Origin of the sequence: Streptomyces sp. NBC_00663 (genome assembly GCF_036226885.1) — a bacterium.
Lineage (GTDB): Bacteria > Actinomycetota > Actinomycetes > Streptomycetales > Streptomycetaceae > Streptomyces.
In genome coordinates, this window is record NZ_CP109027.1 from 9,237,270 (window position 1) to 9,293,834 (window position 56,565).

53 protein-coding genes and 1 pseudogene (2 of these 54 running past the window's edge) are annotated in these 56,565 nt (G+C 70.5%); 31 read left to right on the forward strand and 23 right to left on the reverse strand.

The window, feature by feature from the left end:
- Positions 1-1,741, forward strand: partial view of a DUF2264 domain-containing protein gene (locus OG866_RS42015; protein WP_329343027.1) — the 3' portion only. It extends 251 nt beyond the left edge of the window; the window shows 1,741 of its 1,992 coding nt (coding positions 252-1,992); its start codon lies beyond the left edge, outside the window; it ends in the stop codon at positions 1,739-1,741.
- A gap of 280 nt (positions 1,742-2,021) precedes the next feature.
- On the opposite strand, the gene OG866_RS42020 is transcribed toward OG866_RS42015, so the two are convergent.
- Positions 2,022-2,456: a MarR family winged helix-turn-helix transcriptional regulator gene (locus OG866_RS42020; protein WP_329343029.1), complete on the reverse strand. Its 435-nt coding sequence runs from the start codon at positions 2,454-2,456 to the stop codon at positions 2,022-2,024.
- A 198-nt stretch (positions 2,457-2,654) separates the two neighbouring features.
- On the opposite strand from OG866_RS42020, the gene OG866_RS42025 reads away from it, so the two are divergent.
- The 7 genes from OG866_RS42025 to OG866_RS42055 all read left to right on the forward strand — a co-directional run bounded on the left by OG866_RS42025 (position 2,655) and on the right by OG866_RS42055 (position 9,786).
- Positions 2,655-3,848, forward strand: coding sequence for a PP2C family protein-serine/threonine phosphatase (locus OG866_RS42025; RefSeq protein WP_329343030.1), 1,194 nt, complete (start codon positions 2,655-2,657; stop codon positions 3,846-3,848).
- A gap of 110 nt (positions 3,849-3,958) precedes the next feature.
- Positions 3,959-4,855: an STAS domain-containing protein gene (locus OG866_RS42030; RefSeq protein ID WP_329343032.1), complete on the forward strand. Its 897-nt coding sequence runs from the start codon at positions 3,959-3,961 to the stop codon at positions 4,853-4,855.
- Positions 4,852-5,262, forward strand: coding sequence for an STAS domain-containing protein (locus tag OG866_RS42035; protein WP_329343033.1), 411 nt, complete (start codon positions 4,852-4,854; stop codon positions 5,260-5,262). Before OG866_RS42030 ends, OG866_RS42035 begins: the two co-directional genes overlap by 4 nt.
- Positions 5,262-5,705 carry an ATP-binding protein gene (locus OG866_RS42040; RefSeq protein ID WP_329344544.1) on the forward strand — a complete coding sequence of 148 codons (444 nt, stop codon included), beginning with the start codon at positions 5,262-5,264 and terminating at the stop codon, positions 5,703-5,705. Before OG866_RS42035 ends, OG866_RS42040 begins: the two co-directional genes overlap by 1 nt.
- Positions 5,702-6,772, forward strand: a complete 1,071-nt coding sequence (locus OG866_RS42045; RefSeq protein WP_329343034.1) for an ATP-binding SpoIIE family protein phosphatase — start codon at positions 5,702-5,704, stop codon at positions 6,770-6,772. The genes OG866_RS42040 and OG866_RS42045 overlap by 4 nt, the downstream gene beginning before the upstream one ends.
- Complete coding sequence (locus tag OG866_RS42050; RefSeq protein ID WP_329343036.1) at positions 6,769-8,508, forward strand: PP2C family protein-serine/threonine phosphatase; 1,740 nt, start codon at positions 6,769-6,771, stop codon at positions 8,506-8,508. The genes OG866_RS42045 and OG866_RS42050 overlap by 4 nt, the downstream gene beginning before the upstream one ends.
- A 99-nt stretch (positions 8,509-8,607) precedes the next feature.
- Complete coding sequence (locus OG866_RS42055) at positions 8,608-9,786, forward strand: PP2C family protein-serine/threonine phosphatase (RefSeq protein ID WP_329343038.1); 1,179 nt, start codon at positions 8,608-8,610, stop codon at positions 9,784-9,786.
- A 10-nt stretch (positions 9,787-9,796) separates the two neighbouring features.
- Here the strand turns inward: OG866_RS42055 and OG866_RS42060 are convergent, their stop codons facing one another.
- Together OG866_RS42060 and OG866_RS42065 are read right to left on the reverse strand one after the other, a co-directional pair.
- Positions 9,797-10,318, reverse strand: coding sequence for a MarR family winged helix-turn-helix transcriptional regulator (locus tag OG866_RS42060; RefSeq protein WP_329343039.1), 522 nt, complete (start codon positions 10,316-10,318; stop codon positions 9,797-9,799).
- A 262-nt stretch (positions 10,319-10,580) separates the two neighbouring features.
- Entirely contained in the window at positions 10,581-11,015 is a 435-nt protein-coding gene (locus OG866_RS42065) for an ATP-binding protein (protein WP_329343040.1), read from the reverse strand.
- Between the two features lie 378 nt (positions 11,016-11,393).
- Here OG866_RS42065 and OG866_RS42070 point away from each other — a divergent pair, with 378 nt between their 5' ends.
- The 3 genes from OG866_RS42070 to OG866_RS42080 all read left to right on the forward strand — a co-directional run bounded on the left by OG866_RS42070 (position 11,394) and on the right by OG866_RS42080 (position 18,772).
- Entirely contained in the window at positions 11,394-15,647 is a 4,254-nt protein-coding gene (locus OG866_RS42070) for a HAMP domain-containing protein (protein ID WP_329343041.1), read from the forward strand.
- 66 nt (positions 15,648-15,713) lie between these two features.
- Positions 15,714-18,224: a SpoIIE family protein phosphatase gene (locus OG866_RS42075; protein ID WP_329343043.1), complete on the forward strand. Its 2,511-nt coding sequence runs from the start codon at positions 15,714-15,716 to the stop codon at positions 18,222-18,224.
- Between the two features lie 116 nt (positions 18,225-18,340).
- On the forward strand, positions 18,341-18,772 hold the full coding sequence (locus OG866_RS42080; protein ID WP_329343045.1) for an ATP-binding protein: 432 nt from the start codon (positions 18,341-18,343) through the stop codon (positions 18,770-18,772).
- Positions 18,773-18,777: 5 nt separating this feature from the next.
- Here OG866_RS42080 and OG866_RS42085 read toward each other — a convergent pair whose 3' ends face one another.
- Both OG866_RS42085 and OG866_RS42090 read right to left on the reverse strand, forming a co-directional pair.
- Positions 18,778-19,191, reverse strand: coding sequence for an ATP-binding protein (locus tag OG866_RS42085; protein WP_329343047.1), 414 nt, complete (start codon positions 19,189-19,191; stop codon positions 18,778-18,780).
- Between the two features lie 438 nt (positions 19,192-19,629).
- Entirely contained in the window at positions 19,630-19,965 is a 336-nt protein-coding gene (locus OG866_RS42090) for an STAS domain-containing protein (protein WP_329343049.1), read from the reverse strand.
- A 213-nt stretch (positions 19,966-20,178) separates the two neighbouring features.
- On the opposite strand from OG866_RS42090, the gene OG866_RS42095 reads away from it, so the two are divergent.
- Complete coding sequence (locus OG866_RS42095) at positions 20,179-20,562, forward strand: STAS domain-containing protein (protein ID WP_329343051.1); 384 nt, start codon at positions 20,179-20,181, stop codon at positions 20,560-20,562.
- 129 nt (positions 20,563-20,691) lie between these two features.
- On the opposite strand, the gene OG866_RS42100 is transcribed toward OG866_RS42095, so the two are convergent.
- The 3 genes from OG866_RS42100 to OG866_RS42110 form a co-directional block, all read right to left on the reverse strand.
- Positions 20,692-21,561 (reverse strand): GNAT family N-acetyltransferase, encoded by an 870-nt coding sequence (locus OG866_RS42100; protein ID WP_329343053.1) that lies wholly within the window; start codon positions 21,559-21,561, stop codon positions 20,692-20,694.
- Between the two features lie 196 nt (positions 21,562-21,757).
- Positions 21,758-23,056, reverse strand: coding sequence for a ThuA domain-containing protein (locus OG866_RS42105; RefSeq protein WP_329343055.1), 1,299 nt, complete (start codon positions 23,054-23,056; stop codon positions 21,758-21,760).
- Between the two features lie 42 nt (positions 23,057-23,098).
- Positions 23,099-24,472, reverse strand: coding sequence for a ricin-type beta-trefoil lectin domain protein (locus OG866_RS42110; protein WP_329343056.1), 1,374 nt, complete (start codon positions 24,470-24,472; stop codon positions 23,099-23,101).
- Positions 24,473-24,812: 340 nt separating this feature from the next.
- On the opposite strand from OG866_RS42110, the gene OG866_RS42115 reads away from it, so the two are divergent.
- From OG866_RS42115 to OG866_RS42130, 4 genes are all read left to right on the forward strand, one after another.
- Entirely contained in the window at positions 24,813-26,075 is a 1,263-nt protein-coding gene (locus tag OG866_RS42115; RefSeq protein ID WP_329343058.1) for a hypothetical protein, read from the forward strand.
- A gap of 207 nt (positions 26,076-26,282) precedes the next feature.
- Entirely contained in the window at positions 26,283-26,453 is a 171-nt protein-coding gene (locus OG866_RS42120) for a hydrophobic protein (protein ID WP_329343060.1), read from the forward strand.
- Positions 26,454-26,633: 180 nt separating this feature from the next.
- Entirely contained in the window at positions 26,634-27,095 is a 462-nt protein-coding gene (locus OG866_RS42125) for a hypothetical protein (RefSeq protein WP_443063676.1), read from the forward strand.
- A 34-nt stretch (positions 27,096-27,129) separates the two neighbouring features.
- On the forward strand, positions 27,130-27,366 hold the full coding sequence (locus tag OG866_RS42130; protein ID WP_329343064.1) for a hypothetical protein: 237 nt from the start codon (positions 27,130-27,132) through the stop codon (positions 27,364-27,366).
- Positions 27,367-27,430: 64 nt separating this feature from the next.
- Here OG866_RS42130 and OG866_RS42135 read toward each other — a convergent pair whose 3' ends face one another.
- Both OG866_RS42135 and OG866_RS42140 read right to left on the reverse strand, forming a co-directional pair.
- Positions 27,431-28,087 (reverse strand): hypothetical protein, encoded by a 657-nt coding sequence (locus tag OG866_RS42135; protein WP_329343065.1) that lies wholly within the window; start codon positions 28,085-28,087, stop codon positions 27,431-27,433.
- A gap of 184 nt (positions 28,088-28,271) precedes the next feature.
- Entirely contained in the window at positions 28,272-28,493 is a 222-nt protein-coding gene (locus tag OG866_RS42140; RefSeq protein WP_329343067.1) for a hypothetical protein, read from the reverse strand.
- Positions 28,494-28,732: 239 nt separating this feature from the next.
- Between OG866_RS42140 and OG866_RS42145 the strand changes: the two genes are divergently transcribed.
- Positions 28,733-29,182, forward strand: a complete 450-nt coding sequence (locus OG866_RS42145; protein WP_329343069.1) for a hypothetical protein — start codon at positions 28,733-28,735, stop codon at positions 29,180-29,182.
- A 186-nt stretch (positions 29,183-29,368) separates the two neighbouring features.
- Here OG866_RS42145 and OG866_RS42150 read toward each other — a convergent pair whose 3' ends face one another.
- The 3 genes from OG866_RS42150 to OG866_RS42160 all read right to left on the reverse strand — a co-directional run bounded on the left by OG866_RS42150 (position 29,369) and on the right by OG866_RS42160 (position 31,519).
- Complete coding sequence (locus tag OG866_RS42150) at positions 29,369-29,491, reverse strand: hypothetical protein (protein ID WP_329343071.1); 123 nt, start codon at positions 29,489-29,491, stop codon at positions 29,369-29,371.
- 217 nt (positions 29,492-29,708) lie between these two features.
- Entirely contained in the window at positions 29,709-30,416 is a 708-nt protein-coding gene (locus tag OG866_RS42155; protein ID WP_329343072.1) for a DUF2637 domain-containing protein, read from the reverse strand.
- A gap of 401 nt (positions 30,417-30,817) precedes the next feature.
- The gene (locus OG866_RS42160) at positions 30,818-31,519 is read right to left on the reverse strand and encodes an RNA polymerase sigma factor (protein ID WP_329343073.1); all 702 of its coding nucleotides are present in this window, start codon (positions 31,517-31,519) and stop codon (positions 30,818-30,820) included.
- Positions 31,520-32,448: 929 nt separating this feature from the next.
- Here OG866_RS42160 and OG866_RS42165 point away from each other — a divergent pair.
- On the forward strand, positions 32,449-33,159 hold the full coding sequence (locus tag OG866_RS42165) for an aminoglycoside phosphotransferase (RefSeq protein ID WP_329343074.1): 711 nt from the start codon (positions 32,449-32,451) through the stop codon (positions 33,157-33,159).
- A gap of 266 nt (positions 33,160-33,425) precedes the next feature.
- Positions 33,426-34,013, forward strand: coding sequence for a hypothetical protein (locus OG866_RS42170; RefSeq protein ID WP_329343076.1), 588 nt, complete (start codon positions 33,426-33,428; stop codon positions 34,011-34,013).
- Between the two features lie 80 nt (positions 34,014-34,093).
- Here the strand turns inward: OG866_RS42170 and OG866_RS42175 are convergent, their stop codons facing one another.
- The gene (locus OG866_RS42175) at positions 34,094-34,492 is read right to left on the reverse strand and encodes a winged helix-turn-helix transcriptional regulator (RefSeq protein WP_329343078.1); all 399 of its coding nucleotides are present in this window, start codon (positions 34,490-34,492) and stop codon (positions 34,094-34,096) included.
- Positions 34,493-34,665: 173 nt separating this feature from the next.
- On the opposite strand from OG866_RS42175, the gene OG866_RS42180 reads away from it, so the two are divergent.
- Positions 34,666-35,391, forward strand: coding sequence for an alpha/beta fold hydrolase (locus tag OG866_RS42180; RefSeq protein ID WP_329343080.1), 726 nt, complete (start codon positions 34,666-34,668; stop codon positions 35,389-35,391).
- 170 nt (positions 35,392-35,561) lie between these two features.
- Here OG866_RS42180 and OG866_RS42185 read toward each other — a convergent pair whose 3' ends face one another.
- On the reverse strand, positions 35,562-35,858 hold the full coding sequence (locus OG866_RS42185; protein WP_329343082.1) for a hypothetical protein: 297 nt from the start codon (positions 35,856-35,858) through the stop codon (positions 35,562-35,564).
- Positions 35,859-36,118: 260 nt separating this feature from the next.
- Here OG866_RS42185 and OG866_RS42190 point away from each other — a divergent pair, with 260 nt between their 5' ends.
- Positions 36,119-36,577, forward strand: a complete 459-nt coding sequence (locus OG866_RS42190; protein ID WP_329343084.1) for a DUF5707 domain-containing protein — start codon at positions 36,119-36,121, stop codon at positions 36,575-36,577.
- Positions 36,578-36,650: 73 nt separating this feature from the next.
- Positions 36,651-37,376, forward strand: a complete 726-nt coding sequence (locus OG866_RS42195) for a DUF2238 domain-containing protein (RefSeq protein WP_329343086.1) — start codon at positions 36,651-36,653, stop codon at positions 37,374-37,376.
- An 18-nt stretch (positions 37,377-37,394) separates the two neighbouring features.
- On the opposite strand, the gene OG866_RS42200 is transcribed toward OG866_RS42195, so the two are convergent.
- On the reverse strand, positions 37,395-38,303 hold the full coding sequence (locus tag OG866_RS42200) for a LysR family transcriptional regulator (protein WP_329343088.1): 909 nt from the start codon (positions 38,301-38,303) through the stop codon (positions 37,395-37,397).
- A 125-nt stretch (positions 38,304-38,428) separates the two neighbouring features.
- Between OG866_RS42200 and OG866_RS42205 the strand changes: the two genes are divergently transcribed.
- The 4 genes from OG866_RS42205 (at position 38,429) to OG866_RS42220 (ending at position 41,188) form a co-directional block, all read left to right on the forward strand.
- Positions 38,429-39,238 (forward strand): inositol monophosphatase family protein, encoded by an 810-nt coding sequence (locus OG866_RS42205; protein ID WP_329343090.1) that lies wholly within the window; start codon positions 38,429-38,431, stop codon positions 39,236-39,238.
- Between the two features lie 70 nt (positions 39,239-39,308).
- Positions 39,309-39,950 (forward strand): NADPH-dependent F420 reductase, encoded by a 642-nt coding sequence (locus tag OG866_RS42210; RefSeq protein WP_443063621.1) that lies wholly within the window; start codon positions 39,309-39,311, stop codon positions 39,948-39,950.
- Between the two features lie 57 nt (positions 39,951-40,007).
- Positions 40,008-40,841, forward strand: coding sequence for a GNAT family N-acetyltransferase (locus tag OG866_RS42215; protein ID WP_329343092.1), 834 nt, complete (start codon positions 40,008-40,010; stop codon positions 40,839-40,841).
- 167 nt (positions 40,842-41,008) lie between these two features.
- A complete protein-coding gene (locus OG866_RS42220; protein WP_329343094.1) occupies positions 41,009-41,188 on the forward strand; it encodes a hypothetical protein in 180 nt (59 codons plus the stop codon).
- 149 nt (positions 41,189-41,337) lie between these two features.
- Here OG866_RS42220 and OG866_RS42225 read toward each other — a convergent pair whose 3' ends face one another.
- Positions 41,338-42,765 carry a cellulose binding domain-containing protein gene (locus tag OG866_RS42225; RefSeq protein WP_329343096.1) on the reverse strand — a complete coding sequence of 476 codons (1,428 nt, stop codon included), beginning with the start codon at positions 42,763-42,765 and terminating at the stop codon, positions 41,338-41,340.
- A 283-nt stretch (positions 42,766-43,048) separates the two neighbouring features.
- Here OG866_RS42225 and OG866_RS42230 point away from each other — a divergent pair, with 283 nt between their 5' ends.
- Positions 43,049-43,888, forward strand: coding sequence for a GntR family transcriptional regulator (locus OG866_RS42230; RefSeq protein WP_329343098.1), 840 nt, complete (start codon positions 43,049-43,051; stop codon positions 43,886-43,888).
- A gap of 43 nt (positions 43,889-43,931) precedes the next feature.
- Here the strand turns inward: OG866_RS42230 and OG866_RS42235 are convergent, their stop codons facing one another.
- The 3 genes from OG866_RS42235 to OG866_RS42245 all read right to left on the reverse strand — a co-directional run bounded on the left by OG866_RS42235 (position 43,932) and on the right by OG866_RS42245 (position 46,651).
- Entirely contained in the window at positions 43,932-44,930 is a 999-nt protein-coding gene (locus tag OG866_RS42235) for an MASE1 domain-containing protein (protein WP_443063622.1), read from the reverse strand.
- 59 nt (positions 44,931-44,989) lie between these two features.
- The gene (locus tag OG866_RS42240; RefSeq protein WP_329343102.1) at positions 44,990-45,820 is read right to left on the reverse strand and encodes a PP2C family protein-serine/threonine phosphatase; all 831 of its coding nucleotides are present in this window, start codon (positions 45,818-45,820) and stop codon (positions 44,990-44,992) included.
- Between the two features lie 120 nt (positions 45,821-45,940).
- A complete protein-coding gene (locus tag OG866_RS42245) occupies positions 45,941-46,651 on the reverse strand; it encodes a TetR/AcrR family transcriptional regulator (RefSeq protein WP_329344545.1) in 711 nt (236 codons plus the stop codon).
- A 219-nt stretch (positions 46,652-46,870) separates the two neighbouring features.
- Here OG866_RS42245 and OG866_RS42250 point away from each other — a divergent pair, with 219 nt between their 5' ends.
- The 4 genes from OG866_RS42250 to OG866_RS42265 all read left to right on the forward strand — a co-directional run bounded on the left by OG866_RS42250 (position 46,871) and on the right by OG866_RS42265 (position 50,955).
- On the forward strand, positions 46,871-48,331 hold the full coding sequence (locus tag OG866_RS42250; RefSeq protein WP_329343104.1) for an MFS transporter: 1,461 nt from the start codon (positions 46,871-46,873) through the stop codon (positions 48,329-48,331).
- 116 nt (positions 48,332-48,447) lie between these two features.
- Positions 48,448-49,092 (forward strand): TetR/AcrR family transcriptional regulator, encoded by a 645-nt coding sequence (locus OG866_RS42255; protein WP_329343106.1) that lies wholly within the window; start codon positions 48,448-48,450, stop codon positions 49,090-49,092.
- 7 nt (positions 49,093-49,099) lie between these two features.
- Positions 49,100-49,894 carry an SDR family NAD(P)-dependent oxidoreductase gene (locus OG866_RS42260; protein ID WP_329343108.1) on the forward strand — a complete coding sequence of 265 codons (795 nt, stop codon included), beginning with the start codon at positions 49,100-49,102 and terminating at the stop codon, positions 49,892-49,894.
- Between the two features lie 20 nt (positions 49,895-49,914).
- On the forward strand, positions 49,915-50,955 hold the full coding sequence (locus OG866_RS42265; RefSeq protein WP_329343110.1) for an NAD(P)-dependent alcohol dehydrogenase: 1,041 nt from the start codon (positions 49,915-49,917) through the stop codon (positions 50,953-50,955).
- A gap of 93 nt (positions 50,956-51,048) precedes the next feature.
- Here OG866_RS42265 and OG866_RS42270 read toward each other — a convergent pair whose 3' ends face one another.
- The 3 genes and pseudogenes from OG866_RS42270 to OG866_RS42280 form a co-directional block, all read right to left on the reverse strand.
- Entirely contained in the window at positions 51,049-52,239 is a 1,191-nt protein-coding gene (locus OG866_RS42270) for a beta-1,3-glucanase family protein (RefSeq protein ID WP_329343112.1), read from the reverse strand.
- Positions 52,240-52,471: 232 nt separating this feature from the next.
- Positions 52,472-53,344 (reverse strand): annotated as a pseudogene (locus tag OG866_RS42275) (alpha/beta fold hydrolase).
- Between the two features lie 90 nt (positions 53,345-53,434).
- Positions 53,435-56,565, reverse strand: partial view of a right-handed parallel beta-helix repeat-containing protein gene (locus tag OG866_RS42280; RefSeq protein WP_329343114.1) — the 3' portion only. The gene runs 184 nt beyond the window's last position; only the last 3,131 of its 3,315 coding nucleotides appear in the window; its start codon lies off the right edge, out of view; it ends in the stop codon at positions 53,435-53,437.

A 56,565-nucleotide genomic window follows, 5' to 3' on the forward strand; every position in this document is an offset into this window, starting at 1 on the left:
GACCCGGCCGGGGGAGCGGGAGAGGCTCGCCCCTCTCCTCGAGCGTTACGCGGCCGGACTCACCGCGGGCACCGACCCGTGTCACCCCGAGCACTGGCCCGCCATCAAGGACCGCTCGCAGCCCATGGTCGAGGCCGCGTCCGTGGCCATCGCCCTGCACGAGACCCGTCCCTGGCTCTGGGACCTGCTCGACGACCAGGTCCGCGGCCGGGTCGTCGACTGGCTCGCGGACTTCGTGGGCGCCACCGCCAACGACTCCAACTGGCGCCTGTTCCAAGTGATCGTGGAGGAGTTCCTGGCCTCGGTCGGCGCACCCCACCGCCGCTCCGAGATCGACGCGGGACTCGCCCGCCTCGACGACTGGTACCGCGGCAACGGCTGGTACACCGACGGCGACGGGCAGAAGTTCGACTACTACAACGCCTGGGCCCTGCACCTGTACCCCGCCCTGTGGGCGCGGATCGCCGGCGAGCGGGCCGACCCGTCCCTGACGGCCGCTCACCGGCAGCGTCTGCACGCCTTCCTGGAGACACACCAGTACTTCTTCGGTGCCGACGGCGCCCCCCTGCACCAGGGCCGCTCGCTGACCTACCGATACGCCAGTACCGCCGCCCTGTGGGCCGGGGCGCTGGTCGAGGCGACACCGCTGCCCCCGGGCCGCACCCGACGGCTGGCCTCCAGCGCGCTGAAGCACTTCACCGACCGAGGCGTTCCCGGCCCCGACGGCCTGCTCAGCCTCGGCTGGTACCACCCCTACCTGCCCGTCACCCAGCCCTACTCGGGGCCGGCCTCGCCGTACTGGGCGGCCAAGGCGTTCCTCGGTCTGCTGCTGCCCGACACGCATCCCGTGTGGACGGCGACCGAGGAACCGGGACCGGTCGAGACGCGGGACACCGTACTGGCCCTGCCCGGCCCCGGGTGGCTGCTGCACAGCACGGCCGCGGACGGGATCGTCCGCCTGGTCAACCACGGCAGCGACCGCCGACCGCCCACCCCCGACGGGCAGCCCGAGAGCCCGCACTACGCCCGGCTCGCCTACTCCACCGCGACCGCGCCGCAGACCCCGCCCGACGGTCACGCCACCACCATCGACCACCACCTCGCCGTCCTCGACGCCTCCGCGGTGTCGCGCCGCCGGCGGATACACCGGCTGGGCGCCGCCGGCGGTGCTCTCGCCGCCTCCTGGTACACCGACGACGGCACCGCGCCCGGGGCGCCGGCATCGGTCGCCACGGTCAGCGCGGTCCACCGCGCCTGGGAGATCCGCGTCCACCTGGTGCACGCCGACGCGGGAGCCGCGGTGCGCGACACGGGGTGGTCACTCGCCTACGACGACACCCCCTGCACCGTCGAGGCCGGCCCCGGCTGGGTCGTGGCCCGCCGTGCCGACGGCCTGACCTCCGCGCTGGCCGGCCTCCTCGGCTGGGACGGCCCGGCCGAGCCACGCGACGGCCTCGTCGTCCAGGCGACGGGACTGAACGCCTACGGACAGCACTCCGCCACCCCCGCCCTCGTCCTCCCGCACCACCCCGGCGACACCCTGCTCCTGGCCACCCTGGTCGTACTCACCCGGGACCACCGACTCGCCCATGACCCGCACGCGCTGTGTCACGGCGCCCGAGTGCGGACCACGAAGGACGGCGGCCTGGACCTGCGCTTCCCCGACGGTCACCGGGAGCGAGTGGCCCCGGACCTGACGGCGGCGGCACGGGAACGCGTGGGCGGTGCGCCCGCGTACTGATCGAGCCGCGTGTACCCGGCTTCGGCTGCTTCATGGCTGCGGGTGGGCCGAGAGCTTCGCCACACCGCTATGCGGCGGCGGAGGGGGTACTCGCTCGTCATGCCAAGACAGAGCACCGACCAACACTTGCCATTTGACAACTATGGCCGGGAGGCAACAAAGTAGCGATGACGGACGCGCATGGGGAAGGATCTTGGATGTTCCGGTGGGCGGGGGCGGCTCCGTGCGCTGATCCCCGGGACCCGGCCGCGGTGCCGGGCCGGATCCCGCGGCGGATCGCTCAGGCAGTCCTGCTGTCCGACGCCTCGGCGTCGTCGTGCAGCTGTAGGGCCGCCGCCGCGCAGAAGGCGTCCAGCCCCTCCATCAACGCGGTCCGCTTCGCGGCGGGCATCTGGTCGAGGACCGCTCGCAGCGCCTGCTCCCTGCGAGCGCGCAGGTCGACGAGGAAGGCGCGGCCCCGGCCGCTGAGGTGCAGCCGCACTTCGCGCCGATTGGCCGGACTCACCACGCGCTCCACGAACCCCGCAGCCTGGAGCCGGTCGCACAGGCGACTGGTGGAGGGCGGAGTGGAGGCGAGGTGGTCGGCGAGGGTGCGCAAGTTGATGCCGTCGTTGTGTTCGAGGACGAACAGCACGCGCAGCTGGGACGCGGAAGCGGGGGCGGTCGAGGCGCGGCCCCACAGCACTTCCAGCAGCTCCGCAGCCGTGGAGGTCATACGAGCGACCTCGTCGGGCTCCGGGCGGGGGCGGAAGGCAGTCACGGTCACACTTTCGCAGGCACTGGGGTGCCCGTCAGCGTACTAGGTGCGCGGGCGGGCCAATGAGGCATTGAGCGACGGTCGCGGCCGGGACGGGCGGGTTCGCCGTCCTGTGAAGCCGGCGGCCTCCGGCAAGAGATAGGTGTGTTTTCCATCGTGAACAGATTTGTGGCCGCTGAGCGCGCGCTGCGCACAGCGGCACCCCATGCGTTGCTCGACGCCCTCCGCGCCGCACTGATCGAGCAGTACGGTGCGGAGGACGTCGAGCTGTTCATGGCCGACTACGGTCTGACGGTGCTCCAGCCGGTGTCGGTCCGGCCGCACGTCCTGGAGCCGGTGCCGATCTACAACAGCCCGGCCGGGCGGGCCTTCGGTTCGCAGCGGCCGTACCGCGAGGACGCCCGGGAGGGGCGGACGCGGCTGCATCTGCCGGTCAGCGTCCGTGGTGACCGGGTGGGCGTGCTGTCGGTGACGCTCGGCGGGGGTGAGGTCTCGCGGCAGTACGAGTCCGAACTCCTGGAGATCGCCGATGTGCTGGGGCGCGAGGTGCTCGTGGCCGAACGCGACACCGACCTGTACCTGGAGGCGCGCCGCAAGGACCGGCTGACCCTGGCCGCGGAGATGCAGTGGCAGCTGCTGCCCGGCTGTGCCTGCACCCGCCCGGAGTACGACCTGGGGGCTCAACTGGAGCCCGCCTACGCCATCTTCGGCGACAACTTCGACTGGGCCGCCACGGCCGACCGGCTGTCGCTGTACGTCACCAACGGCATGGGTGAGGGCATAGAGGCGGCCCTGCTGACCAACCTGGCGATCAACGCCCTGCGCAACGCCCGGCGGGCCGGCATCCCGATCGCCGACCAGGCCGCCCTGGCGGACCAGGCCGTGTACGCCCACTATCAGGGACGCTGCTACCTCTCGGTCCTGATGTTCGACTTCGACCTGGCCACCGGACGGGCCCGCGTCGTGGACGCCGGCTCCCCTCAGCTGCTGCGGCTGCGCGGCGGTGCCGTGGAGCGCGTCGCCTTCGATGCCCAGCTGCCCCTGGGCATGTTCGAGGAGACCGACTACGTGTCGCAGGACTTCCACGTCGAGCCCGGTGACCGGCTGGTCTTCGTCAGCGACGGCGTGCACGCCGTGGCCTCGCCCAAGGGGGAGGCGTACGGCGAGGCGGCCCTCGCCCGGGCCATCCACTCCACCCGGCTGCTGCCGGCCGCCGAGGTGCCGCGCGCGATTCTGCGGGAGCTGACCGGCCACCGGGGTGCGGTGGCGGCGGACGACGACGCCCTCATCGTGTGCCTGGACTGGCGGGGGAGGCCGCCGGAACAAGGAGCCGCCGAACTGCCCTTGTGATGATCGAGTGTTGTTCGCCCCGCGCCCCCGCGATAACGTTTGCCATGCGGCAATAATTGTTGTGATGGCTTGCCGCACGGTCGGCCGCAGGAGCGCTCGACAGGAAGAAGATGTGTGTGGTGGAGCACGACACGACACCCGAGGTGACACAGGAACTCGCCGCATTCCTCGAACGGCGCCGCGAGCAGATCGCCCACCGATGGGCGGACGCCGAGCTGTTCCGCGCCGTCTTCACGGTCTCCCGGGACGAGGCGGTGGAGGGGAGCAAGGCGGTGGTGGACGCCCTGGCCGAGGTGGCCCGCGCCGGCCGGCTGGAGGACATCGACGCCCCCGGCTTCGACACCGTCAGGGACCAACTGGGCCGCATGGTGATCGCCCGCACCCAGGCCGGGTACCGGCCGTCGCAGATCGCCCGCGAGGTGGCCGGACTGCGGGACCCGGTCACCACGCTGCTGCGGGCCGAGTTCGAGGACGCGGCCGACGAGGCCATGCATGCCTGCCTGCTGCAACTGACGGTCCTGATGGGCACGCTCCGCCTGGTGGTCATGGACACCACGATCAACTCCGGCGAGGAGCTGATCGCCCGGCAGCGCCAGCAGCTGATGGAGGTGGCCACCCCGGTCATCGAGCTGTGGGACGGCGTCGTCGCCGTACCGCTGATCGGCACCCTGGACAGTTCCCGCAGCCAGATCGTCATGGAGAGCCTGCTGGAGGCGATCGTGGAGCGGCGGGCCCGCTACGCCATCCTCGACATCACCGGTGTACCGACCGTCGACTCGCTCGTGGCCCAGCATCTGATGAAGACGGTCGCCGCGGCCCGGCTGATGGGGGCGGAGTGCATCGTCTCCGGCATCCGTCCCGCCATCGCGCAGACCATCGTCCACCTCGGCATCGATCTCGGATCGATCCTCACCCGGGCCGGACTCTCCGACGCCCTCGCCTACGCGCTCGCCCAGCAGGGCATCGCCGTCTCCTCCCGTCCCGCCGCAGGAGCGGGCCCGCGGTGACCGACCACCCCGCCCTCCACCCGGAGCCGGTGCCGGTCCTGGCACTGGGAGACATCCTGCTGGTCACCCTGCGGGGAGACCTGTACGACGGGGTCGCGGAGCAGCTCCAGCACGACATCACCCACCGCATCGCGAACAGTGCGGTGCCGGTGAACGGTGTCGTGATCGACCTCTCCGGCGTGGAGATCGTCGACTCCTTCCTCGGCCGCGTCCTGGCCGAGATCGCCGCGAGCGCGAGCCTGCTGGCCACCCGGACCGTACTGGCCGGCATGCGCCCTGCCGTGGCCATCACCCTGGTCGAACTGGGCCTGACCCTGCCCGGCCTGGTCACGGCCCTGGACGTCGATCGGGCCCTGGCCCTGCTGGGCCGCGCCTTCTCGACGGCCCCGCCGGAAGCGGGTGCGTGATGCATGCTCCCCTCACCCCGACCACGCGACTGCCCATCGGCGGGGACGCCGATCTGGCCTGGCTGCGCCAGCATGTGCGGCAGTGCGCCGCCGACCTCGGTTTCGGCCTGGTGCAGCAGACGAAGCTGGTGACGGCCGCCAGCGAACTGGCCCGCAACACCCTCGTCCACGGTGGCGGGGGACACGCGGAGATCACGACGCTGGGCGACGGGGCACGCCGCGGGCTGCGGCTGTCCTTCGTCGACACCGGCCCGGGGATCCGTGACGTCGACCTGGCCCTGACCGACGGCTACACCACCGGCGGCGGACTGGGCATGGGCCTGAGCGGAGCCAAGCGGCTCGTCCAGGAGTTCGTCCTGGACACCCGGCCCGGCCTCGGCACCACCGTCACCATCACCGAATGGGTCTCCGGCCTGCCGACGCCCCGCCCGGGTGTGCCGTGAGCAGGGTCTGGGACGTGCCCGTCCCCGAAACCACCCGAGTCCGGGACGTCCGGGTCGCGGCCGAGAGCGCCTGCGCCACGGCCGGACTGGACGCACGCTCCACGGCCGCCGCGGCGCTCGTGGCCACCGAACTGGCGACCAACCTCGTCAAGCACGCCAGCGGCGGCCGCATCGTGATCAACCTGACCGGTCCCGCCGACACCCTCGCCCCTGCCGCGACCCGGGTGCAGATCACCTCGCTCGACCACGGGCCGGGCATCGCCGACCTCGCCGCGGCCCTGCGCGACGGCTACACCACCGCCACCTCTTCCCTGGGCGCGGGCCTGGGGACCTGCCGCCGGCTGTCGGACGACTTCGACCTGCACAGCCGCAGCGGAACGGGCACCGTCGCCGTGGCGCGGATCGGCCCGGCCGGGTCCGCGCAGACCTCCCGCTCGCGTCCGGCCCCCGCCGGACAGGGCGCCCGGGCAGGCGGCATCAACGCCCCCCTCGCCCACGCCGATTACTCGGGGGACGCCTTCAGCTGGGTGCGCTCCGGCCCACGGATCACCCTGATGCTCGCCGACGGGCTAGGCCACGGCGCCAAGGCGGCCGAGGCGTCCGCCGCCGCCGTCGCGGAGCTGCACCGGCGGCCCGACCTGCCCCCGGCCGACATCCTGCGCCGGCTGCACACCGCGTTGCGCAAAACCCGCGGCGCGGCCGTCGGAGTCGCCCAGCTCGACGAGGACACGCGGCGGCTGTCGTTCGCCGGCGTCGGCAACATCGGCGCGAGGCTCCGCGCCGACGGGGCGTGGCGGCCCCTCGTCTCACACCCCGGCATCGTCGGAGCGCACTTCCCCGCCACCGTGCCCCGGCACGAATCGGGCTGGCGGCCGGACAGCCTGCTCATCCTGCACAGCGACGGACTGCCCAGCCGCTGGACACCTCCGGACGACGCCCGCCTGCCGGCCCACGACCCGGCCGTGACGGCCGCCGTCGTCCTACGGGACGGGAGCAGCGCCGCGCGCCCCCTGCGCGACGACACCACCGTGGCCGTACTCGCCCCCGACCTGGACGGACGTCCATGACCGCGACTCCGAACGCCTGGAAGATCACGTCGGTCGCCGACGTGGCCGAGGCCAGAGCCGCCCTCGACCGCGTCGTCACCGCCGCCGCGGTCCCGCCGCTGGAACGCGCCCGCTTCCTCGCCTCGCTGACGGCGCGGCTGCGCCGCTGCCTCGACCGGCCCGGCGCGTGGGAACTCGTGTCGCACATCCGGCAGGCCGCCGAGGGACGGGCCGGACGGCTCGACATCACCCTGCGACCGGTCGCCACGACCCGCCCTGACCTCGCGGACGAACCCACCCTCACCTGCCCGCTGCCGGAGCCTGCCGACGACGTCCCCGACGCGGACGTGGGGCTGCCGCTGGCCCTGCTGCACGCCGACGAGAACACGGCGGCCGTGCTGAGCCTGTTCGACGAGCAGGAACGCCTGCTCCAGATGCACCGCGAGGAGCTGCACCAGACCAACCAGGGCGTTCTGGCCCTGCACACCGACCTGGAAGCAGCCTCCCGGGCCCAGCGCGAGCTCCTGGAGGCGGAGCGGGCCGCCCGTGCCGAGGCGGAGCGGGCCCGCCGTCTGCTGACCTTCCTGACGGACGCCAGCGCCGCCATCACGGCCTCCCTCAACCCCGCGGCCATCCTGCGCAGCCTCGCCGACCTGCTCGTACCGGACTACGCGGAACACCTCGACGTATGGCTCTTCGACGAGGAACAGGAACAGAACGGCGAGGAGCGCCCCCAGCCGGTACGGCAGCACGCGGCGGCCGCGGTGACCGCGGCCCGCACCGGCCGACCGCAGCACGCCGCCGCCCACCCCGGCGCCCTGCCCGGGGTGGACGACCTCCCGCCCTCCGTCCTGTTCCCGGACCGGGCGCTGCTGGCCATCCCGCTCGCGGCCCGGCGCCTGCTCGGCGTCCTCACCCTCACCGCCCCCGGCCCCCGCTTCGACCCGGACACCAGCGTGATGCTGGTCGAACTCGCCCGCCGCGTCGGTGTCGCCCTGGACAACGCCCGCCGTTACGAGCAGTACCGGGACACCGCCGAAGCCCTCCAGCGCGCCCAGCTCACCCAACTGCCCGCACCGTCCGGTCTGCTGCTGGCCGCGCGCTACCTTCCCGCCACCCGGGGCCTGAACATCGGCGGTGACTGGTACGACGCCTTCCTCCAGCCCGACGGCAGCCTGCTCGCCGCCATCGGCGACGTGACGGGCCACGGTCTGCACGCCGCCGTCGTCATGGGGCAGCTGCGCACCGCACTGCGCGCCTACGCGGTGGAGAACGACAGCCCCGGAGAGATCCTCACCCGGCTGCACCGCATGCTGAGCCATCTGCAACCGGAGCTGTACGCCACCGCGATGATCGCCCGGTTCAGGCCCGGCGAACCGGAAGTCGTCTGGTCCTCGGCCGGCCACCCGCCCGCCGTGGTGCGCGGCCCGGACGGCTCGGTCCGCGTGCTGGAGACCAGGCCCGGCGTGATGCTGGGCATCCCCATGCCGTTCGTGTACACCGACCACCGCGTCGACCTGCCCGCCGGATCCTCCCTGGTGCTGTACACCGACGGCCTGGTCGAGCGCCGGGCGCGAGGCATCGACGCGGGCATCGAGCGCCTCGGCCAGGCCCTTGGCGCCCTGAGCACGCCGGAACTGGAGCAGAACCCGGAGGCCGCGGCGGACGCCCTGCTCAAGCCCCTGCTGCACGACTCCGAACGCGACGACGACATCTGCCTGCTGCTGTGCCACACCGTGCCCCCCGGCCAGGGGTGACGGCTCTCACCGGCGGACCGGCCTCCCGCCCGCTGTGCACCTGCTGAGCACCGGTGAGCTCGGGTAGCGTGAAGGCCACCGGGCGAGAGGGCTGATGCCGTGGATGCCGCTGAACCACTTCCCTCGGTGGAGGCCCGGCTGCGCGAGGCCGCCCCCCACCGGCTGGTCGCCACCGCGCGCCGTGTCCTCGCCGAGCGGGTGGGGGCGGGGGAGGTGACCCTCCTCCTCGCCGACTACGGGCTCTCCGTCCTACGGCCGGTGTCCCATCTGCCGGACACCGGTACGCCGGTCTCCGCCCATGACGGACCGCAGGGCAGGGCGTTCCGCGACCAGAGTCCGGTGATCGAGGTCCTCCGCAGCCCGGCCGGCCATGCGGTGCATCTGCCCGTCACGGTGCGCGGCGACCGCCTGGGCGTCCTGACGGTCCGGCTCCCCGCGGAGGCCGCCGTCCCCGACATCGTGCTCCAGCTCGGCGACTTCGCCACGGCGCTCGGCCACGAGGTCGCCACCGCCGGACGCGACACCGACCTTTTCCTCCTGGCCCGCCGCACCCGCCGTCTCACGCTGGCCGCGGAGATGCAGTGGCAGCTCCTGCCCGGGCGCGGCTGTGCCCGTGACGAGTTCACCGTGGGCGCCCACCTGGAGCCCGCGTACGCCATCGGCGGCGACAACTTCGACTGGTCCGCGGGCGCCGACCGGCTCGTCCTCACCGTCACGGACGGCATGGGACACGGTATCGAGGCGTCCCTGCTCACCAGCCTCACGGTCGCCGCCCTGCGCAACGCCCGCCGCGCCGGAGTGTCACTGGCCGATCAGGCGAGCCTCGCCGACCAGGCCGTCTACTCCGAGTACGGCGGGACGAAGTACGCCTCCACGCTGCTGCTGGAGTTCGACCTGGCCACCGGCACGGTCCACGCGGTGGACGCGGGATCTCCCCAGCTGTTCTGCCAGCGTGAGGGGCGCACCGAGCAGGTCGAGCTGGAGGCACAGCTGCCGTTGGGGATGTTCGAGGAGAGCGTCTACGACGAGCAGACGTTCCAGGCCGAGCCCGGCGACCGCCTCATCGTGGTCAGCACCGGTGTGCACGCCACGCGCTCCGCCTCGGGCGTGGTCTTCGGCGAGCAGGTCCTGCGCCAGGTGCTGAGCGCGACCCGCGACGCTGCGGCGCACGAGACCGCCCGCGCGGTCGTCGCCGGGTTGATCGAGCACCACGGCAGCAGCGAGCTGGCGTCGGACGCGGCCGTCGTATGCCTCGACTGGAAGGGCCGGCCGCGCTGACCGGGCCCGGTCACTGGTGGGGGTCCCGGGGCCCGGTGGTGCCGTGGTGACCGCCTTCCTGAGCGGTCAGGAAGGCGCGCAAGCCCTGGCTCAACGCCTCACGCTCGGCCGGGTCCATCGTCGCGAGCACGACGGCGAGCGCGTGCGTTCTGCGCGAGGCCACCTCGACCAGCACCTGCCGGCCGCGGCCGGTGAGGTGGAGCTGTACCTCACGTCTCCTGTGCGGGTGCAGCACACGCTCCAGCAGGCCCGCCGCCTCCAGGCGGTCGCACAGCCGGCTCGCGGTCGGCAGCCCTATGTCCATGCCCTCCGCCAGGGCGGTGAGGTTGAGTCCCGGTCCCGACTCCAGAATCCGCAAGGCCCGCAACTGGTGCGGCGACAGCCTCAGGTTCGCCTTCTGTCCGGCCGCCGACCACAGGTGCGACAGCCCGTCCACGGCATCGGACATCTCCCGGGCGAGGGACAGCGAGCCCTCGCCCGGACCGCCCGCGCCGTCCGGCCTGTCGTGCCCGAAGCCGCTGAGCCGACTCACGAACCCATTGCTTTCAGCAGTCGCCTGCGCATACGAATACCACCCTCACTCCCTCGCGGTACCCGAAGCGTCGCCGAGCAAGCACCGCCACCCAGCCATCGTAGGTACCTCTGCCGGGCAGACCGGTGGTTCCACCCCGTGCCCAGGTCGTGGAGAAACTGCGCACGTCAGCACCGCCCGCCCATGAAGCGGCCCTCATGGCACGGGCGCCACGCGCGGCCCGTCACGGGAGCGGCCGGATCGAGGCGGGACGGCGTCGGCGTCAGGTGTCCAGGCCCGGCAGCGGACGGTCCAGCAGGGCGAGCCGCGCGGTGATCCGTTTGCCGACGGGCTCCCGGTGCGCCTCGAAACCGTGGGCCACGGCCATGACGATCTCCAGCCCGTGCTGTCCCACGCGGCCGGCGTCGGTGGCCCGAGCCGTCGGAAGGGTCGGATCGGTGTCCCACACCGTGATCTCCACCGCGCCGTCGGCGACGCGCAGCTCCAGCAGGACCGGCCCGGGCGCGTACTTGAGGGCGTTGGTGACCAGCTCGCTGACCACCAGCTGCGCCAGGTCCATGGCGCGTGCCGACACGGACAGCCCGTGCTCGGACCGGGCCCGGGTCAAGAACTCCACCGCGCAGGCCCGCGCGTCGGCGATGCAGCCGACCGCCCCGTCCAGGGCCACGACCAGCTCGGCCAGTGCTTCGTCCGGCATCCAGGAACACTCCTCGCGCGCGACGGGCTCCCTGACGCCGGCCTGCAATACCCCGTTCATGAGCGCGCGCGTACCCGCGTATGACCGAACTACTCCTGGGAAGACTCTCGACTGTGCCACGCCCGCGGTGGAGGCAACCCTTCCGTGTTCCCCGAAGGGGCCTCGGCATGCCCCTTCGGGGTCCCCGGTTCTGCGCGGTCGAGCGGTTCCCGCCGCACTTTGGTTGTCGCCTGACAACTGAGTTAACCTTCACCGGATTTCCTCATCGCGCGCGTCCGTGAGGAGCGGAAACGCGGGCGGTGGGCAGGGCCGTTCACGGCCCGGCGCGGTTCCGAGTCCTCGGGGTGAGGGCTCCTGGGGAGCGGAACGAGGGTGCGCATGACCGGCAAGACGATCGAGGCCGTGGAGCGGGCTCCGGGCGAGCAGGAGCTACGGCAACTGCTGGCGGGCCTGACCGCCGTCCGCGACGGCGACTTCGGCACCCGGCTGCCGTCCGACGGCGAGGGCCTGCTCGGTGACATCGCCACGGTGTTCAACGGCATGGTGGACCAGTTGTCGCTGTTCACCTCCGAAGTCACGCGCGTGGCACGCGAGGTGGGCACCGAGGGCACCCTGGGCGGCCAGGCCGAGGTGCCGGGCGTGTCGGGCACCTGGGCCGACCTGACGGACTCGGTCAACGCCATGGCGGGCAACCTCACCACGCAGGTGCGTGACATCGCCCAGGTGGCGACCGCGGTGGCCAAGGGCGACCTCTCGCAGAAGATCGACGTGCCCGCACGCGGCGAGATCCTCCAGCTGAAGGAGACCGTCAACACCATGGTCGATCAGCTGTCCGCGTTCGCCGACGAGGTCACCCGGGTCGCCCGAGAGGTCGGCAGCGAGGGCCGGCTCGGCGGCCAGGCCCAGGTGCCCGGCGTCGGGGGTGTCTGGCGGGACCTGACCGACTCCGTGAACTTCATGGCGGGCAACCTCACCGCGCAGGTCCGCAATGTCGCCCAGGTGACGACCGCGGTGGCGCAGGGTGACCTCTCGCAGAAGATCACGGTCGACGCCCGGGGCGAGATCCTCGAACTCAAGAACACGATCAACACGATGGTGGACCAGTTGTCCGCGTTCGCCGACGAGGTCACCCGGGTCGCCCGCGAGGTCGGCACCGAGGGCCGGCTGGGCGGACAGGCGGACGTCAAGGGCGTCAAGGGCACCTGGCGGGACCTGACCGACTCCGTGAACTTCATGGGAGGCAATCTCACCGCGCAGGTCCGCAATGTGGCCCAGGTGGCCACCGCGGTGGCGCAGGGTGACCTCTCGCAGAAGATCACGGTCGACGCCCGGGGCGAGATCCTCGAACTCAAGAACACCATCAATACGATGGTGGACCAGTTGTCTGCGTTCGCCGACGAGGTCACCCGGGTCGCCCGCGAGGTCGGCACCGAGGGCAACCTGGGCGGTCAGGCGATCGTGCGGGGCGTGTCGGGCACCTGGAAGGACCTCACCGACAACGTCAACGTGATGGCGTCGAACCTGACCGGGCAGGTCCGTTCGATCGCCCAGGTCGCCACCGCCGTGGCCCGCGGCGACCTCTCGCAGAGGATCACGGTGGAGGCCAAGGGCGAGGTCGCCGCCCTGGCGGACGTCATCAACACCATGGTCGACACGCTCTCCGCGTTCGCCGACGAGGTCACCCGCGTGGCCCGCGAGGTCGGCACCGAGGGCCGGCTCGGCGGTCAGGCGCATGTGCCCAACGTGGCCGGCACCTGGAAGGACCTGACGGACAACGTCAACTCCATGGCCAACAACCTCACCGGGCAGGTCCGCAACATCGCCCTGGTGACGACCGCGGTCGCCAACGGTGACCTGTCGAAGAAGATCGACGTCGACGCCCGGGGCGAGATCCTGGAGCTGAAGACCACCATCAACACGATGGTCGACCAGCTGTCGTCGTTCGCCGCCGAGGTCACCCGCGTCGCCCGTGAGGTGGGCAGCGAGGGCCGGCTGGGCGGCCAGGCCGAGGTCGAGGGCGTCGAGGGCACCTGGAAGCGGCTCACGGAGAACGTCAACGAACTGGCCGGGAACCTCACCCGGCAGGTCCGCGCCATCGCCGAGGTCACCAGCGCGGTGGCTGAGGGCGACCTGACCCGCTCCATCACCGTGGAGGCCTCCGGCGAGGTCGCCGACCTCAAGGACAACATCAACTCCATGGTGGAGTCCCTGCGCGAGACCACCCGGGCCAATCAGGAGCAGGACTGGCTCAAGACCAACCTCGCCCGGATCTCGGGCCTGATGCAGGGCCACCGCGAGCTGCCGGTCGTCGCCGAGCTGATCATGGACGAGCTCGCACCGCTCGTCGCCGCCCAGTACGGCGCCTTCTACCTCGCGGAGGACACCGAACGCGGACACGAGCTGCGGCTGGTGGGTTCGTACGGCTGGCCCGACGACGCCGAGCGGCCCGTGCGCATCCCCGTCGGGCGCTCCCTGGTCGGGCAGGCGGCCCGCAACCACCGGGCCATCACGGTGGAGGAACTGCCGCCGGGTTACGTCACCATTTCCTCCGGCCTCGGCCGGACCGCGCCCAGCGCCCTGGTGGTGCTGCCGATCGTGGTGGAGGACCAGGTCCTCGGCGTCATCGAGCTGGCCTCCGTCACCTCCTTCACCCAGATCCACCAGGACTTCCTGACCCAGCTGATGCCCACCATCGGCGTCAACCTCAACACCATCGTCGCCAACGCCCGCACCGACGAGCTGCTGGACGAGTCCCAGCGGCTGACCGCCGAACTCCAGTCGCGGTCCGAGGAGTTGCAGATCCAGCAGGACGAACTCCAGCGCTCCAACGCCGAACTGGAGGAGAAGGCGTCCCTGCTGGCCACGCAGAACCGTGACATCGAGGCCAAGAACCTGGAGATCGAGCAGGCCCGCCAGGAACTGGAGACCCGCGCCCAGGAGCTGGCGCTGGCCTCCAAGTACAAGTCGGAGTTCCTGGCCAACATGAGCCACGAACTGCGCACCCCGCTCAACAGCCTGCTGATCCTGGCCCAGTTGCTCGCCCAGAACCCCTCCCGCAACCTCACCCAGAAGCAGGTCGAGTACGCGGGCATCATCCACTCGGCCGGCTCGGACCTGCTGCAACTGATCAACGACATCCTCGATCTGTCGAAGGTCGAGGCCGGCAAGATGGACGTCACCCCCGAACGGGTTCCACTGCGCCAGCTGCTGGAGTACGTCGAGGCGACGTTCCGGCCGATGACGACGCAGAAGAGCCTCGACTTCGCGGTGGCCACCGGGCCGGGGACCCCCGCCGACCTGCTCACCGACGACTCCAGGTTGCGGCAGATCCTGCGCAACCTGCTGTCGAACGCGGTGAAGTTCACCGAGCAGGGGGGTGTGGAACTGCGGATCGAACCCGCCGCCGACCGGGAGGTGCCCGTGGGAGTCCTGCGCGGGGGCCCGGTGGTGGCCTTCCGGGTCAAGGACACGGGCATCGGCATCCCCCAGCAGCAACTGGAGACGATTTTCGGCGCGTTCCAGCAGGCCGACGGGACCACCAGCCGCAAGTACGGCGGCACCGGCCTGGGGCTCTCCATCACCCGGGAGATCGCCCACCTCCTCGGCGGGGCCGTCACCGTCGACAGCACACCCGGCCAGGGCAGCACCTTCACGCTGTATCTGCCCGTGGCCCGCGCCGACTTCGAGGACCTGCTCAGCAGCGGCCGACCGCGGGAACACGCGGACGACACGGCCGGCTCGCCGACACCGATCGGCTCCGCGGCGGCGCCCGAGCGCCGCAGGCGCCGGCTGCTCGTGGTGGAGGAGCGGCTGCGCGGTCTGCTCACCCTGGTCGCCGAGCGCGCGGCAGCGGACATCGCGCACAACCCCGACGACCCCCGCGGGACGATCGACATCATCACCGCCGTCGGTGCCCAGGAGGCGGCCGCGGCGCTCGCCGCCGAACCCTGCCACTGCGTCGTGCTGGAGCTCGGCCTGCCGGACGGCGAGGGCGCACAGCTGCTGGAAGCCATGCGGGGCGACTCGGCGCTGAACAGCGTGCCCGTGCTCGTCCACACCAGCCAGCGCGTGGACCTGACCCGGGAGAAGTCCCTGCGGGCCCGGGCGGCAGGCCGGCCGCTGGCCTTCCTGTCCAGCCTGGACGAGCTGCGCGAACAGATCACCCTTCAGCTGTCCGCCGAGGAGCCGGGCGACGTCCTGCCGCTCGTGCGCTCCGACGTACCCCAGCAGCCCCTCGAACCGGTGCTGGACGACACCTTGCTCGGCCGTACGGTCCTCGTGGTGGACGACGACGCGCGCAACCTCTTCGCACTGAGTGGGGTCCTGGAAATGCACGGGTTCCAGGTCCTGCACGCAGACAACGGCCGCAAGGGCATCGAGATGCTGCTCGCCCACCCGGAGATCTCACTGGTCCTGATGGACGTGATGATGCCGGAGCTGGACGGCTACGCCGCCACCGCGGAGATCCGTCAGATGCCCCGGTACGCGGACCTGCCCATCATCGCCGTCACCGCGAAGGCCATGCCGGGCGATCAGGAGAAGAGCCTCGCCTCCGGTGCCAACGACTACGTCACCAAGCCGGTCGACTCCGACGATCTCATCGGCCGCGTCCGGCGCTGGCTGCCCGCATGAGCCCGTCGTGAGCCCGCGCCGCCCCTGTGCCGTCCCCGGACGTTCGAAGCGAGGAACACCGCCATCGTGAGCCGACCGACCCAGCCCCCCGACCCCGCGGGCGCCGGCACGGGCGAGCAACCCGCCGACGTCCTCGCGACCGCCGGTGAAGCGCCCCTCGGGCGGTCAGCCACCACCCTGCCCGCCGCCCGCGGCAGCGAGGACACGCCGACGGACGCGGCCGACGGCTCGGACGCCCGGGTCTCTCCCGTCGGACGGCTCGCGACGACCGTGGAACGGCTGCGGCGCGAGGTCCGCGACGCACAGGCGGAAGCGGACGGGCGGGCTCTGATCGAACTGGCCAAGGGCATCCTCGTCGAGCGCCTGCGGTGCGGCCCGGCGCAGGCCGCACGCCAGTTGGCCGAGCTGACCGAGCAAGCGGGCGTGACACCGCTGGAGTTCGCCGTCGAGGTGATCAACCAGGCCTCCCGCGACCGGCTCTCCGAAGTGACGACCGCCTTCCTCGCGGCCACCGAGGGAGGGGCCCACGCCGCCGGCACCGCGAGCCCGGGCTCGTCCGCGGTCGAACTGCGCTCCGCGGAGAGCGCCGCACTCGCCGCCCGGGACGCGCAGACGGTCGCCGACTCCCTGCTCGCCCACGCGCTGGCCCCGCTGGGCGCGGTGGCCGTGGCCATCTGGGCCCTGGGCGCGGACGGTTCCCTCAGCCTCGCGGGCAGCGCGGGATTCTCGCCCGCGGAGGCGGGGCGCTGGCGGCACGTGCCGCCGGGTGTGGCCACCGTGGCCCGCCGCGGTCTGGCCGTGCGCACGGGCCATTGGATCGGCTCCCTGTCCCACACCGGTCTGCCCTCCGTGGGCCAGCACCAGTTCCCCGACGGCGGCCGGGTCGCCATGCCGGCCGGCGCCGCGGGCCGTATCCACGGAGTCCTGGAGATCGTCTGGCCGGCCCCGCTGGAACCCCAGCCCCCGCAGATCGCCCGGCAGATCGAGGCTCTGGCGGAGCTGTGCGCCCACACCCTGGAGACGTACGCCCTGCGCCGCCCGGACGGCGGCCCGCGTGTCCTGCCCGACGCCGCCGAGCTGGTGGACCTGGCCGACGGGCTCCACGATCCCGCCCTGGTCCTCGTGCCGCACGTCGACGCGGGCGGGGAACTCGTCGACTTCCGCATCCACCACGTCAACGCCCGTTTCCTGGACCCCGCGGGCCGGCCGCGAGGCGTCGTCAACGGAGCCCTGCTGCTGGAGGCGTACCCGATGGCCGCCGGCGACGGCGGACTGTTCGAGCAGGTCGAACGCGTGCAGGCCACCGGAGAGCCGTTCCGCGCCCAGCGGATGCGGCTCACCGCGCTGGTCGGCGATGTGCCGCTGGCCGCGGTCGCCGACATCAACATCAGCCGGCACGGCGGCAGTGTCCTGCTGATCTGGCGCATAGAGGACGAGACGGCACGCCTGGCGAACCTGCTCCAGCACGCCCAGCGGCTGGGCCGCATCGGCGGCTTCGAGGAGAACCTGCTGACCGCCGAGATCACCTGGAACGGCCAGCTCTACCACCTGTACGGCCAGCCGGCGTCGCTGGGCCCCGTCCCGCTGGCGGAGCTGCCGGCCCACGCCCATCCGGACGACGCGGTCGCCATCGGCCGTTTCCTGCGCACCCTGCTCCACCACCACCGGCCGGCCGCCACGGCCTTCCGTCTGCAACGGCCCGACGGGGTCACCCGCCATCTGCGCGTGGCCGCCGAGCCGGTCCTCGACTCCGACGGCCGGCTGCACGTCGTACGCGGCGCCTACCAGGACATCTCGGCCCACCACTGGACGGAGGTGGCGCTCGCCGCGACCCGTGACCAGCTCGCCCACACCGAGCAGCAGGCCAGCGAACGCCACCGGCTGACCCTTCAGCTGCAACACGCCATCATGCCGCCGGCGCAGGCCCCGCTGGAGGCACCCGGGCTGCGCGTCGCGGTGCGCTACCGGCCGGCCGAGACCGAGCAGTTGGTCGGCGGCGACTGGTACGACGCCGTGGTCCTGCCCTCCGGGCTGATCCTGCTGTGTGTGGGGGACGTCGCCGGCCACGGCATCGAGGCCGCCACCAGCATGGTCGTGCTGCGCAACGCGCTGCGCGGGCTCGCCGTCACCGGCGCCGGGCCGGGGCAGCTGCTGTCCTGGCTCAACATGGTCGCCCACCATCTGACCGGGGCCGTCACCGCCACCGCGGTCTGCGGCCTGTACGACCCCGAGCGCCGCAGCCTGCGCTGGGCCCGGGCGGGCCATCTGCCGCCGGTCCTGGTGCGCGGCGGCGAGGCGACCGCGCTGCCCCTGGTCAAGGGGCTGCTGCTCGGCGCCGTACCGGAGGCGGTGTACGAGGAACGGGAGATGCAGCTGGCTGTCGACGACACCCTGTTGATGTACACGGACGGTCTGATCGAACGACGTGACCGTCCTGTGGAGGAGTCCCTCACCCATCTGCTGACCACCGCGCGCACGCTTCAGCCCGCTCTCGAACAGCGGTTGGACCATCTGCTCACCCACAGCAGGTCCGACACCGACGACGACACCTGCGTCGTGGGTATCCAGGTGACCTAGCCGGGCGGGTCCGATCGATTTCTGTGCGCGTAGTCTCGTCGTCCTCGGGAAAACAGACAACCGCAGGGACAATCGAGCCGGGCCGCAAGGGGCGCGGCTTCTGGTGGGAAGGCGAGATGACGACCGAGCACCGCTGGCAAGGGAGTGCGGCGTCCGGGAGCACCCCGGAGCAAGCCACGCGTTACCGGGGTGAGCTGCATGATGTGACGAACGCCCGACTCGACACCGAGCGCTTTCTCGACGATCTGACGGGGGTGGCGCCGCCGACCGCACCGGAACACTGGGACGACATCCTCCTGGTCGTCAACGAACTGGCCGCGAACGCGGTCCAGTACGCGCCGGGGCCCTTCGAGGTCCGTCTGCGCAAGACCTTCGACGGCGTTCACGTCGTCGTCCACGACACGAGCAGCACACCGCCCGCACCACGCCCCTTCCGTCGTGACGGGGGCGGCGGGGTCGGCTGGTATCTGGTCCAGTCCCTGGGCAGCCAGGTCAGTGTCGTCACGCGGCCGGACGGGAAGGACGTGCATGTCTTTCTGCCCTGGTGAGGCCGCTAGGGCCGGCTACGCAGCGGGACCAGCACACTGATCGTCTTGCCGCCGCCGGGGCGTCGCCGCACGACGATGTCACGCGCCAGGCGGATGATGATCGGCCAGCCGTAGCCCTGTCCGTGTCCCGCCAGGGGGAGGGTGCCGCAACCGTGGACGACGTCGGGGACCACGTCGCTGTGGTCGTGGACCGCCAGCCGGACGCCGTCCGGGGTGGCGGTGGCCTCGAACGCGGCCAGGCCGTCACCGTGCCGCAGGGCGTTGCTGACGAGTTCGGAGACGACGAGCAGCAGGTCGACGACGTCCTCCTCCCGCGCCGTGCGGGTTGCCGTGTCCCACTGTTCCCGTACGACCGAACGCGCGTGGTCCCGTGCCGCCGCCGCGGTCGTCACCGTGGCCGTGCGGTCGGACCGGCTCACCGTGCGACCACTGCCCAGGGCTCCTCCACAGCCGGTCGGCGGTCCCGGCCGAGGGTGAAGATCGTTGCGTTTTCTGTCATTTCGGGCGGCCTTTCGATGCCTTCGTCGAGCGGATCTGCCACCGTCAGGGCTGCGTCGGTGGGGTGCACGGCGCCACCCGCGGCCTGTGCAGCATGGCGGAGCCGACTGGCGTGACGGTTGAGAGACCGATGAGCGCGCCCCAGGCTTGTGCCTCCGGCATCGCGTCCGACGCCTGGGCGTACCTTGGGCGGCCTTCGCCGGCCTCTCCTGTGCGTGGGCGAGGGTGGTGTTCCAGCGAACGGATGGCGAACCGCTGCTGTGTGCCCACCGCTGCGAATACCCGGCCGGCCCCCGTACATGCGGGGTGACTTTCCTCAGACGACGGCGTACGAACCCGGCCGCCACGGGGTGCGGGCCTCAGTTCGGGCCGGGAGAGCCCAGGTACACCTTCCAGTTGGCCTCGGGCCGTACGTCGGCGGCCAGGGCGAGCAGGCGGCGCGGCTGCCGGTGCAGGCCGACGATCCTCAGCAGGCCGCCGCGCCCGGTGACGCAACCGTCGACCGTGAGGAGGAGGTGGAGCAGCGCCGAGTCCACGAAATCGACGCGGGCGAGGTCGAGGGTGAGCCGGCGCACAGAAGGCGGCAGCCCGGTCGCCGCGCCTTCGATGGCGGGCCGTGCACGGTCGTCGATGTCGTCGTCCACGGTCAGCGTGGCGGCGTAACCGCCGGGACTCAAAGTGACGCGGGTGCCCATCTTTCGGGCCCCCTTCCCTGGGGGTTGGTGGCCGGGGGAGGCCACTGGGCTCCCCCCACCGTGTCACGTACCGCCGCGCACGTCGAACGGCCTTTTGCACAGGGGTGCATGACGTGCGCGTTCACGGGTAAGCGCGCATCCGCGGCGCACGCCGCGACCCGCAGGTGAGAGCGTCGCCAGACCTGGCCGTTGTAGACGTTGTTGGAGGCATACGTGTCCGTGGCCCAGAACCCCTTGTCCGTCGAGGTCACTCTGTTGCGTGACGACGTGGCCCTGTTCACGGTGCAGGGCTACTTGGACGTCGACACCGCGACGGAGTTCCGTCACCATCTGGCCAACCAACTGCACCACGGTCGACGCCACTTCCTGCTCGACCTCACCCAGGTTCCGTTCATGGACTCGTCCGGTATGAACATCATCCTTCGCGTCTATCAGGAGGCCCGGAACCTGCCCGGCAGCGTGCACATCATCTCGCCGCAGCCCGCCGTACGCCGGATTCTCGACCTCACCGGCGTGAGCCTCACGGTCCCGGTGTCGGAGAGCGTCGAGCAGGCACTGGACCTGGTGGATCACCCGCAGCCGCAGTCACAGCCCTGACGGCCGCCGATGGCGAGGGGACGACCGACCGTGCCCCAGCCGTCAACCGTGCCATCGCCGTTGCCGACCGGCCGGCGGTGGCACGGTCACCGTCCTGGCCGGCGCGTTACGTGTCGCCCCGCTGGAGCATCAGACCCTTCTGATCCGGTCGGCGATCTCCGGCATTGCCGTGAACCCGGCCGCCTTGTACGTGGCGACGCCACCGACGTTGGAACTCGGCGTGCACACCCGCACGCTCGACGAGCCCAGCTCCCGCAGTGCCGCTGCCCCGGCGACGGTGATCGCCCGGCCGTAGCCACGGCCGCGGTGGTCCGCGTGGACTCCCATCGGCTCGACCAGTCCCGGTTTCCCGGGGCCGGCCGACCAGACCGTCACCACCGCTGTGGGGTTGCCCTGGTCGTCGTAAGCGCCCAGGCAACGGGCTTCGGCGTAGAACGGTGCCGCGGACATCTCGCGCCGGTACTCGCGGGTGGGCCGCGTGGTGTTGAACGCGGACCGCAGGACGTCCGCGAAGTCCTGCGCCTGCTCCAGGCCGACCGCCCTGATCGACACGCCGGAGTCGTCCTCCACCGCTTCGGCGAGGTCGCGGAAGAGCGGCGTCCACGGCTCGTCGACACCCCAGCCCTCCTCGTCCAGCAGGTCGTGAAGCAGCAGGCCCCGCGGCGCCTCGACGGCCACGGTCCCTTCCGGCAGCACGCCGCGCTCAGGCAGGGAGAGGTCCTTGACGAGCCGCCTCGCCAAGTCCTCGTCCCGGAAAGCGTCGGGAGCGACCGTCATCCGCACCAACGTCGGCGAATCCAGCATCCCGACGGCGAGGATCCGTCCGTCCCGCCTCCAGGTCCGCACCACCGCCGCCGTCTCGGCCGTTCCGAACCGGTGGTTCCAGCCGATGTCCCCGGGATGCAACTGCATCGGCGCGTCGTCGTGCTGCCACTCCCGCAGCGCCGCAATGGCGTCGCCCACTTGGCCGGCGGTCGGCGTACTCAGCACCATCGTCATGACGGGGATCAGACCCAACGGCCAGTCGGCGTGCAACCGATTAACTGATCGACCGCTTCTGACGGCTGCTTCAACTGGCCGGTCCGCAGCAGGTGATGAGCGTGCGGCGAGGGCGGCGGATGCAAGGAGCTCATCCGCCGCCCCGGCCGCGGAACACAGCAGGGCGCGAGGCGCCCGCGTACCGCCGTGCAGGGGCTCAGGACTGCACGGCGAGCTGGAAGGCCTGGGCGGCCGAACCGTCGCAGGTCCGCTGGGTGAGCTGGACGCTGTTCGTCGCCGCCCCGGCAGCCGTCAGACACTTGCCGCTGTGCCGGGCGACGAAGTGATAGCGCCCGCTCGTCTCCCGTACCGGCTGCCACTGCTGATTCGTGCCGCCGGAGTAGGCCCACAGCTGCAAGGGTGCGTTGTCCGCCGTCGAGCGGTCGGTCACATCGATCACCTGCGCGGGATTGTTGCGGGCGGTGATCTGTAGGTATCCGCTGTCGGTGCTCCGGAACCGGTACTGCTGCGCAGCCGTGCCGTTGCAGGCGTACTGCTGGATCGCCGTCCCGTTCGCCGTGGCCGCCGAACGGGCGTCCACACATGTGTCGTTGCCGCCGTTCCGCAGGGCGTACCAGGCGGTCTCGGAGATCGGGTCGTCCGTCGGTGGGATCGTGGAGCCGCCCCCGCCCAGCCACTTGAGCCCGTCCAGCAGGAACCGGTTCTGGGTCGTGCTCGCGAACGTCGACGACAGTCGCGTGTTGGTCTGGTAGTTCATCGCGTTGTGGCCGAAGTTGGCGTACAGCATCCTGTACTTCGTGTTGGTCCACAGGATCGGGTAATAGCCGCTGTACCAGGACTGGTTGGGGTCCGTGCCGACCGGGAAGCTGCTCGGGTCGATCGACGCCAGGATCCTGATGTCCGGGTTCTGCCGCAGATCCCTGGACCAGCTGTACCACTCGCTCACCGACGAGGTGAAGGTGGCCGGAAGATTCACGGTGGCCGGGCTCGTGCGGTCCTCCACCTTCAGGGTCACCGCGGTCGGGCCCCAGGTGTTGGACGCGAAGTCGCCCGAGCCGAGGAACGTGTTGTGGTACCAGGACCAGCCGGCCGCGTCGGTCGTGAACGCCGAGACGTGGAAGCCCATGAAGCCGCCCCCGCCCCTCATGTACGTCTCGAATCCGGCGCGTTGGGCGGATGTCTGGGGCAGATCATCGAGGAACAGGACGACTTGGTAGGCGTTGACCCCGCCGTTGGCGAGCAGGTCCCAGTTGGTGCTGGCCGTGTAGGTGAAGCCGTTGGCGGCCGCCTGCTGCGGGAACCAGACGTTGGCCTCCTTGTCGAAGTCGATGTGCGCCGCGTCGTAGGTACCGCTGTACAGGGCGAGGACCTTGAACGGGGTCGCGGCGGTGCTCGCCTGTGCGAGGGGCGGTACGGTCGCGAGGCCCATCAGGGTGGCCAGCAGGAGCAGGACCCGCAGGAGCGCGCGGGTGGAGCCGGATCTGACGGTCTTCATGGTCTGGTCGATCCTTTCCGTGTGGTCCGCGGAGCGCGGGCGTCAGCCGGTGTACCGGGCGAAGATGCTGGTGAACTGCCAGTTGCTCTGGCTCACGCCCGAGCAGGTGTCGTCGTTCGGGTAGGCACCCGGGCAGGGGCGGTCACGGTTCGCGGACCAGAACGTCAACCGCGCCAGATGATGGGTCTGCGCGTAGCCGAGGATGGTCTGGAAGTCGGCGGTGGTGACGGTCTCGTTGTCGTCGGTGATGCCGTTCATCGACGAGATGCCCATGTCCCGGTAGGCCGCGTCGTCGCTGTAGCCGTACGCGTTCTTCAGCGCGGTCTTCAGCCCCTCGGCCGCCCGCTGGGTCAGCGTGCCCATGTTCTGGCCCGCGCCGCCGAAGTCGAACGGCATGATCGTCCAGGCGTCCACGGTCAGCCCGGATGACGCGGCCCGGTTGATCAGGCTCGTGTCGGGACCGCTTTGTCCGGTGCCGATCGTGACGTACACCTTGATGCCCGGGTTGCTGGCCTTGACGGTCTTGAGCGCGTCCACGGTCCGCTGCTGCACGGTGCCGTTGCTGTACGCGGCGGCCTCCAGGTCGATGTCTATCGCCTTCAGCGAGTAGGCGTTGATGACCTTCTGGTACGCCGCCGCCAGCTCGCCGGCGCTGGAGCAGGAGCTCTCCAGTTTGTTGCCGCTGTAGCCGCCGAAGGACGGGACGACATCGCCGCCGCCCGCGCGCACGGTGGTGATGGTCTGCTGGTCGACCCCGCCGGTCAGCGCCCGGCCGCCGTCCCACTGCGGGTTGCAGTAGCCGTTGCTCAGGACGAACGCCAGCGTGAACCACTTCACGCCGGTCGCGTTCATGACAATCGTGGGGCTGGGTGGATTTCCCCAGCCGTTGTAGAGGTACGGCGCCACGGCCATCGCTGCGGCGCCGGGCGGAGTCGTGCCACCACCGGCGGCGGGCGCGTTCCACTTCTGGTTGGCGGCGCCGGTGCAGGTCCAGAGCTGGGCGCGGGCGCCGTTGGCGGAGGAGTTGCCGGTGACGTCCAGACACTTGTCGGCGGCCGGGTTGACGATGTCGCGCGCGGCGCTGACGGTCCACTGCTGGTTGGCGCCGCCACCGCACGTCCAGAGCTGGAGCTGGGCGCCGTTGGCCGTCGAACTGCCGGTGACGTCAAGGCATTTGCCGAGGGCCCGGACGGTGCCGTCGGAACCGACCGTCCACTGCTGGGCGGCGGTGCCGTTGCAGTCGTAGAGCTGTACGGCCGTGCCGTCGGCCGAACTCGCGCCGGCCACGTCGAGGCACTTGCCGGCCAGGCCGGTGATCGTGCCGGTGGCGGCTGAGGCGGAGGGGGCTGCGAGGGTGCCTGCGGCGGTGAGGCCGAGGGAGAGAGCGAGAGCGCAGCGCAGGGCGAGGCGTTGCATGGCGGGGGGCCTTTCGTCCTGGGGTGGGGGGTGGACGCCGCTGGCGTGGGGCGGTGAGAGGTGAACACGCGTGTTCACATATGTGTGCATAGATCGCATGCGTGGAGTGCCTGCTGGCTGGTGAACCTAAAGGTCTACACCAAAGCCGTCAAGAGGTGCGACCGAAGAAGTGCCGCACGGCATCGCTGAGTTGAGAAGTCGTAGCCGGGATCGCGAGAACGTCCTGAGCTGGGGGCGCCGGCCGTGCAACCCTCCGGGTCCGGCGGGAGTCTAGGGAGCCGACGGATCGTTCGCCTGGAGGACACCGTCGGTTCACCTGGCTCCGACAGAGGATCTCTCCATGCCCGTGTCGTCACGCAACCGTCGCGCCTGCCGTGCCGGTGTCGCCGCCCTCGGCGCCGCCGCCCTGATCGGGCTGGCCGCGGCTCCTGCCGCCTTCGGCGACGAGCCCGAGCCCGAACTGGTCGTCGGAGGGCTCACCGCGGTCGACGACGTGAAGCCGGGGGACGGCTTCGACGTGCCGGTGACCGTGGCGAACAAGAGCGTCGGGGCCGCCCCCGAGAAGGTCTGGATCACTTACGACATCACCCGAGGGCTGGAGTTCGAGGAGGTCCCCTCCAACTGTCTGATCCAGCATGTCCGGCCTTACGACGAGATGCCCGAGCGGTGGACGGCGTCCTGCGAGTTCGACCAGGCGCTGGAGTCAGGCGTCGTCTACACCCCCGAGACCGACATGGGCGTCAAGGTGCTGGGCCGCGCGCTCAACGAGCAACTCCGGGTGCGCGTCGCGGACGGCGGACCGGCCTACGAGGACAACGGCACCGATCCGGTGGCGGGACCCGCGCCCGCGGTGAAGCTGGTCGAGGCGCGGAACGCCGGTGAGGGATCCGCGCAGGTGGTCACTGTGCCCGTCACCGCCGTCAACACGGCCGACTACCAGGTGACGGGTGCCGCGTTGCGGGGCGGTGTCGGTGACACGGTGACGATGAAGGCGACGTTCACCAACGCCGGCCCCGCGTGGGTCTGGCCCAGGGAGGGCGACCCCTCCGTCAGCGTCATCGTCACACCTCCCGCCGGTACGTCGGTCGTCAAGCGCGGCCAGTTCTGCCGGGCCGAGGCGGAAAGGTATGTCTGCGGCATGCGGTCGCTCAACGAGGGCAGCCAGGAGACCTACACCTTCGAGTTGAAGATCGACAAGCGGGTGTCGGGCGCCAAGGGCTCGGTGGCCCTGAGCAGCGAGGCGCGGCCGTTCGACCCCGACAAGACCAACGACAAGGCCCCCATCACGCTGGACGTCACCGGCGGGGGGTCCGGTGACTCGACCGGCGGCTCGACGGGCAGCGCGACCGGAGGCTCCGGCACCTCGAGCGGCGGTTCCTCGTCGACCGGCGGCGGGTCGAGTGACTCGACCGGCGGCAGTGGGACGACCACTGGCGGCAGCGGGACGGAGACCGGCGGCACGGCCGGGACGACGACCGGGGGCAACCTGGCGGACACGGGCTCCTCGACACTGCCCCTCGCGGGCGCGGCTGCCGCGGCCGTGGCCCTCGGTGCCGGCACATTCCTCATCGTCCGCCGCCGCCGTACCCAGAACATGAACTGACGCCGGGAGCGAGCGGCGCGCAGTGAAGTCACCGTGGGGACAAGAATTTCCTCACTGTTGCAAAGAGTGCTGAAAGGGCCTCCCGGAAGGGGGCCCCTTTCGTCGCAACAGGCGGCAGGTGCCCCGGAATTCGCTCCACAAACAACACACGTCGCGAGCATGCCTACCGAAAGGCAGGGAACACGCTGGGCCAGGAGGTTGATAAATATGGTTCCCCTGCTGATTGTTCTTCTTCTCGCGCTCATCCTTTTCGGCGCTGGTTTCGCCGTGAAGCTGCTGTGGTGGGTCGCGCTGATCGTGCTCGCGGTGTGGCTGCTCGGCTTCCTCATGCGTTCGACCAACGCGAGCGGCGGACGCGGTCGCTGGTATCGATGGTGACCTGAGGTCGATATCCGAGCCGGAGCAACCAGTGAAGTCGAGCACCAGGGTGACCTGGTGCTCGACTTCATTTGCTTCCTCAATTGCCTTCTGCGCAAGGGGCGTTGGGATGCCGGGACAGGTGTGACGACCTGCCGCGTGCGAGGCGTCCGTCGGCCATTCCCCGCTGGTTCAGCGTTCATCAGGCGCCTCGATCACCCTCACACGCGGCTACTCGCCCTTCCTGAGGGCTCGTTCGGCTGCACGCACCTGGTGCGGGGAGACCGCCCGCGCGTCGCTGTCTCGCTGGCCGTCCCGTCCGAGCCGCTCTTGAGCACCGTCCGGGAGCGGCTCACGGCGCGGGGCCACGACGTGCGGGACGGCCTGCCCGACCAGGAGGGCCGTGCGGTGCTCTACCCCGGGGCCGCCGCTCTCACCGGCGCGCTGACGGTGGCGGAACTGCTCATACGGTCAGCGATCGACCGTGTGGCGGTACTGGGTGCCCCGGGCCCGCCCGCTCCTGGCACGCTGCTGGTGACGCGCGAGCACGTTCGCCCGCAGTGGCGGGACGGCGAGCTGGTGCTGACGGCGATGCAGGCGGCTGGGGGTGCCCTCGTCCCGTTCGAAGTGCCGGAGCCGACCCCGTGCTGCGCGGACCACTGACATCGCCACCCGGGGCATGGGTACTTGAGCGGGCATGACTCTGCCGAAACCGGTGAAGAACGCTCTTGTCGTGGTGTTGGCCTACGCCTGTGTCGTGTTGATCATGCGCTATCGCAGAGACGGCATGGACTGGACACCGGCCCTGTTGATCGGTCTGCTCGTCACGCCGTTGGCGTTACTGATGTCGTGGGGCAGGAACCGGCTCATGGGCAAGGCGGAGCGGGCGGGTCGACGGGCACGGGCGAGGCGTCGAGGGGAGCCGACTCACTGACGCCGGTGCGAGGGTGTTCGGCGCGTGATCTGTCGCAGGGCGTACGGCAGATCACGCGCCGGCGTCAGGGGGTGAAGACCTCCTCAAGGCTGTCGATGGCTCCGTCGGCGCCGAGGTGGTACTGGAAGACGAGGCCGCTGTCGGGGTGTGCTTCCAGCCAGTCGAGGAATTCCTGGACGCCGATGTGCTGGTTCTCGGTGCTGGCCACGATGGGGTTGGTGACGGTGATGTACGCGGCCTGGTCCAGGGGCAGGTAGGTCTCCTTGCCGACGGTCTCGAACGGGGCGCCGTCGGAATCGGGTGTGCCGCAGCCCCAGTTGCCGTGGCGGAAGATCAGGCTCAGGGAGCCGCCCTCGGGCGTGTAGCGGTAGACGGCGATCTCGTCCGGTGAGATGGGCATCTTGTGGTCACAGCCGTCGTCCTCGCCACTGCCGGCGGCAGCGGCCGGTGAGCCCGCGGCCGGTGATGTGGCCGATGCCGGGGGAGCGGTCACCTTGGAGTCGGGCGACGTCGAGACCTTCCCGGCGGGCGCGGCCGTGGCGGGCGCGGTCGCCTCGGTGCCCTTCTCGGCCTTGGCCGGCGAGGCGGTGGCGGCCGTCGCCGTAGGTGCCGCGTCCGGGGAGCTGGAGGAACAGGCGGTGAGCGCAAGGACACCAGCCGCACAGGCGCTCAGAGCGAGCGTCCGGAGCGCGACCTGTCTGCGGCGATGCGTGACCTTCATGATGTCCCCCGAGGGTGGTGACAGCGGCTACCCGTGTAGCCGTGTGAGCTGGAGAGACCATATTCAGCCACGTCGCGGCGCATTTGATCGCCCTGGCGCCGTCCGTTGCGAACCAGTGACCAGACCCGCGCAATATCGGGAGACTGGCTGACCGGGGGAGCGGGCGCCCGTCAGCTGGAAGGTGTCAGGACTGAAGCGGAGCTTCCGGGGCGCGGCGGATGCGTCGCACACCGAAAGCGGCTCCCGAGGCTCCGCCCACCACGGCGGCCACGCCTGCCATGACATCGCTCCCTGAGAAACCGGCCACGATCAGGGCGGCCGCCAGGGCACCGAGCAGCAGATACATGAGGATGATGAATCCCGCGGCCAGGTGACGGTCCCGCAGCGGCGGTATGCCGCCGTTCATCCGCGTGCTCCACGCATCGGGTCCGCGAGGAATACGGCACCGGCACGAAGCCGGCCAGTGGCGCGGCTTTCTGGGGCGTGCGACCGCGTGAAGCGTGCCGTGGATCGGCATCGGTGCATGAGGTTCTCGATCCGTCGGAGGTGTTTTGTCTTCCTCACGCATGCCCCTGAACGGCTTTGCCATCCAGGCGTCGTACGACCCTGGGGCAGGTACGGGGAAGAGGTGGGTTTGCGGTTGGCGTGGGCGGCAACGCGGATTACATGAGTCAATCGAACAGCGGCACGAACCGAGATTCCAAGGCCAGGCAGAGCCCTTCCGCCAAAGCCCGGCAAGCCACGGCGAAGGCGACGGCTCCCGCGGCGAAGGCGGCGGACAAGGCGGCCGAGACCTCCGGTGACGTGGCATCAACCACGGTGGACGTGGCAGAGCGTACGGCCAAAACGGGCACCGCAATCGTGAACGGTGCGGCTGCGGGCGTCCACGCCGGACGCCAGGCTGTCATCGACGCCTCGGGACAGGCGGTCACCTTCGCCAAGACCACGTGGACGTTGATCGCCCACCGCAAGGCCCTCGTCGCCGGGGTGGGTGCGGGCCTGTCGGTGCTGGGTGCCTCGTCCTACCTGGCGGGTCGTCGTGCGGGGAGCCGCACGCACGGTCCGATCACCCGTCTGACCGGCGGGCGGATTTGAGGCGAGAGCCCAGCGATGGGGTGAACCGCCGGGTTCACCCCACCGCGACGGCTCGGCCATGCGTGACACGTACGGGTCCTCGGTCATTGACCAGTCGGCCGCGGGACCCCCGACTACGACGCTGAGCTCCTGCCGCAACCGGCGGCCGGAGCTCAGCGGGTGGAGCCTCCTCCACCTCGGAGCGGTTCACATCACCCAGACGCAGGCCAGGATCACGCCGATGGTGACGGCGAGCAGCGCCACGCCCAGCCGTGCCGCGCTCCATGCGGAGTCCGGGGGCCGCCTGTGCCGTGGGTGGCTCGCAGGCATGTGGTCTTCCATCTCCGGTTCCATACGAGGGTCAACGAGTCGCATCCACGAGAAGAAACGGTTCTCCTGCTGGCCACGCCGGGCGAGACCGGCGATGAGTCCCCCTGCCGGGCCCTTCGTGTCCAGACGCAACCCCTGAGCCTGAGGCGGGCGTTGGTCTTGGGTGAGGTGCGCTTGATGAGTACCGACTCCGGCGGCCGTGCGTGTGCTGCGGCTCTTACCCTCGGGGGCGCTTTTGTGCGTGAGTGCCTTTGCGGGGGCGGTGTTTGGAGGGGACCTGGCCGATGAGTTCCCAGAAGCACACCAGGGCGGTGATCGGTGGAATCCCGAGTGTCACGAACGCCAGCACGGAATGGGCGGAGTGGCTGACGCACAGGGCCACCGCGATGGCGGAGGTCACCAGCAGGACGCCCCAGGAACGGCGTGCGGGCTGATGCTGAACGGCGGCCCGGAGAATGGACAGGGCCGCGACCAGCCAAGGGCCGTATACGGTAAGCGGCCACCATTGGGCGAGCCGCACCGGCAGGATGAGTTCGGCGACGGTGCGCAGTTGGCTGTAGGTGTAGGTGATGGACCAGGCCAGCAGGCACGCGGCACACACCGCGATGGCGGCGAACAGGATCGTGACCTGGGTGATGCGATGACCTGCCACCAGGAACTGCCTTTTGGGACGCATGCGCCGGCGCGCGCCGCGGGACAGGTGTGGCACCGCGGGCTCGTCCGGCGGTGCGGGGGCTGAGGCCGCGGCCAGCATCTCGGCCAGTTCCTGCTCGATGTCGTGGCCGCCGAGCGTGGTGTCCGGGCCGGTTCTGTCCCAGGCGTCCTGGGCGGGGATCCGGTTGATGCCCTGCTGATCCCATGCCTGGGGATCGGAGTTGTAGGGGTACTGCGGGACGTAAGGCCTGTCCCTGTCGTGCCAGTTCATCGGGATTCTTTCGGTCCGTTCATGGGGGTGTGCTGCCGGAGCGGGGAACCCAGACACTGGCGCCGGTGCGGGCTGTCGATGGCGTGCCCCTCGCACGCCGCCCGCAGGCATTCGTTTGGCATCGTCCTGATCTCGTTCACCTATTCGTCTGACAAGCCGGACGCTTTTCCTCCCGCTCACCTTCGGGTGACGCGCTAGGCGGAGGAAACCTTTCTCCGTACGTAACCGACTCGCTTTACGTCCGCCTAACGAACGTAAATGAAAGGAAGATGCGTGGCGTTCGAGTGAACGGTTCACACGAACGCACCCTGCTGCACAGCATGTTGGCCTATTGACTGACTAATGCGGCGTACGGGCATCGAGGTGCGGCTCCGGACCGCGGCCTGGACCCGGATGCGCTGCTAGTGGCCGGGCGTGAGGATGATGGCGACGGCGATGGTGAGGAGCAGGGTGCCCATCGCGGCGAACACGGTCCGGGTCTGCAACCGGGTGCGCTCCTCGCTGCTGGTGCGAACGGATCGGGCGTGGGGCACGGTCGCGATCGACACGGCGTCGGTGAGGGCGTGCAGCCGCTGCTGCACCGCGCCGGGATCGTCCGGCGCGGGTAGTCGCTGGGCGATGTGGGTGCGCGCGTTGCGGAGTCGGTTTGTCGCGGCCGGTGTGCTCGACTGCATCTCGCGCGCGGCGTGATCGAGGCTGAAACCCAGGCCGTCGCAGAGAAGGAGGGCGCGTCGGTACGGTGGCGGCAGGTCGAGCAGGGCCCGATGCGTGGCGTCGGTGACGGGGAGGTCGGGGTTCCTGCGTGGTGGCCGCAGGCGGTGCCAGGGGGAGAGCGCGTAGTCGTAGGCCGCGGTGCGCAGCCAGATGACCGGGTCGGGGTCGGCGGCGACCTCGGGCCAGTGTTCCCAGGCGTGGTGGAAGGCCCATTCGACGGACTCGAAAGCGAGTCGGCGCTGCCCGGTCAGCAGATAGGTCTGATGGACCAGGCTGCGGGCGATGTCGGCGTAGAGAGCGTCGAAGCCGTCCTCGGCGCTCGCCGCGACCCGCAAGGGCCTCGACCCGTCACTCGCGCGCGCGGTGCGCACCTTGTCGGCGGTGTTCATCCCGGTACTGCATGTACTTGAGTCCACTGGTCCCCTGTGTGCTCACGGAAATCGGTCGGTGCGGCGCGCGTGCAGATGGCGACTGACGGCATTGCAGAACCGTTCCCTCGAACGCGCGTCACATGCCCCAACGTTCGGCGATCACTTCGGTCGCGACCGTCGTGGAGGATCACACGCACCGCCGATTCCTCGCTTGCCTGTTCGTGTCAGCTCTGGGAGTGTCCGGGCGATCGTGCGTGACCTGGTGTGATCTGCCCGGCGTACGAGAGGGTCCGTGCGGGGCGTCAACACCGGTGGGCGCAGAACGGTGGGGGCGAGTCCCGGAGACCGTGTGTCAGGACACCCGCAGGGCCAGGAGCGTGACGGCCGTCAAGCACACGATGCCGAGGAACAGAGACCAGCGTGTGCCTGCTGAAACGCTGCCGGCTGGGGCGGGGCGCGCGTCGGACGGTGTGAAGCATGGGCAGCTGTCGCTGTTCTGAGGGGGAGTGGGCAGCCAGTAGGCACCCCAGAGGCGTGTCGTCGGTGAGGGCTGCGATGTGTCGTCGGACGGGCTCATGCAACGCCCAACAGCGCGGAAACTCCAGGGTTTTGTGATCTGGTGACCTATCACACGAAAGGGAACGTTCCTTCGTTCTGGTGTGTGGCCACACGGCGCAAGGCCGCTCCGTGAGGGACGCGATGCCCACCTTGTCGGTCGTACCCCTTCGAACGGCTGGCCGGGAAGGGGAAGCTGACGTGTCGAGTGTGTGCCGGGCTGTCGTGACAGTAGCGTCGTCGGCCGCGTACGGAGCCCGGCAGAGGGCACGTCATGTCAGAGAATCGAGATCAACGCCGTGTCTACGCCGCGCCGTCCCTTCACATCGCTGCCCGCCGCCGTGAAACAGGCCGTCGGTCATCTCACCGGCACCGTTCATTCGGCACGCAGTGTGAGAGGCGGATGCAATGCGGGAGTCGCGGCCTGGCTGGAGACGGACAGCGGCGACGTGTTCCTCAAGGGTGTGCACGCCGCTCACCCCATGGCGGAGACGTTGCAGGCCGAGGCCCGCATCAACACGTATCTGCCGCGCGCGAGCCCGCGGCTGCGCTGGCAACTGGAGGTGGGCCGGTGGGTCCTCCTGGGCTATCAGGCCATTCGCGGCCGCCATGCCGACTACCGGCGAGGCTCGGACGATCTGCGCCTGGTACGGGAAGCCGTGCACGAGGTGCAGTGCCTCCGGGCTCCCCTGGACATGGAGATGGGCCGTGCGGAGGAGAGATGGGCAGAGCACGCTCCGGAGGGAACTGCCGGCCTGTTCGCCGGAGACACACTGCTGCACACCGACCTCACCCCGGAGAATGTGCTGATCTCCGACCGTGCCCATCTGGTCGACTGGTCGTCACCGACCCGCGGCGCCGCATGGATCGACCCCGCGCTGCTCGTTGTCAGCCTGGTCGATGCCGGCCACACCGTCGAGGATGCCGACGCCCTGGCCGGAGGATTCGCCTCGTGGGTCACTGCCTGTCCACGGGCGAAGGCGGCCTTCGCGATGGCCAACGCCCGGCAGTGGGAGAGTGCCGCCACCAAGGAACGAACGGCCTGGAGGCACCGCATGGCGCGCAACGCGGCAGCCGTCTCCCACCACTTCAGTTTCCGGTGATGCTCCACCGCACTCGCATAGGCAAAACGACTTGTCGACCCTGATGTCGCCCGCAGCCCGGACCCCCGTCACCCGCCGCTTGACAGGCGCCACGATGGGAACAGGCGTGGGAATGGTCGAAATGCGGGTGCAGATCTTGTGCGGATACCCGTGCAGGCCGGGCGGATCGCGGCAGAAACGTTCAAGCTGAGCGGGTTCCGTCCTGAGCCGCCAGGAGCCGTTTGCCGCGCCGAGCAGGCACGATTGCTGCGGAGGATCCGCCAGAGATGAAGAGTGCCGGGAATCGGCCGGAGACCGTGCCGGACAGGAGAAGCGATCTGGCGCGGAAGACCACGAAGGTTCTGCAAGCATCCAGTGTGACCACTGCTGTGGAGAGGGCGCTGGCGGTCGAGCACTGGCTCCTGATCGCCGCGTCCGACATCTCCGATGCGTACTGGGCCTGGAAAGAAGGAGACGTCACGTTCCTGCGCTGCGGGGCCCGCTTCACCGCCGTACGACTGCCTGCCGACGTCGTCAGACGCGCGGCCGGCACCCGTCAGGTCCATGCGGTGGATGCCTTCCTCAGCGAGGCGCTGGCCGGCGGTCCGGTCATCGTCAGCAACGGACACCACACCTACTACGCGCTGGTGTCCCGGGCCGCGGGTCTTGCGTGGGCCTCTCGTGGAGCCGCTGTGCTGGCGCCGGGGACGTGGATCGAGGTGCCGCCTCCGAGCCGTACCGAAGGCAGGGGCAGGGAGGCGTACTGGGCTGTGCCGATGCGCGAACCGGGTGCGTTGTGCCGAGCGAATCTCGTTGCGGCGGTGGTGGAGTCGGCCGTTTCCTCCGGCGACGAAAGCCGCACGGACGGGATCTGAGGCATCGTCAACTCGGGTACGGCGAGCAGCCGCACGCCGCTGCACGCAGTACGCGATCGACGGGGTGCGGGGATCCCGGGCTATGAGGTCATCGGTGGGTCCGCGCGGGTGTCGTAGGCGGCGCGGGCGTCGTCGATCCGGCCGAGGTGCGCGATGCTCCATTCGAGCAGGGGCGCGGTGGCCTGACGCAGGGTGAAGCCCATCTCGGTGAGCTCGTAGCTGACGTGTGGCGGCATCACCTGGTGGACGGTGCGGGTCAGGATTCCGTCGCGCTCCAGGCTGCGCAGCGTCACGGTGAGCATGCGCTGGCTGATTCCGTCGATCGCCCTTTTGAGCTCGGTGAAACGCCGCGGTCCGTCCCGGAGATTACGCACGACCAGCAGCGACCACTTGTCTCCGACGATGTCGAGCACCACTCGGGTCCGGCACGCATCGCTGGGCCGCGCCGCCGACTGCGGATCGCCCTGTGCCGCGTCCATGGTTACCTCCAGAGAACCGGGTCACCGAAAAGTGCCTTATTGCCTGCCGAGCATCATGCGCACGAGCATGTTCCCGGTACTCGAACAGTACCGAGGCACGAAAAGTAACCGTGAGAGCCGCGAACCGTGGCATGCGCGTGATCGTGCCCTTCTGCTCCTGTGAAGGAAGATCGATGTCCACATTTCTGCTGGTTCACGGTGCTTGGCACAACGGACGGTGCTGGGAGCGGGTGGTACCGCTGCTGGAAGCCGCCGAACACCGGGTGTTCGCGCCGTCCCTGACCGGCTTTGGCGACAAGGCACACCTGCTCGGTCCCGAGGTGGGCCTCGACACACACGTCGACGACGTGGTCGGGCTGATCACCGAGGAGGACCTCGGCGACGTCGTACTCGTCGGCCACAGCTACGCGGGGCTGGTGATCTCCTCCGTCGCCCACCGGACTCCGGAACGCATCGCGCACCTGGTCTACCTCGACGCGATGGTCCCGGAGGACGGGGAGTCCGCAGCCGACGTCCAACCCGTGACACGGCAACTGATCGAGCTCGCCGAGAAGTCCGAGAGCGGCTGGCGCGTGCCGCCGCTGCCCGAACAGCCCGCGCCCTTCGGTCTGTTCGGCGTCACCGACCCGGCCGACGTCGCGTGGCTGCGCGGGATGCTCTCGGACCAGCCGGTGCGGTGTCTGCGGCAGCCTGTGCGACTGGGCAACCCAGCCGCTGGCGCGATCCCGCGCACGCACATTCACAATGTCGGCGCCATGCCGGCGGGCGTCACCCGTCGCCCCGTCCCCTCGACCCAGCCCAACGGCACCGCCTCCCAGGTCTGGGAGCTGCCGACCGGCCACGACTGCATGATCACCATGCCGAGCGAACTCAGCGAACTGCTGCTCAAACTTTCCTAGCCAGGGGCTGTCGACGAGATCCGGCGCTCCTGGCAGGCAGCGGGTCGGCTCGGGCGTCGTCGAGCGTGCCGTCAGGAGCTTCACCGTTGTGCAGGGCTTGTTGTGCACGGCTTGGGCACTTCACAGTGGAGGCGGCTTCGCAGGTGGGCCGTCTCCTGCGGTGGGTGGGGTCAGCAGGGGAAGGTTCCGCTGTAGAGGGAGTGTCCGTAGGAGGAACTCCCGGAGCCGAAGCCGTAGATGCCGTCGTCGCTCCAGACCGCTTCGCGCAGGCCGCTGACGCAGGTCGAGGTCGGGGCGAGCGCGAAGCCCTCCAGGTTGCCGGCCGGCATGACCGTCGGGTTCGTGTAGGTCACGTCCGGGACGATGGCGCCACTGGTGTTGATCTTCATGAAGGTGTGCGTCTCACCGCAGGTGTTGTCGCAGGTCGCGATGAGGCGCTGGGTACCGGGGTCGAACGTCACGTCCATCACCGATGCCTTGCCGGTGGCGATGGTGCCGAACGTGGTGAACGTACCGTCCGAGTTCAGGCCGTAGACATGCAGCGTGCCGTCCCACTCCAGACCGGCGAAGAACAGGCCCGAGCCGTGGGTGATCCGGTCGGCTACTCAGGCGGGGTTGAGTAGGTGCGCCGATGTCCGGCGGATCCCTCCGCGGCGAGTATCTGTGCTGTGGCGCAAGGCAGTTGCGCCGGTTCGATCCAGTGCTGAAGACCGTTACGGAGAATCCCATGTCCCGTCGTATCGCCCTGTCCGTGGCCGCAGGCGTCGTTGTCCTCGGTGGTGCCGGCGCCGGTGCGTTCGCTCTCGCCTACGCCGGAGAGCAGCCGCCGTCCCTGGACGACAGCACCGCCCGTTACACCGCTCCCGACGGCGGCCGGGACGGTTCGCTCACCTTCGCCACCGAGGTCACCGCGTCGTCCGGAACCAAGAGCGTGAAGGTGCTGGCCTGGCCTGAGAAGTCGTCCCTGGGCAAGAAGGGGCTGGCCGAGAAGGACATGGCCGCCGCGGAGTCGGCCGTCTGCACCGCTGCCGGGGGCGACACCGTGCACTGCACCTACACCGTCACGGTCACCGCCGCCGACGCCAAGTCGTCCCCGCGCGGCGCCTGGCACGTCGCCGTCCTGGCCACCGCCAAGGACGGCACCACCACCTTGGACACCACCGCGGCCGACTTCACCGTGCGCTAGACGAACAACCGCACACATACTCCGAGTCCTCGGGCCCCGAGGGCGATGTCCGCACCGACACGAGGAACCAGCCATGTCCCCGCATGCCGCAGCGCTCGCCCCCGCTGTCCTGTCGCCCGCTCAGGCACAGCCACCCACCGGCCGACCCCGTACCGCTCCTGGCAGTCGACGTCGGCTGCCGGCCGTGCCGGCCGTCTTGGTGACCGTCGCGCTCGCGGTCTCGGCCTGGCATCTTAAGGACTTCACCACCTGGGTCCTGGAGACGGTGTGGGTGATCGCGGGCCTGCCGCTGCTGATCGTGCTGCGCAAGCGGTTCCCGCTCAGCAACCTGCTGTACTGCCTGCTCGCCGTGCATGCCCTGGTCCTGATGACGGGCGGTCACTACACCTACGCGGAGGTGCCCGCAGGTGACTGGGTGCGCAACTGGTTCGACCTGTCGCGCAATCCCTACGACCGCTTCGGCCACCTGGTCCAGGGCTTCGTGCCGGCGATCCTCGTCCGTGAACTTCTCATCCGCACCTCACCCTTGCGCGGCAGCCGCTGGCTCGCCCCGCTCACGGTCTGCGCCTGCCTTGCCTTCAGCGCGGTCTTCGAGATGCTGGAATGGCTCTCCGCCGTCATCGGAAAGGACGCCGCGGACGCCTTCCTGGGCACCCAGGGCGACGTATGGGACACCCAGTGGGACATGTTCTGCTGCCTCATCGGCGCCACCGTCTCGCTGCTGCTCCTCTCCCGTCTCCACGACCGTTTCCTGGCTCGCCTCACACCGGCCACGGCCGCAACCGTGTCCGATCACTGACCCGCAGGGCCCACCCACTCACGACGGCGGGGTGAAGAGGGACTGGAGGGTTCGGGTGGCCGTTTCGCGCAGCCACGTGTGTGCGGGGTCGTTGTCGTACCGCTGGTGCCAGAGCAGGCACAGGGGTACGTCGGGGAGGTCGAGTGGCAACGCCAGGGTGGTCAGCCCGAGTTGGTCGCGGGCGGAGCGGGTGGCTGCGTCGGGGAGGGTGACCACCAGGTCGGTGTCGCGGGCGAGTTGCAGCGCGGTGCCCGTGGTGGGGGCGGAGGCGATGACGTGTCGCTGGTGGCCGAGTGCGGCCAGGGTGTCATCGATCCGGTCGTGCAGGCTGCCGCGCCGGGAGACGGTGAGGTGAGCCGCCGCCGCGTACCGCGCGGTGGTCAGGGGCTGTTCGGTGAGTGGGTGGCCGGGGCGGACGGCGACGACGAGTCGGTCGCGGCCGATGAGGCGGTGGCGGATGTCGGGCTGGGACGGTGGGCCGGCGCTGGAGGCGAGGTCGACTTCACCGCGGCGTAGTTCGGGGGTGTCGTTGCCGGGCTCGGCGGTCAGTCGCAGCTGCACTCCGGGGGCCTGGCGGTGCACGGCGGCGACCAGGGCGGTCCCGCAGGCGGTGGTGAGGGCGTCGTGCCAGCGGACGGTGAACACCCGCTCCAGTGTGGTCAGATCCAGGTCTGTCTGAGGGGACAGCAGCCGGTGGGCCTGTTGCACGAGGGTGTGGACCTCGGTGCGCATGGCCAGGGCACGCGTGGTGGGTGTCATGTGTCGTCCGGTGCGGACCAGGATCTGGTCGCCGGTGGCCTTGCGGATGCGGCCCAGGGAGCGGCTCATGGCGGGTGCCGTGACATGGAGGCGGGCTGCGGCACCGGCCACGCTGCCTTCTTCCAGCAGGGCGTCCAGGGCGGTGAGCAGATTCAGATCCAGTTGCATGCCAGTAACTGTACGAGTGAAAACCATGCACTTGTTGGTAATCGGCAAGGGTTCTAGCGTGTGTGGTGCGGGGCAGGCCAAGCGCCCAAGTCGCCCCGCTTCCAACGGAATTCAAGGAGCCCGCCATGAGCACAGCCATGTCTTTCGACCCCGCCGCCACACTGCTCTCCGAGGTGACCGGCGCCGTGCAGGCCGCCGCGGCCACGCTGCGAGAGCGCTACACCACCCAGGCCCGGGGCGTCAGTCTGAGCGAGATCGTCGAGGAGATCCACGCAAACGACGCCGCGGTCCTTGCCGTGCTGCGCGAGCCGCTGCTGCGGGTGCGGCCTGGGTCGCGGTGGGCGGAGGACGAACTGGCCGGCGGAGCGCTGCCGTCCGGCGAGTGGTGGGTCGTCGACCCGGCCGAGGGCAACATCAACCACGTCCACGGCATGTCCGACTGGGCGGTCACCGCCACCCTGGTGCGCGACAACCAGCCGGTCCTGACGGTCGTGCACCTCCCGCTGACCGGTGACACCTACACCGCCACCGCCGGTGGCGGCGCCCACCTCAACGGCCGTCCCCTGACCGTGTCGGCCAAGAACGACCTGGGCGCCGCGCTCATCGGCACCGGCCAGGCCCGCCCGGGCGAGAGCACCGACACCTTCCGCCGGATCGGCGCCTCGGTCACCGCCATGCTCACCGCCGGTCTCGTCGTCCGCGTCTCGGTCCCGGCCACCCTGCAACTCATCCACGTGGCCGCCGGACGCATGGACGCCTTCTGGCAGTTCTCCGACGTCCGCTCCGGCCTCGTCGCCGGCGCACTGCTCGTCGCCGAGGCCGGGGGCACCGTCACCGACCTGGACGGCAAGCCCTGGAACGCGGCCAGCCGCGACTTCCTGGCCGCCGCCCCCGGTCTCCACACCGCCGCCCTCGACGTCCTGTCCGAGATCTGACCGGCGCCCGGCCGCCCAGCCGCCCCGCCCACCCTCATTTCCGACAGCACATCCAGGAGCGTCTCCACCCATGACCCACATCGGCATCCTCGGCGCCGGCCGTGTCGGCACCAACCTGGCCCACGCCCTGTCCGCGGCAGGCCATCACGTCACCCTCGGCCACCGCGCAGAGAGCAACGCGACGGCCGGGCCGACGGACGGACCCCGCATCCGCCACGCGGATCACCCCACCGCCGTACGCACCGCGGACATCGTGATCAACGCGACTCCCGGCGACAGCTCTCTGGAGCGCCTGTCGGCTCTGCGGGACGAACTCGCGGGGAAGATCCTCATCGACGTCAGCAACGCCACTCATGACGACGCCGACGGCCTGCCCGGCACATTGCGCTACCCGGGTGGCAGCCTCGCCGAACTGCTCCAGACCGCCCTGCCCGACACCCATGTCGTCAAGGCCCTGAACACCATGCTGTTCATGGTCATGACCGCCCCGGGGTCCCTGACCACCCCTCCCACCGCCTATCTCTCCGGCAACGACGAACAGGCGAAAAGCACCGTCACCGGCCTCTTGGGCGACCTGGGCTGGCACCCCGAATGGATCGAGGACCTCGGCGACATCACCACCGCCCGCGCCACCGAAGCGATGATCCTCGTCGTCCCCCATGTCCTGCGCCGCAACGGCCTGACCCCCTTCGCCGTCTCCCTGGCCCGCTGACCGTGCCGGTGGCCCGCAGCCGTCCGTCCGCACCACAACGAACCTGAGGAACCACGCATGACCACCACGGTGCCGGCCGGCCTCGCCGAGCTGACAGAGATCCTGGCCTACGGCGACTTCGCCACCAGCGCTCCCGCGGCCCTGCAACAGGACCTGGGGCTCGCCTCGCTCCAGGTGGGACCCGCGCGGGCGCTGGCCGTCCGTGAGGATCCGAGCCACTTCTTCAACCGGGCGGGCGGCTTCGGCGCGGAGCATCCCCTCACCCTCGACGATCTGGCACGGGTGTGCGACTTCTACCGGGAACAGGGGGTGGCCCAGGGCTCGCTCATGATCGCGCCACCGCTGATGCCGGCCAACTGGGCCGCGCAGGCGGCGACACTGGGCCTCACCGAAGGCGGCCGGTACGCCAAGCTGGCCTGCGACCTCGACACGATGCCGACCGCCGACCCGCCGCCCGTGCTCGATCCGGGCTGGCACATCGGCACCGTAGGGGCCCATCAGGCCCGGGAATGGGCCACGGTCATGATGAACACCTTCGGTTTCACCGCCCCCGCCATGGTCGAACTGGCCGCGTCATTCGTGGGCAGGGCGAGCTGGCGGCAGTACGCGGTCCGGGCGGGCGAGCGGATCGTCGCGGTCGGGAGTGTCTTCTTCAACGGTGAGTGCGCCCACATGTTCGCCGGGGCCACGCTCCCCGCAGCACGCGGCCGTGGCGCTCAATCGGCCCTGCTCGCCGCCCGTATCGAGGCGGCCAGGGCTCAGGGCTGCCGATGGATCGTCGCCGAGACCGGAGCGGAGGGACCCGGTGAGCACAACCCGTCGCTGCACAACATGCTGCGCGCCGGCTTCAGGCCGATGTACGAACGGCCCAACTGGCTGTGGCGTGCCTAGCTTGGCGGAGCGGTAAGTCCCTATGGTCGGTTGAGTCAGTCGAGTCGGTTGAGTACGGCCGAAAGACACGACCTTCACGGCCGGCTGACGCTCATGGGCGAGCGAGCGGGGGAGAGGAACAGCGAATGCGCCGATGGTCCCTGACTGTTGATGGTGAGCGGTTCGAGGTGAGCGAAGCGCCGGAAGGTTCGGGCTCGTACGAGTTCACCTGGCTCTCCGGCCCGAACCCCGGCTATGGGTTCGCCACCCAGGTGCACGGGGGCGCGACCCTGAGCGTTCCCGAACTGGAGCAGGAGGCACGGGAGTTCCTGGCGCTCGTGGACCCGCACACCGGACACATCGAGTAGGGAGCCCGGGACGTGGAATCGCCGTGTCCGGGAAAGAGACCGCCGCGCGGCCGTCCGATGAGGTCCCTGTGACAGCGGGCTGACCAGGGAGCGGGCGATACGTCGGTGCCGGGGCCCGGTGATCATCGGGCCCCGGCACGTCGGAGAGGTCAGCTTGCGGGGACGTCGTCCTGGAACGTGGTGCCCGTGCTGCGGTACGCCGCCACCTTGGAGGCGACCTGCGCCGGTGTGAGGACCTGGTCCTTGATGTGCAGTACGTAGTCGACCTGCTGGTCGTAGGCCCGTGGGGTGCTGCTGGTCAGGCCGCCGAAGTCGATCAGCCACTGGTTGAAGTTGATGGACATGGGGCGCTCCGGCAGGTAAGCGGCGTCGTGGGTTCCGAAGAGCCGGCCGTCGACGTAGTACTTGATGCTGCTGTTGTCGATGGTGAGGACCAGGTCGTGCCAGCCGGTGTAACTCTGGCGGCTCTCGCTGTGCTGGTTGACCGCCACCCAGGGGTCGGCCTGGTAGGTCTCCCAGGACGTGGTGTAGAGGATGCCGGACGGCTCGCCCCAGCCGCCGTTGGGCAGATACTCGAAGTCGTACTCGGCGTAGTCGTCCGCCAGGGGCGCCTTGAGGTCGTTGATGGTGAAGAAGGTCTGGACGATGTGATCGCCGTCCGGCCCGGACCTGGGGGCGTCGCTGAACTTGACGCGGGCCGCGTAGGTTCCGTTCTTGAACTTCGTCGCCTTGGTGAGGATCTCGGTCTGTTCGGTGCTCGCTCCGGTGCCGGCGGTCGAGGTCTCCAGGTTCATGACGGAGTTGCCGCCGGTGGTGGAGAAGGTGACGTTCTCGGGGGCCCAGGTGGCGCCGGAGACGCCGGGGCCACCGGAGTTGGAGCGTACGCTCCAGCCGTTCGCCGAGATCTTCGGGTCGGTGTGGCTGGTGTAGTTGAAGTCGTCGAACAGCGTGGCGCCGCCGGTCGGAGGGTCGGTGGGCGGGTCGGTGGGCGGGTTCGTCGGGTCGTTGCCCGCGGGGGCTTGGCCCCACAGGGTGGTGCCGGCGAGCTGGGCCGTGACCTTGGACCAGTTGGCGTACGACGTCTGGGAGGCGCCGAAGGAGTAGTCGTCGCTCTGATTCAGCGGTGCCCAGGTCGACTGGTAGAAGCGCAGCTGCATGTCGCCGGTGTCGGCGCCGGGCGCGAGGGAACCGGCCCCGGAGGTGAAGCCGATCTCCAGATAACGGTCCGCTGTGGCGGTGGGGTTGGCGAGCGTGCCGAAGGTGCCGGTGATGTTGGCGCAGCCCTTGACGGCCCAGGAACAGGCGAAGCGGTAGGTCGCGTTCGCCGAGTCCGCCTTGAAGTAGTAGCGGATCTTGACGCTTTGCAGGGCGATGTTGCCGGTGCCGGTGTTCGTCACGTTGAACCAGGGTTCCGCCTGATCGGCGCCGGCACCGGAGGCGCTGGTCCGGTACTGCACGCTCAGTCCGTCGGTGGCCGCGTTCGCGGTGGCGGGGAGTGCGGTGAGCGCGGCGGCGCCCATGCCGATCGCGAGGGCGGCGGCCGCGGTGGCGCGCGACCGGGTCGTGGTGGATCTCATCGTGGTTCCCTCCAGAAAGGTGGGGGTGATTCGGCACCGGCTGACCAACTGACCAACTGACCAGTGAAGGTGACTGGTCAGTTCACCTGTTGAGGTGAGGACGAAGGTGGCATAGACCAATTGCGGCGTCAACCCCCGCTGCGGGCAAGGGCTTTGGAGCGCTAGCAGTGAATATGTCGACGGTTTCCAACGGTCTGCGACTACACTCCGCCCTTGAGGGAGGGCTGCAATCGGTGGGCCACTGGTCAACTGGTCAGCTGAGGGGTCAGGGCAAGGGGGACGCATGAAGGCCGACGCACCCGGTGCGGTGCTCAAGCGCGAGCGAGTCCGCGACTTTCTCCTGGACCTCGTGGAGTCCCGCCGCCCCGGGGACGCCATCCCCTCCGAGCGTGCCCTCTGTGCCCAGCTGGGCGTGTCCCGCCCGACCCTGCGCGCGGCGGTGGACGAGCTCGTCGCGGCGGGCCTGCTGGTACGCGAACACGGCCGGGGCATGTTCGTGGCGCCGGAGAAGATCACGCAGGAACTCGTCTCCGCCGAGCAGTCCATGACCGTGCCGCAGGCCGCGGGCGCCTGGTCGAGCCGCCTGCTGGAGTTCACCACCATCCCGGCCGGCGCGCGCGTGGGCCGCAAGCTGCGGATCTCACCGGCCGCCGAGATCGTGTACGTCGCGCGGCTGCGGCTGGTCGACGGCGCCCCGATGGCCATCGAGCACCTGCACATCAGGGCTGATCTGGTCCCCGCCCTGTCCGCGGAGGAACTGGAGGCCGGCGACCTCTACGAGCACCTGCGCCGGCAGCACGGCGTGCACGTCCGGGAGGCCGTGCAGGCGATCGAGCCGACCGTCGTCACGCGCGCCGAAGCGGAACTGCTCGACGTGCCCGAGCTGTCCCCGGCACTGCTCTTCGAGCGGCTCACCTCCGATACCGGAGGGCAGCCCGTCGAGTACGTCCACTCCCTCTACCGAGGTGACCGCTACCGGATCGTCTCCCGGCTCACCCTCGGCCCCGCGACCACCGCACCCCCCGACCGACTCGGGCACCACCCGGGCATCCCCCCGGGCGACTTCGCCCACCGGGACGCCATCGCCTCCTCGACGCGGGGGGACATCCAGGCGGGACACTGAGGGGGTACGGCCGTACGGCAGCAGCCGGCCCCTGGAATTCGCCCTACCGGGGCCAATCCTCCGCTTCCCCGGGCGGTGGAATCGGCCCGCCTCGTGGTGCGCTCCCCGCGGTGAGATGTTCGAGCACCTCGACCAGTTCCTGGCAGGCCCGTTCCACCGAGCGCCGGGTGTTGCGCTGCTCGGTGATCACTGCGGAGAGCAGCAGGGCCGTCAGGGCCATGGTCCCGTTGAAGGCCTGCAATTTGATCATCACTTCGATCTCGTTCAGGCCGGCGAAGGGGCCGGCTCTCTCCGTGGCGGCGACGGTGGCCACGACGGAGGTGAGGAGCGCGCAGAGCATGCTGCCGGCCAGTTGGAAGCGCAGTGCCGTCCAGATCAGCAGGGGGTAGACGAGGAACAGCACACTGAGGCTGCTGTGGGTGACCAGCAGCACGGCGCCGCAGGTGACGACGGTGAGTGCGGTGGCCTCCCGCCAACGGGCCAGGGGTGGGGGCCAGGTCGCCGTGTGGAGCACGAGGAGGAGCGGGGTGACGATCAGGACCCCCATCGCGTCACCCACCCACCACGCCAGCCACACCGCCCAGAAACCGTGGCCGTGGAGCCGGTCCGTGAGCACGAGCATGCCGACGCCCACCGTGGCGCTGATCAGCATGCCGGTCAGGGCCCCGAGGAACACCAGGGCGAGGCCGTCACGCAGCCGGCTCAGATCGGTGCGGAAGCCCACCGCGCGCAGCATGAGGCACGCGCAGACGGGCGCGGCCGTGTTGCCCACCAGGTTGCCGAGAACCTCGGGCCGCAGCGAGGTGAGGTGCATGATGACGAACAGGGAGCCGAGTGCGATGCCGGGCCAGACGCGCAGCCCGAGGAGCAGCAGTGCGGCCACCGCGATACCGGTCGGCGGCCAGATGGGGGTGAACACCGCCCCCTCGACGGCCAGGTTCCGCAGGAGTCCGAGTCGTCCCGCCGCGTAGTAACAGCCGGCGACGGCCAGCGTCTGGAGGGCGAGGACGCCGGTCCAGTGCAGCTTGTCGGTACTCACCACACAAGCCATCAGACACCGAGGCCGTCGTTCCGGCGAGGCGGGAGCAGTGGCGTGCCGCCCTACTGTCGAGCTTCGGCCCCTTCATGGCCGATGACCAGTACGGCGGCGTCGTCCTCGTGTCCCACCTGGTCCGAGCCCCGGATCACGGCGGCGGCCAGCGAGCCGGCGTTCAGGCCCGCCACGGCGGCGATGCCGGCGAGTCGTACGACCTGGTCCAGGCCCTGGTCGACCGTCATCGACGGCCCCTCCACCACGCCGTCCGTGAGCAGGACGAGCACGCCGCCCGTGGTGAGCCGGTAACGGGTCACGGGGTACGTCGTGCCGGCCTGGACCCCCAGCGGCGGGCCGCCCTCGTCGCTGCCGATCCCGGACTTTCCGTCCGCCGTCGCCCAGACGCAGGGGATGTGCCCGGCCCGGGCGCTCTCCAGCACGCCGGTGGACGGGTCGAGACGTAGGAAGGTGCAGGTGGCGAAGAGATCGGCGCCCAGGGACAGGAGGAGGTCGTTGGTCCGGGCGAGGAGTTCACCGGGCTCACTCGTCACGAAGGCGAGTGCACGCAGACCGACCCGCACCTGCCCCATGAAGGCGGCGGCCTCGATGTTGTGGCCCTGCACGTCGCCGATGGACAGCCCGATCCGGCCATCGGGAAGGTGAAACGCGTCGTACCAGTCCCCGCCCACATTGAGGCCGTGGTAGGCCGGTACGTAGCGTACGGCCAGGTGGTAGCCGGGAGCTGTGGGCATCTCCGTGGGCAGCATGCCGCGCTGGAGAGCGAGGGCCAGTTCGACCTGGGAGCGCTGCAACGCCGCGTGCTCACGCGCCCGGGACGTCAGCGAGCCGAGTCTGGCCAGCAGCTCGTCGCCGTTGTACGCGGGGTCCTTGCGGGACATGGGTCGCTCCGAAGGGTTTTGACCATGTTCATGATTCTTACCCCAAAGAACTCATATCAGATGATAGCGGCGCCGCCCGGGCGTCGGCCGGGGTGCACGCTGAGCCGTTGGCCTGCCGGATCACGAGGCCGGAGGTGAGCCGTTCGCGGTGGCGTCAGGCTTGCCCGTGGTGCCCTCCGGGACGCGGGTTCCCGCCTGGAGGCGCAGGCCCGCCAGAGTGAGGTCCAGCGCCGCGAGGAACTGCTCCCGGTCGTCGTGCTCGGCGAACTCGTCGGCGATCTCGTGCACGAACGGGAACTCCGCGGCGTCGAGCGACCGCCACCTCTCGGCGTAGCGGCTGAGGTACTCCACGCGGTCCACGTCTCCGTCGAGCAGTTCCTGCGGGAGTTCCGCGCCCAGGTCGGCGGCTGTGCCGACCACGACGCCCACGATCGCCGAGACGGCGTGGAAGCGCTGCCGCGACGTGAGGTCGAGGCGCAGCGTCTGCCGGCCGAGTTTGTCGTACAGCCGCAGTGAGTGGTCCTGGACGTCGGTGTTGCGCATGAAGTAGGCCGCCAGCCAGGGCCGGTCCATCATCGCGTCGAAGAGAACGATGGCCATCTCGCGCAGGTCGGCGATCGGGTCGTCGCTCTGCGGCTGTTCTTCGACGGCCGTCAGGATGCCGCCGACCGCGTGGTCGGTGGCGCGGTCGAACAGTTCGTCCTTGTTGGAGACGTACCAGTAGATCGTCCCGACGCCCGTGCCGAGCCGGGAGGCGAGGGCGCGGAAGGTGAGCGCCGACTGGCCCGCCTCGTCGAGCAGGGCCACGGCCGCGGTGAGGACGGCCTCCATCGAGTGCGAAGCGCGTTGGCGTCCTCGGGGGGAGCTCTCGGCGGCGGGACGTGTTCGCGGGCGTGGCATGGCGTCCATCCAATCACAGACTTGCGCTTTTATCGAACGACGTTCTACTGTCGAACGGCGTTCCAGTATCGAACGATGTTCGTTAATCGAATCCTGTTCTTCCGTCCGGCGTCGGTTCGACGACGGGCGACGTTCCGAGGGGAGGCCGCCATGACCGCGACCACCACCACCGAGTCCGCCTCAACCCGTACCTACTCATCTCTGCGCGCGGCCTGGATCCCGCTGGCCGCGCTCTGTCTGGCCTTCTTCGTCGAGATGGTCGACAACACCCTGCTCTCGATCGCTTTGCCGACCATCGGCCGCGACCTCGGCGGCGGCACCACCGCCCTGCAATGGGTCACCGGCGCCTACTCGCTCACGTTCGGCGGGCTCCTGCTGACGGCGGGATCCCTGGCCGACCGCCTCGGGCGCCGACGCGTGCTGCTGATCGGCCTCGCCGTGTTCGGTGCGCTGAGCCTGTGCGTCATCGCTGTCGACTCCACCGGGCAGCTCATAGCGCTGAGGGCCGGACTCGGCATCGCCGCCGCGGCCATGGCGCCGATCACCAACTCGCTCGTCTTCAGGCTGTTCGACGACCAGGCGCTGCGGATGCGCGCGATGACCCTGATGATCGTCGTCGGCATGTCCGGGTTCGTGCTCGGCCCACTGCTGGGCGGCACGGCACTGGCCCATGTGAGCTGGCAGTGGCTCCTGCTGATCAACGCGCCGATCGCGCTCATCGCCGGCATCGGAGTGCGGCTCGGGGTCGCCGCCGACCGTGCCGAGGACCTGACGGACGACAGGCTCGACCTGCCGGGCGCCGTCCTCAGCGTCCTCGCCATCGGCCTGGCCTGCTACGCGCTGACCAGCGGCGTCGAGCACGGCTGGCTCTCCGCGGTCACGCTTGCGTCGATCTTCGGAGCCCTGGCCGCGGGTATCGCGTTCGTGCGCCACGAGCGCCGCAGCGCGGCGCCCATGCTGGACCTCACCATCTTCTCCAACAGGACCGTCCGCGGCGCGGCCATCGCCCAGATCGGCACGTCCATCGCGATGGCCGGCGTGATGTTCGGGCTGATCCTCCACTTCCAGTACGCCTACGGATGGAGCCCCGTGCGGGCCGGCCTGGCGAACCTGCCGATCATCGTGACCATGATCGTCGCGACCCCGCTGTCGGAGGGGCTCGCCAAGAGGTTCGGCCACCGCATCGCCTGTCTGGTCGGCGCGGCCTGTCTGGCCGGCGCGCTCGCCGGGCTCGCCTGGGGCGTCGACCACGGGTACGCCGCCATCGCCGCCTCCATGGTCGTGATGACCGTCGGGCTGCGCACCGTCATGACGATCTGCGCCATCGCCCTGGTCGACGCGATGCCGGCCAACCGCACCTCGATCGGCGCGGCCCTCAACGACACCGCCCAGGAGGTCGGCACCAGTGTCGGCACCGCCGCGGTCGGCACCCTGATCGCCGCGCTGGTCACCACTCAGCTGCCCGCGGGCGTCTGGAGCGGCGACCTCGTGCAGTCCTTCTTCCACGGCGAGCGGATCATCTACGGCGTGCTCGCGGTGATCGTCGGCCTGATCGCGGCAGGCGGTGCCCTCACCCTGACCGACTCGCACACGGTGGAGGAGCCGGCCTGAGACGTCCGGGCCGTGTCTTGACGGGGCAGCTGCCCCAATGAGCCAGACGCCCGATGAACCTGATGTCCCAATGGGTCAGATGTCCCATTGGGATATCAAGGTGTACCGTGGAAGACATGACTGAGGACCGGCGACAGCGCAAGGCACGACAGACCAGGAACGCCATGGCCGTCGCCGCGGTCGACCTGATCCTGGAACGCGGCCTCGCACACACCACCGTCGAAGCGATAGCCGACCGCGCGGACGTCACCCGTCGCACCTTCAGCCGGCACTTCACCGGTAAAGAGGACGCGGCCCTGGACTTCGTGCGCGGCGACGGCGACCGCATCAACGCGCTGCTGCGGGACCGCCCCGCGACCGAGCCGCCCCTGCTGGCCTACCGACGCGCCGTGCGCGCCTGGCTCGCCGACGAGGAGAACCCGGCCCACCATCTGCGCCCCGAGATGCGCGCACTGCTGGCCCTGGTCGACCGCGAACCCGCCCTGTTCGCCGCGTACGAACGCATCCGCGTCGACGCCCAGGAGGACTCGATCCGCATCCTCGCCGAGCGGCTCGGCACCGACGACCTGCGGGACCTGCGCCCCGCCGTCGTCGTCGACGCCGCCGCCGGAGTCCTCACGGCCGCGCTGCGTTTCTGGGCACGCCGCGCCGCCGACCCCGACTCGGGAGCCGCAGACCTCGCCGACCTGGTGGAACAGGCCTACGACGCCCTGATCTCGGAGGCCGCGTCCGCGGCCCCCGACAGCACTGCCGAAGAGTGAGAGCACCATGAGCACCACCGAACACGCGACCGAGACCACGTCCGACCACGCCATCGAGTTCGCCGGGCGGACCGCCCTCGTCACCGGCGCCGCCTCCGGCATCGGCCTCGCGACCGCCCGCCGCCTCGGCGTCGGCGGCGCCAACGTCGTCATCGCCGACTACAACGCCGAAGGCGCCGAGCAGGCCGCCGCCGCACTGCGCGCCGAGGGCGTCAAGGCCGCCGCGGTCGAACTCGACGTCACCCGCCCGGACTCCGTCGAGGCGGCCGTCGCCTTCGCCGTCGAGACCTACGGCGGCCTCGCCCTGGCCGTGAACAACGCCGGCATCGGCGGTCCGAGCGCCCCGACGGGCGAGTACGACATCGCCGCCTACGACCGCGTCATACGCACCAACCTCGACGGCGTCTTCTACTCCCTGCGCTTCGAGCTCCCCGCCATCGAGTCCACGGGCCGCGGCGGCGCCGTCGTCAACGTGGCCTCCATCCTCGGCTCGGTCGGCTTCGCCGGCTCCTCCGCCTACGTGGCCGCCAAGCACGGCGTGGTCGGCCTGACCAAGGCCACCGCCGCCGAGTACGCCGCGAAGGGCGTCCGCGTCAACGCGGTCGGCCCCGGCTTCATCGAGACCCCCCTGCTGAAGGGCATGGACCAGGCCGCCTACGACGGGCTCGTGGGCCTGCACCCGGCCGGCCGGCTGGGCCGACCCGAGGAGGTCGCCGAACTGATCGCCTTCCTGCTGTCCGACCGAGCCTCCTTCGTGGCCGGCAGCTACCACCTGGTCGACGGCGCCTACACGGCCGTCTGAGCACGGAGAGGAACCCCGCCATGAAGGCACTTCAGTACCGCACCATCGGCGCGCCGCCCGAGGTGGTCACCGTCCCCGATCCCGAACCGGGCCCCGGCCAGGTCCTGTTGAAGGTCACCGCCGCCGGCGTGTGCCACTCCGACATCGCCGTGATGAGCTGGCCCGCCGAAGGATTCCCCTACGACCTTCCGCTCACCCTCGGCCATGAGGGCGTCGGCACCGTCGCCGCGCTCGGCGCCGGCGTCAGCGGGGTACGGGAGGGCGAATCGGTCGCCGTCTACGGGCCCTGGGGCTGCGGGACCTGCGCCAAGTGCGCCGAGGGCAAGGAGAACTACTGTCTGCGCGCGGAGGAACTGGGCATCCGACCGCCGGGCCTCGGGGCGCCCGGCTCCATGGCGGAGTACCTGCTCGTGGACGACCCGCGCCACCTCGTGCCGCTCGACGGGCTCGACCCCGTCGCCGCGGTACCGCTCACGGACGCGGGGCTCACCCCGTACCACGCGATCAAGCGTTCGCTGCCCAAGCTGGTCCCCGGCTCGACCGCCGTGGTCATCGGCGCGGGCGGGCTCGGGCACGTCGCCATCCAGCTGCTGCGCGCGCTGACGCCGGCCCGGGTGATCGCGCTCGACGTCAGTGAGGACAAGCTGCGCCTCGCCCGTGAGGTCGGTGCGCACGAGGCGGTGCTGTCGGATGCCGGGGCCGCGGACGCGGTGCGCGGGCTGACCGGCGGTCTGGGCGCGGAGGCGGTGTTCGACTTCGTCGGCGCCGAGCCGACCGTGCGCACCGCGGGCGCCATGGCCGCCGTCGAGGCCGATGTGACCATCGTGGGCATCGGCGGCGGGACGCTGCCCGTCGGGTTCGGGCATCTGCCGTTCGAGGTCGCGGTCACCGCGCCCTACTGGGGCAGCCGCGGCGAACTCATCGAGGTGCTCGGACTGGCCCGGGCCGGTGCGGTGTCGGTGCACACCGAGACGTACTCGCTGGACGAGGCGCCGCTGGCCTACGAGCGGCTGCACGCCGGGAAGATCAACGGGCGCGCGGTGATCCTGCCGTACGGCTGACCCGGACCGAGGACATCAAGGGGTGAAGGCGATGGCGTGGGAACGTCGTCGCCTTCACCCCTGCGTGTGGGCCCCGGTCGGGCCGGGGTGTCGTCAGAACGGCGACAGGGTGAGCGTGCAGCCGGTCGGGCGGGTGTCCTGGATGTACGAGGCGAAGTCCGCCACGTCGTCGAAGGCGAAACCGTAGGCCCTGCCGTCCTGGGTCGCCGCGTGCACCGCCTTCGCGTAGTGGTTGGTGAGGTCGCCCTGGTAGAAGGCGGCGGCGTCGGCCGCGGGCTGGGTGGTGTCGGTGAGCAGGGTCGAGCGGTTGAAGCCGGCGCCCAGGACGGCGGCGACGGGGCCGGTGGTGCCGTCGTTGGGTGCGGCGAGGTTGCCGTCGCAGAAGAGGACGTCGCGGGTCGTGGGCTTGGCGAAGGACACGGAGGCCGGCCCGTCGAAGGTGAACCGCTCGCCGCGCACCCGGCCGGTGAAGGTACCGGCGTTGGTGGTGACGGTCAGGTCCTTGCCGGTGTAGGTGCTCCACACCTCGTCGATGTACGGGGCGAAGTAGTCGGTGGCGAAGAGGCCCGCGTCCAGACCGTGGCCCGGGGCGATGATGCGGGTGTCGTCCACGACCAGCCGCGCGAAGTCCTCGGTCTGCCGGACGGCGGCGAAGGCGGCGGCGCGCCCGCCGTCGCGCAGGCCGCCCGTCGTCTGGTCCTGGTCACCGGTGAGCCGGATGCTCATCGGCACGCTGAACATGTCGACCATCGTGGTGTTGCAGAACATGCCGGCCGCGTTGTACGTGAACTCGGCGCAGTCGTGCAGGATGCCGTGGTTCGGGTCGGAGGCGACCCATCCCGCCGGGTACTGAAGAGCCGCGTTGCCGTTGCCGTCGGTGACGGCCTTGAACTTGAGCTTGTCGCCGAGCGAGACGTAGACACGGCCCGACATGAACGGGAGGGACAGCGTTGTCTCGCCGCTGCTCGCCAGAGGTATCGAGTAGTCGGTGTAGCCGTCGGCCTGGTTGTCCGACAGGGAGATGGGGGCGAGGCCCCCGTCCGCGGTGAGCCGTACCTGTGTGCCGTCGAGGTTGCCGACGACGTACAGATGCACGGAGCTGTTGTCGAAGGCACCGCTGTTGTTGCGCACGGTCACCGGGAGGGAGGCACTCGCGGAGGTGCCGTCCTGGCTCGCGAGCGCATGCGGGGCGATGGCCGCGATCGCGGGGACGGCGACGGCAGCGCCGCCCAGGGCGAAGAGCGTCTTGCGGCGGGTCAGGTCGCGCTGGTGACGGGGTGTCATGAGTGCTCCTTCGGGGCTCTGCAAAGGCGTTCAGGAGTCTGAGAGCGCTCTCAGTTGTGCGTCGGCGATCCCCATGAGCCAGGACCATACGCACGACCGTGCGATGTGCCAACCGGAACGCTGAGCCTCAAATGGCCCTGAGCTGCGGCTATTTGGAACTGTGGAGAAGCCCGAAGAACGTTTAAGGCGCGTTTAAACCGCGCTTAATCTCGGGAGGCGGCCCGGAGGTTGCTCACTCAGGCCGCCGTCCGGCGAAGAAGCCCGCAAGGGAGGACGCGAGCGCTTCTGGAGCCTCTTCGGCCACGTGGTGCCCGGCGTCGATGCCGTGGCCGCGTACGTCCGGTGCCCACTGCCTCCAGATCTTCAACGGGTCCCCGTACAGATCTTCGAGGTCGTCCCGGAGGGATCACAGGATCAGCGCCGGGCACTGGATCCGGCGCCCGGCCGCGCGGTCGTCCTCCTCGTGCCGCCGGTCGATGGTGAGACCGGCCCGGTAGTCCTCCAGCATCGCCCGCACCACGTCGGGGTTTCTCGTGGCCGCGCGCCACTCGTCGTGATTCTCCTGCCCCATGCTCTGCGGGTCGCCGCGGTACCAGCCGTCCGGATCGGCGTTGATGACCCGCTCGGGGATGTCCGGCTGGGCGAAGAAGAACCAGTGCCACCACTGCGTGGCGAACTCAGCCGTGATGCGGGACAGGTGCTCGGTGAGCGGCAGACAGTCGAGCAGCGCCACCCGCGAGACCGCGTCGGGGTGGTCGAGTACAAGACGCAGCGCCACACTGCCTCCGCGATCGTGCCCGGCGAGCGCGAACCGGGCATGGCCGAGGGAGCGCATCACCTCGACCACGTCGCCGGCGACGGCCCGCTTGGAGTGTCCGGCGTGGTCCGCGGTGGGCGCCGGACCGGTGGAGCGGCCGTACCCGCGAAGATCGGGACAGACCACGGTGAAACCCTGGCGGACGAGGAGCGGGGCGACGCGATGCCAGGTCGCCGACGTCCTGGGGTGGCCGTGCAGCAGCACCACCGGCGGCCCTTCTCCGCCGTAGCGAACAGCAATTGATGCGTCGTCGACCTGAACCCGCCCGGTCTCAAAGCCCTCGAACAAGGCCCGAACCTCCCGCCCTCGTCGGCACACCGTCCACGCCCCGCGGGTTCCACCCGACTCTGTCCGAGAAACCGAGGTCCGGCGTCGGTCTCAGCGCGGGGTCGTCGTCGTGGGCCGGGGCGGCAGGTCCTCCGGGAGCAGCAGGCGCAGGTCGTCCAGGCCGGGAGCGGGCAGCGTGCCGATGCGGCCCGCCTGGTTGGTCATCATGGCCTCCAGCAGTCGGCGGGCCGTGCGCGCGTTGCCGAAGGAGCGGTCGCGGGGAAGGGCGTCGATGTGGGTGCTGAGGGCGTCGAGGGCCTCCGGCGAGCAGTCGTAGCCGTAACCCGAGGCGGAGCGGGCGAGGATGTCGAGCAGTTCCTGGGTGGTGTAGTTCTCGAACTCCACGGTCCGGGAGAAGCGTGAGGCCAGGCCCGGGTTGGAGGCCAGGAAGCGGTCCATCTCGCGGGTGTAGCCGGCCGCGATGACGACGACCTCGTCGCGGTGGTCCTCCATCAGCTTCAGCAGGGTGTCGACGGCCTCCCGGCCGAAGTCGGAGGCGGCGCCCTCGGGCGTGAGGGTGTAGGCCTCGTCGACGAACAGCACGCCTCCCAGGGCCCGTTCGAAGGCCTCCTTGGTGAGCTGGGCGGTGTGGCCGACGTAGCGGCCGACCAGGTCGGCCCGTGCGACCTCGACGAGCTGGCCCTTGGGCAGGACGCCGAGCGAGCGCAGCAGGTCTGCGTAGAGGCGGGCGACCGTGGTCTTTCCGGTGCCGGGCGGGCCCGAGAAGATCAGATGGTGGCTGATCCTGGGGACGGGCAGACCGGCGGCCTGGCGCTGCTTGGTGGCGGTGAGCAGGTTGACCAGGGCGGTCACCTCGTTCTTGACGGCGGTCAGGCCGACCATGGCGTGCAGTTCGGCGAGGAGTTCCTCGGAACCCGGTCCGCTCTCGCCGGCGGAGGCGGCGTCCGCGGCCACGTCCTCGGGCAGCAGCAGACTCAGGTCGCTCTCCGCCGGGTTGGGCATGGAGCCCAGCCGGTGGGCCTGCCGGTCGACCATCTCCTCGAACACCTTGCGCGCCGCCCGTCCGTTGCCGAAGGCGGCGTCGCGCGGCATCCGCTCGTAGAGGCGGCTCAAGGCGTCCAGCGTCGCCGGGGCCAGCTCGTAGCGGTGCGCCGCGCACATGTTCTCGGTGATGGTCACCAGCTCGTCGACCGAGTAGTTGTCGAACTCGATGGTCCGGGTGAAGCGTGAGGCCAGGCCCGGGTTGGAGGAGAGGAAGGCGTCCATCTCGGAGGTGTAGCCGGCCGCGATGACGACCACGTCGTCGCGGTGGTCCTCCATCAGCTTCAGCAGGGTGTCGACGGCCTCCCGGCCGAAGTCGGCGCCGGATCCCTTGCTGTCGGACAGCAAGGTGTACGCCTCGTCGATGAACAGCACACCGCCGAGGGCGTCGTTGAACGCCTCGGTGGTCTTGATGGCCGTGCCGCCGATGACCTGGGCGACGAGATCGGCGCGGGAGACCTCCACCAGATGTCCGGAACGCAGCACGCCGAGGTCCGCCAGGATGCCCCCGTAGAGGCGGGCCACAGTGGTCTTGCCGGTGCCGGGCGGGCCGGAGAAGACCAGGTGGCGGCTCATCGAGGGGACGGGCATGCCGAGCTGGAGGCGTCGCTGGGCGAGCTGGTTGAGGTTCAGCAGGGTGTGCACCTGGTGCTTCACGTCGGCGAGTCCGACGAGCGACTCCAGCTGTTCCAGCGGTCCTTGGGGTGCCGTGGCGTGGTCGCCGCCGGATGTGGCCGCAGCGACGTCCGCGGGGAGGGTGTCGCCCCAGGCGTCCGGTGCGCCGTTGCCGGCGCTGTTGAGGTCGTGCACGCCGAGCTGTTCGTTGGCCCGGGTCTGGCGCAGGCCCGCGCCACGGTTGTCGCGCACGGTGCAGTCGGTGGTGGTCACCGGCTCGGAACTGTCGACGCGGATGCCGTCGCCGACGTTGCCGGTGAGCTGGCAGCCGGTCAGGGAGGCCCGGCCGCCGTTGGACACCAGCACGCCGTGGGCCCCGCACTCCGTGATCTGGGTGCGCAGCGCGGAGAGTTCGCCGCCGTTGTCGACGACGAGGCCGGAGCCTCTGCCCGACTGGACGTGGCAGTCCCGCAGGGTGGCGATGCCCGCCGTGCCGACGGACACGGCGGCGTCGGTGGCCTCGCGCAGCACCGTGTCGCGGATCTCGGGCCGGCCGCCCGAGGCGATCCGCAGCGCGGCGCCCCCGGCCCGGTCGATCTCGCAGTGCTCCAGGCGTCCGCGCCCGTCCTCGACGACCTCCACGCCGTGTCCGCCCGGCGAGGTGATCCGGGCGCGGCGCAGCAGCGGATGGGCCGCGGTGCGGATCCGGATGCCGGCGCCGGCCGCGTCCGTGATCAGCAGGGAGTCGAACTCCGCCGCCGACTCGTCCTCCAGCAGTACGGCGCAGTCCTTGTCGGCGCAGTCGCGCACCGTGGTGCCGATGAGGGAGGGGGAACTGGAGCCGACGACGCGGATCGCGGGGGCCGCGGCGCTGTCGAACGCGCAGTCCCGGAACGAACCCCGGGAGCGTTCGGTGACGGCGAGTCCGCTGCCCTTGGTGCGTGCGGTGCGGCAGTTCAGGACCTCGGGGTCGGCGGCCGAGCCGAGCAGGATGCCGGGGCCGGAGGTGTCCGTGACGGTGACCTGTTCCAGGACCGGGCGGGAGCCGCTGGTGACGTAGACGCCGATCGTGGTGTCGTGGACGTCGCTGCGCACGACCCGGGTGGCGCAGCGGCCCTCGAGGGCGATTGCCGGCTTGTCGGTGGCGGAGATGTCGCAGCCCTCCACCAGCCCCTGCGCCGAGCCGTTGGCGAGGACACCGTTGGCGCGGGCGTCACGGATCCGGCAGTCCCGCACGGTCGTGTCGGCGTCCTCGCTGATGACGACGCCGGAGGTGCCGAGGTTCTCGAGGAGGGAGTCGGCGACGATGCTGCCGGTGGAGGCGGTGTCCACGACTCCGGCGCCGTCCGGGTTGCTGATGCGGCACCCGCGGATGGCCAGCGAACCGGACTCCCTGGCCAGCACGGCCGTCCAGCCGGAGCCGATGACGGTGCAGCCGTCCATGGCGACCTGGCCGCGTGGCGCGTCGACGACGGGCAGGTCCGCGCTGCCGCCCCGCAGCGTCAGGTCGGTGAGCAGGACGGCGTCGGCGACCAGGACGACGGCGGTGCCCCGGCGGGGACAGA

Bases quoted from the DNA above. Each gene is read 5' to 3' on its own strand.
- OG866_RS42020 (WP_329343029.1), bottom strand. From the start codon at position 2,456: ATGACCTCCACGGCTGCGGAGCTGCTGGAAGTGCTGTGGGGCCGCGCC.
- OG866_RS42030 (WP_329343032.1), top strand. From the start codon at position 3,959: ATGTGTGTGGTGGAGCACGACACGACACCCGAGGTGACACAGGAACTC.
- OG866_RS42040 (WP_329344544.1), top strand. From the start codon at position 5,262: ATGCATGCTCCCCTCACCCCGACCACGCGACTGCCCATCGGCGGGGAC.
- OG866_RS42050 (WP_329343036.1), top strand. From the start codon at position 6,769: ATGACCGCGACTCCGAACGCCTGGAAGATCACGTCGGTCGCCGACGTG.
- OG866_RS42065 (WP_329343040.1), bottom strand. From the start codon at position 11,015: ATGCCGGACGAAGCACTGGCCGAGCTGGTCGTGGCCCTGGACGGGGCG.
- OG866_RS42070 (WP_329343041.1), top strand. From the start codon at position 11,394: ATGACCGGCAAGACGATCGAGGCCGTGGAGCGGGCTCCGGGCGAGCAG.
- OG866_RS42080 (WP_329343045.1), top strand. From the start codon at position 18,341: ATGACGACCGAGCACCGCTGGCAAGGGAGTGCGGCGTCCGGGAGCACC.
- OG866_RS42090 (WP_329343049.1), bottom strand. From the start codon at position 19,965: ATGGGCACCCGCGTCACTTTGAGTCCCGGCGGTTACGCCGCCACGCTG.
- OG866_RS42100 (WP_329343053.1), bottom strand. From the start codon at position 21,561: ATGACGATGGTGCTGAGTACGCCGACCGCCGGCCAAGTGGGCGACGCC.
- OG866_RS42105 (WP_329343055.1), bottom strand. From the start codon at position 23,056: ATGAAGACCGTCAGATCCGGCTCCACCCGCGCGCTCCTGCGGGTCCTG.
- OG866_RS42110 (WP_329343056.1), bottom strand. From the start codon at position 24,472: ATGCAACGCCTCGCCCTGCGCTGCGCTCTCGCTCTCTCCCTCGGCCTC.
- OG866_RS42115 (WP_329343058.1), top strand. From the start codon at position 24,813: ATGCCCGTGTCGTCACGCAACCGTCGCGCCTGCCGTGCCGGTGTCGCC.
- OG866_RS42120 (WP_329343060.1), top strand. From the start codon at position 26,283: ATGGTTCCCCTGCTGATTGTTCTTCTTCTCGCGCTCATCCTTTTCGGC.
- OG866_RS42130 (WP_329343064.1), top strand. From the start codon at position 27,130: ATGACTCTGCCGAAACCGGTGAAGAACGCTCTTGTCGTGGTGTTGGCC.
- OG866_RS42135 (WP_329343065.1), bottom strand. From the start codon at position 28,087: ATGAAGGTCACGCATCGCCGCAGACAGGTCGCGCTCCGGACGCTCGCT.
- OG866_RS42140 (WP_329343067.1), bottom strand. From the start codon at position 28,493: ATGAACGGCGGCATACCGCCGCTGCGGGACCGTCACCTGGCCGCGGGA.
- OG866_RS42150 (WP_329343071.1), bottom strand. From the start codon at position 29,491: ATGCCTGCGAGCCACCCACGGCACAGGCGGCCCCCGGACTCCGCATGG.
- OG866_RS42155 (WP_329343072.1), bottom strand. From the start codon at position 30,416: ATGAACTGGCACGACAGGGACAGGCCTTACGTCCCGCAGTACCCCTAC.
- OG866_RS42160 (WP_329343073.1), bottom strand. From the start codon at position 31,519: ATGAACACCGCCGACAAGGTGCGCACCGCGCGCGCGAGTGACGGGTCG.
- OG866_RS42170 (WP_329343076.1), top strand. From the start codon at position 33,426: ATGAAGAGTGCCGGGAATCGGCCGGAGACCGTGCCGGACAGGAGAAGC.
- OG866_RS42175 (WP_329343078.1), bottom strand. From the start codon at position 34,492: ATGGACGCGGCACAGGGCGATCCGCAGTCGGCGGCGCGGCCCAGCGAT.
- OG866_RS42180 (WP_329343080.1), top strand. From the start codon at position 34,666: ATGTCCACATTTCTGCTGGTTCACGGTGCTTGGCACAACGGACGGTGC.
- OG866_RS42185 (WP_329343082.1), bottom strand. From the start codon at position 35,858: ATGGACGTGACGTTCGACCCCGGTACCCAGCGCCTCATCGCGACCTGC.
- OG866_RS42190 (WP_329343084.1), top strand. From the start codon at position 36,119: ATGTCCCGTCGTATCGCCCTGTCCGTGGCCGCAGGCGTCGTTGTCCTC.
- OG866_RS42195 (WP_329343086.1), top strand. From the start codon at position 36,651: ATGTCCCCGCATGCCGCAGCGCTCGCCCCCGCTGTCCTGTCGCCCGCT.
- OG866_RS42200 (WP_329343088.1), bottom strand. From the start codon at position 38,303: ATGCAACTGGATCTGAATCTGCTCACCGCCCTGGACGCCCTGCTGGAA.
- OG866_RS42205 (WP_329343090.1), top strand. From the start codon at position 38,429: ATGAGCACAGCCATGTCTTTCGACCCCGCCGCCACACTGCTCTCCGAG.
- OG866_RS42210 (WP_443063621.1), top strand. From the start codon at position 39,309: ATGACCCACATCGGCATCCTCGGCGCCGGCCGTGTCGGCACCAACCTG.
- OG866_RS42215 (WP_329343092.1), top strand. From the start codon at position 40,008: ATGACCACCACGGTGCCGGCCGGCCTCGCCGAGCTGACAGAGATCCTG.
- OG866_RS42225 (WP_329343096.1), bottom strand. From the start codon at position 42,765: ATGAGATCCACCACGACCCGGTCGCGCGCCACCGCGGCCGCCGCCCTC.
- OG866_RS42230 (WP_329343098.1), top strand. From the start codon at position 43,049: ATGAAGGCCGACGCACCCGGTGCGGTGCTCAAGCGCGAGCGAGTCCGC.
- OG866_RS42240 (WP_329343102.1), bottom strand. From the start codon at position 45,820: ATGTCCCGCAAGGACCCCGCGTACAACGGCGACGAGCTGCTGGCCAGA.
- OG866_RS42245 (WP_329344545.1), bottom strand. From the start codon at position 46,651: ATGGAGGCCGTCCTCACCGCGGCCGTGGCCCTGCTCGACGAGGCGGGC.
- OG866_RS42250 (WP_329343104.1), top strand. From the start codon at position 46,871: ATGACCGCGACCACCACCACCGAGTCCGCCTCAACCCGTACCTACTCA.
- OG866_RS42255 (WP_329343106.1), top strand. From the start codon at position 48,448: ATGACTGAGGACCGGCGACAGCGCAAGGCACGACAGACCAGGAACGCC.
- OG866_RS42260 (WP_329343108.1), top strand. From the start codon at position 49,100: ATGAGCACCACCGAACACGCGACCGAGACCACGTCCGACCACGCCATC.
- OG866_RS42265 (WP_329343110.1), top strand. From the start codon at position 49,915: ATGAAGGCACTTCAGTACCGCACCATCGGCGCGCCGCCCGAGGTGGTC.
- OG866_RS42270 (WP_329343112.1), bottom strand. From the start codon at position 52,239: ATGACACCCCGTCACCAGCGCGACCTGACCCGCCGCAAGACGCTCTTC.